A 57,428-nucleotide genomic window follows, 5' to 3' on the forward strand; every position below is an offset into this window, starting at 1 on the left:
ATTTGTCGGCTGATTGATTGGATTCTCAGTTTTGTTGAAATTTTGCGAGTTAAATGAAGCTTTAATGCACTGGATCGCTCGTTTTTTGTTTCCGCAGTGATCCCGATCACTATTCTGAACTCCCTCGCTATGCTAGATTCCGCCCCTTTAGTGAACCGCAAATTCAGAAACAGACAGCAAGGGGTCAGCGCAGACTGACCATGGATGTGATAACAACGAGAGAAATATGGACACCTTGATCGCAATGATTAACGACCTGATGTGGGGAGCCGTGCTCATCTACCTGCTCATCGGCGTCGGCATCTTCTTCACCTTCCGCCTGGGTTTTATCCAGATCCGCCACTTCGGCCACATGTTCTCCGTCTTGCGCAACAGCCGCAAATCAGACAACGCCGGTATCTCCTCCTTCCAGGCCCTCTGTACCAGCCTTGCCGCCCGCGTGGGTACCGGCAATCTGGCCGGGGTGGCGGTGGCCATCTATCTGGGTGGCCCGGGTGCCATCTTCTGGATGTGGCTGATCGCTTTCATCGGCATGGCGACCGCCTTCGTCGAGAGCACCCTGGCCCAGCTCTACAAGGTCAAGGATGAGGACGGCAACTACCGTGGCGGCCCCGCCTACTACATGGAGAAGGGGCTCGGCATGCGCTGGATGGGGGTGTTGTTCTCGCTCTGCCTGATCCTGGCGTTCGGTCTGGTGTTCAACGCGGTACAAGCCAACTCCATCAGCCTGGCGATGAACGTGGCCTTCGGCATTCCCGACTGGGTCAGCGGTCTGGCACTGGTGGTGCTCTCCGGTCTCATCATCTTCGGCGGAATTCGCGGCATCGCCCGTTTCGCCGAGCTGGTCGTGCCCTTCATGGCGCTGGCCTACATCCTGATGGCGCTGTTCGTGGTCGCCATGAACATCAGCGAGCTGCCGGGGGTATTCAGCCTCATCATCAAGTCCGCCTTCGGTCTTGAGCAGGCCGGTTCCGGTGCGCTGGGCTACGCCATCTCCCAGGCGATGATCAACGGCATCAAGCGCGGCCTCTTCTCCAACGAAGCCGGTATGGGCTCCGCTCCCAACGCCGCCGCGACCGCGACGCCCTATCCGCCGCATCCGGCCTCTCAGGGTTACGTGCAGATGCTGGGTGTGTTCCTCGATACCATCGTCATCTGTACCTGTACTGCCGCTATCATCCTGATGTCCGGCCAGTTCGAACCGGGCTCCGGCATCACCGGGGTGGAGCTGACCCAGCGGGCGCTCTCTTCCCAGATCGGTGGCGGTGGCAACATCTTCATCGCGGCGGCCATCTTCTTCTTCGCCTTCACCTCCATCGTGGCGAACTACTCCTACGCCGAGACCAACCTGGTGTTCCTCGAGCACAACCACAAGGGCGGTCTGATGCTGTTCCGGATGTTCGTGCTGGGCATGGTGATGTTCGGCTCGGTGGGCGAATTGCCGACCGTGTGGGCCATGGCGGACGTCTCCATGGGGCTGATGGCCATCGTCAACCTGGTGGCGATTCTGCTGCTCTCCGGGGTGGCCATCAAGCTGGCGCGGGACTACAACGACCAGCTCAAGCTGGGCAAGGTGCCCACCTTCGACGCCAACAAGTACCCCGAGATCCGCAGCCAGTTGGAAGAGGGGATCTGGGACAATCCGGCGCAAAACAGCAAGCAGGCATAAGCCTCGCAGTCGCCGTTGTCTGACAACAAGGGGAGCCACTGGCTCCCCTTTTGTTTGGGCGCCGTTTGCACCGTTGTCAGTGGCGGGCATCCCAGTGCCGACAGATTTGACGCAGCGGTCGTCGCATCTTGTGCAAGGTATGTTGACGCTGCACCGCCGTCAGTACCGGGCATCCCAGCGCTGGCAGATCTGGCGCAGTCGTCGCCGCACCTTGTGCAAGGTGTGTTGACGCTGCACTGCCGTCAGCTGTGGGCATCCCAGCGCCGGCAGATCTGGTGCAACCGTCGCCGCAGCTGGCGCAAGGTACGGTGACGCTGCGCCGCCGACAAGGGGGCATAACGCCAGCGCCGGTAGAGCCAGGCACCCTGTTGCAGCGGCCGCGCCAAGGTAGGTCTGAGGCCGGCGAGGCGCTCGCACCAGCTGGCCAGGCTCTCCCCCGCCAAGGGCTGCCAGCCATGGCGGGCGGCGCGCCGGCGCAGGGGCTGCCATAGCCGCAGGGGCAGCGGAGCCGGGCCGCACCAGATCAGCAGGCCGCCCACCAGGCTGGCCACCCCCAGCAGGGCGGCCAGGATCAGCCAGTGGGTATGGCCGGCCAGCACCGGCCAGCGTTGTCCCAGCTGCTGCCACAGGCTGGCGGCATCATAGTTGAGCACCCAGCGGGTCCATTGGTAGTCGAGATTGGCCCCCCACCAGCGCAACTGGTTGAGCAGGGCCCAGTTGCGATAGCGCTGCAAAGAGAGCGGGTCAGCGGCGGCGAACTCGCCACCCAGGGCCGCCGGCATGCCCCCCTCGATGCGCTGGGGGGCCACTGCGGCGGTGGGATCGAGCCGCTGCCAGCGGTTCTGCTCATCCAGATACTCCACCCAGGCGTGAGCATCGAACTGATGCACCTCCAGGTAGTTGCCCCTCGGATTCCACTCGCCGCCGAGGTAGCCGGTCACCAGCCGGGCCGGGATGCCGGCCGCCCGCAGCACGAAGGCGGTGGCCGTGGCGTAGTGACCACAAAAGCCGCGCCGGCTCTCGAACAGAAAATCATCCACCCCGTCTTGTCCGAGCCGCGGCGGCTGCAGGGTGTAGTAGAAGTCGCCCTGGCGAAACTCGCCCAGCAGGGCGGCGGCCAGCGCCTCTGGCGCCGGATGGCGGGTCTTGAGCGCCAGGGCGTGGGCCCGAGCCTTTGGGTTACCGCCGGCAGGCAACTGCAGGTTGAGGTGACGGGCAGCGTCATCGGCTGGTGGCGCCATGGTGGCCGTGCTGACCCGGTAGCTGACGCGGCCATCCCCCCGATCCTGGCGATAGAGGGTAGCGAGGGGGCTCAAGGTGACCGGGCCGCTCAACACCTCGGGGTTGGCCAGGGCCAGGGTCCAGCGCAGGCGCTGGGGCTCGGCGATCACCTGATAGCTGCCGGCCGGCAGCGGGGTCGCCGGATTGGCCGCCGGCAGCATCTGCACGGATTGGGATTGTTGCCAGCGGCGAACTTGGTCGCTGAGCAACCAGCGCCGGCCATCGAACAGCTCCTGGCGCATCAGCGGGAAGTAGCGCTCCTCTGGCGGCGGCGGCGCGGCGGCGAAGGTGATGCGAAAGGCCAGCTCGGAGGAGTTGACCAGCTCGCTGATGTCGCCAGGGGCCACCTCCTCCGAGAGGCCGGAGAGGGCGCGGCTGCTGCTCGGCATCTGCCACAGTGGCGCCAGCCTTGGCAGCAGCAGAAACAGGGTGAGCAGCAGGGGGATGGCCAGCAGCAGGATGAGCCCGGCACGGCGCCACAGCCGCTGGCCGAGGGGTTGCACCGCCGCCAGCAAGGTGGTGACCGCCAGCCAGAGCGCCCCCGTCATCGCCAGGGCCCACCCCATGCTTTGCCGTTGCACCAGCGCCAGCGCGACGAGAAAGAAGGCGAGCAGCAGCACCTGCTCCACATCCCGCTCTCGCCGGACCTCGATGAGCTTGAGGCCGTAGCCGAGCCAGAGCAGGTTGATGAGGGCCGGCAGGGTGCCGAGCTGGCGCCACTGCCAGCCAAGCAGTACCACGCCCAGCATGGCCAGCAGTGCCAGCGCGGCGGCAGGTGGCGGACGCCAGCCCCGCCACAGCATCATGGCCCGCACGCCCAGGGTGAGCAGTGAAACGGTCACCACCCAGAGTTGCAACTGGGGCCAGAGTGCCGGGATCAGCAGCAGTTGCAGCAGGGCGAGCAGCGGCAGTAAGCGCCGGTTATCGAGCAGCATCGAGGTCGACCTCCTGCGGCGGCTCCACGGCATCGACGCGGGCCAGCGCCAGCCGGCAGCGCTGCAAAAAGGCGGCCCCGCTGTCCGGCCCGAGCGTCTGGCCCGCCAGCGTCAGGCTGAAGGGAATGCCCCGCTTGGCATAGTCGTCACACCACCAGGCGAGCACCGCCAGCCGCTGCTCCAGATCCCGCCCGCCGACCCGCTGCAGGCTGAGGTGGGTATCATCCTGTCCCGGCTCGCAGAACTGCTTCACCAGCAGGCCGCGTCCCTGGGCGAGCTGCTTCCAGGCGACCCGGCTCAACGGCTCCCCGCTCTGGTGGGCCCGCAGCATGTCGAAGTCCCCCATCGAGGCCGGAGTGGGCTGCCCCCGGTTGCCCGCCGCATCGGCCGTCGCCTCCCCGCGCAGGGGGCCGTACTCGGGGGCCGGAGCGAGCCAGCCCTCCAGCTGCAGGTCCAGCAGCGTCCAGCAGCGAAACAGGCCGAGGGGGTAGCGGCTCTCCACCCGCAGCCTCTCCAGCGGCAGGCGCCCGCGCCGGGGGCCCAGCACCGGCAGGAGCAGGGGTTGCGGCACCGCGTCCACCTGCGCCAGCCAGAGCAGCCCTTCATTGAGGGAAAATTGCAGCGCCTGCAGCGGCCGTTCGCTGCGCACCGTGATGGGCATGGGCAAGGAGCTGCCCGCCTCTCCCAGCACGGCGGGCCCCCCCAGCAGAGACAGCCCCAGCAGGTTGCGGTGGGTGAGCCACATGGTGACCATGAACAGGCTGCCGAGGCCGTAGGCCACCAGCAACACCAGGTTGTTCTGGTAGTTGGTGCCGAGCAGATAGATGGCCAGCATCACCAGCAGATACCAGAGGCCGAGCCGGGTGGGCAGGATGAACAGGCAGCGCCCCTGCAGGGTGATCTGGCGGGCCGGCGGGATGCGCCGGGCCAGCCAGCCTTGTTGCCACCTGGTCCTGCGCTGGCGCCAGTTCATCAGGGGCGATCCGGATCGACCCGGGCCAGCAGGCGCTGGCTCAGCGGGCAGGCTTCGCCGCGCTGCACCCCGAAGCTGCCCCTGAGCCTGTGTTCGGCCACATAGGGGAAGACCGCCTGCACATCCTCCACGCTGACGAAGCGGCGGCCCGCCACCAGGGCCCAGGCCCGGCTCACCGCCAGCAGGGTCTGGGCGGCACGGGGCGAGAGTGGTTGCGGAAGTTCGGCGTCGAAGCGGCTCTGCTGCACCAGCGCCAACAGGTAGTCGAGGCTGGCATCGGAGAGGTGGATCTGCGCCGCCTCGGCCTGCAGGGCGGCCAGCTCGGCGGCGCTCAGCTGCCGCTCGAGGGGCGCGATCTGGCTGGCCCCGCGCAGCAGTCGCCGCTCCGCTTCCGGGGTGGGAAAACCGAGGGAGAGGCGTACCGCGAAGCGATCGAGCTGGGATTCCGGCAGGGGATAGGTGCCCGCCTGATCCGCCGGGTTCTGGGTGGCGATGACGAAGAAGGGAGAGGGCAGCGGGTGGCTCTCTCCCTCTATGCTCACCTTGCCCTCGGCCATGGCCTCCAGCAGGGCGCTCTGCACCTTGGGGCTGGCGCGGTTGATCTCGTCCGCCAACAGCATCTGGGCGAAGACGGGGCCCGGATGAAAGCGAAACTGCTGCTGGTGGGGATCAAAAATCTGCAGCCCCAGCAGGTCGGCCGGCAGCAGATCGGCGGTGAACTGCACCCGCCGGCAGTCGAGCCCCAGCACCTGCGCCAGGGCATGGGCCAGGGTGGTCTTGCCCATGCCGGGCAGATCCTCGATCAGCAGGTGGCCGCGGGCCAGCAGGGTCACCAGCGCTATCTTGAGCTGCAACGGCTTGCCGAGGATCACCTGCTCCAGTGCCGTCAGCAGCCGGGTTATCTGTGGTTGTGTCTGCACGTGCGCCTCCCTGTGTGATGCCGCCCCTACAGCTTATACGCCCGTTGCCGGGCAAGGGGGACAAGTCATGGATAACCCATTGAATCTGGATGATTTGGTGGGCGACTTCACACAGACTTCACCCCGGTTCATGCTTGGCACACGTTGGCCGGTTAGGCTGGCAGCTCCTGAACATACTGAGATTCTTGCCATGAAACAGACCAGAGCCCTGCCACTGCTGGCCCTCGGCACCCTGCTGCTTGCCCCGCTCGCCCTGGCGGCCCCCGTCGATCCGCTGAAGGCTGTGGTGGATGACGCCATCCGCCCCGTGCTCAAGCAGCACAGGATCCCTGGCATGGCGGTCGCCGTGCTGAAGGGGGGGCAGGCCCACTACTTCAACTACGGGCTGGCCGATGTGGCGACCGGGACCAAGGTCAATGAGCAGACTCTGTTCGAGATTGGCTCGGTCAGCAAGACCTATACCGCCACCCTTGGCGCCTACGCAGTGGTCAAGGGGGGCTTCAAGCTCGATGACCAGGTGAGCGGGCACGCGCCCTGGCTCAAGGGCTCCGCCTTCGATGGCATCACCATGGCGGAGCTCGCCACCTACAGTGCCGGGGGGTTGCCGCTGCAATTCCCCGACGAGGTTGATTCGAGCGATACCATGCGGGCCTATTACCGGCACTGGGTGCCACCGTATCAGGCGGGGACCCAGCGTCAGTACTCCAATCCCAGCATCGGCCTGTTCGGCCATCTGGCGGCGAACAGCCTGCAGCAGCCATTTGCCACGTTGATGGAGCAGACCCTGCTGCCAGCACTCGGGCTGAAGCACACCTATCTGCAGGTGCCCGAGGCCGCCATGGCTCGCTACGCCTTCGGTTACTCGAAAGAGGACAAGCCCATCAGGGTCAACCCTGGCATGCTGGCGGACGAGGCCTACGGCATTAAGACCGGCTCGGCGGATCTGCTCGCCTTCGTGAAGGCCAACATCAGTGGGGTTGATGACAAGGCGTTGCAACAGGCGATCGCCCTGACCCACACCGGTTTTTACCGGGTAGGGGAGATGACTCAGGGGCTGGGCTGGGAGAGCTACGCCTACCCGGTCAGCGAGCAGACGCTGTTGGCGGGCAACTCCCCGGCGGTGAGCCTCAAGGCCAATCCGATCACTCAGTTCGAGACGCCAGCCGCGCCCGGGGCGATGCGCCTCTACAACAAGACCGGCTCGACCGGTGGCTTTGGTGCCTACGTGGCCTTCGTGCCCGCCAAAGGGATCGGCATCGTCATGCTGGCCAATCGCAACTATCCCATTGAGGCCAGAGTCAGCGCGGCCCATGCCATTTTGAGCCAGCTGGCACCCTGAGCCGGGGCTGCGAAGGGCAACCGGCCCGATCGGAGCAAGAGATGGATACTGAACAACGCCGGGCGGGTCCCGGCGTTGTTGCCTCATGGCCGCGCCCTGTCGGGGCACCTTGAACCTGCTTTTCTGGTTTGCCCGCCCTCCTTGAAGCGCATTTCCATCACGAGATGAGCCCGATTTTATTGTTGCGCCATTCAGTGCGATATTTGTTGCGCAACAATATGGCGCGCCAACATATTCACGCAGTCTGATAAATGGCATACAAGAATATGTTCCAAATGAAGCAACGTGACGATTCACCTATTCAATGAATATAAAGATGCCACCTCGCAGCCAGTGATCTGGTGGTGGCTGGCGTAGCAGTATTTATCACACAAACGCGCAACATCATGTCTGAAATGGAATGTTTTGACTTCTCTTTTTGTTATAGACGCCGACAGGGCACAACGACATACTTGTCGCCATCATAAAAATATATTTTGCCGCGTGTGGATATATACCGGCATACAGGCTGAACCGCTATTCTCTTACATCTCTTTTTAAATAATGGTCACATGCCGGCAGCATGCTGATGGCCAGTGTCGTCTGTATCTGAAAAAAAGCTATTTGATAATTAACTTGATTGTATTGTGCGATGCTATCGCATCTCTTGGTGTACCTGTTACCGGGTATCTATCTGTAAGGCTTGGTATCTCCTCCTGACATCACATGAAAGGTTGTATGAATGTTTGTTGGCAAATATTCCGTTGTCCTGTTTCTGGCGATCCTGAGTGGTGGCTGTGCCAAACAGGTCATTGATGTGAATGCCTCGCAGCGGTTCGAGCTTGGCTCTGCCAGGCCGGTCAATTCCACCGAGATAACCAGCCACTTTTTCTTTTCCGATATCGATCTTGGCTTGAATGAAAAAGTGGATGCGGCAGCCATCTGTCATGGTGTCGAAAATATCATCAGCATTGAGACAAACGTTAGCTTTCTGGATTCCATGCTCAGTGGCATTACCTACGGTTTTTATACTCCACGATCGGCCAGGATCTATTGCGCCGCGTGATGACGATATAACAAAAAAGGAGAAAGGCTTGTGAAGAAGATCAATGGTCTGCTGCTGGCCGGTATCTGTACCGGTTCGCTTTATGGATGCGGCGGGAGTGACGATAAAGGGGCTGATCCAGCCAATTCGGTACCGCCGGGCAAATCATTCGAGGTGGAACATGTGACTGTGCCCAACGCCGTGCTCTATCAGGCGAATTACATGAGCGCCGATGGTAAGGCGGGTCCGAGCGGTTATGCCCTGCAGTATGAAAAACGAGATGGCGGGACTTACCCGCGCTGGAGTGCCTGGGCCAATAACGGCGTGGTAGCCAGTTGGTGGTGGTTGAACGACGGGGATGAGACAACGACCAGCAAGCCGGCCAGCGCTCGGCTTCATCGTACGAGTTACCTGGAGAGAGACAATGGCATTGCTGCAGCCCAGGCTATCCGGCAGGCCGATGTTGTTTACGAGCGTACCGTGCATGCGCAACCACAGATTGTCACTGAACATCCGGTGGTCGGGGTGGCCAGCAATATCGAGCTCAATCTCGCCGCAACCGGGACAGATAGCTATCCCACCTGGTCGGGCAAGGTCGCGCTGACCGAGCTCAAGACCCGGGGAGTCAATACGGGCAGCTGGCATGCAAACAACGGATATGGCACCGAGTTGCTGGGTAATGTGGAGAGCACGCGCAATGGCGACAAGGTGACCATCACGATGGAGCTGCTGGCCGCCGGATGCACGCTGACGGGGGAGGGGATCTCATCCGGCCATACCCGCTTCGATCGTCTGCAGTTTACCGGTTTTGAGCGGTGCCGATTTGATCCCGCCAAGGGGGCGGACTGGACGGCCGTGGATTATCACCATAACGCCGCGCTGGCCAAGGCTAAAGAGAGTGCCCTCGGCTATGTCGCCACTTTCAACAGTGACCATGGCTCCCGGCTGATGGTGGTGGGCTTTCCCGAGCTGGATGGCCTGGTATGGCTGGTCAATCCGCGCTGACTGGGCGTAAAACCGACGATTGTTGAGGGTTGGAGGTGGGCGCTATCGCATCGCGATGATCGGCCATGTACCCTGTGAAGGGAGCCTCCGGCATATTTGGTGCGCCGCAAGCTGCGGCGCGGCGCACGCAGCCCGGATGAGCGGTGCAGTGACAGGAGGCCTTGAGGAGGGGAAGCATGCGAACACTGAGTGAGCTCGACTTGAATCTGCTGGTGGTGTTCAAATACCTGATGGCGGAGCGCAGCGTGGCGGGCACGGCCAAACAGCTCAGTGTGACACCTTCCACGGTGAGCAAGGCGCTCGCCAAGCTGCGGGAGTGGTTTGCCGACCCGCTGTTCGTGCGCGGGCGCAAGGGGTTGCAGCCCACCAACCTGGCGTTGACCCTGGAAGAGGAGTTGACGGTCTGGTTCCAGCTCACGGAGCGGATCGCCGCCCTCAACAGCGAAGCGATCCCCGATGGCGCCCGCTTCAATCTGGTGATGCAGTCCCCCTTCTACAACAGCCTGCTGAGCGATCTGCCCATGACCATTCATGGGACCTATCCCAACTCCGTGGTCAAGATGCTGGGCTGGAATCGCAACTCGCTGGATGACATCGTCAACGGCGATGCGGATCTCGGCGTCTGCGTGCGGGAGAGCTACAGCCGCTCCCAGCTCAAACTTCGCAATCTGCCTTATTACATCGATCATGAGGTGCTGTTCTGCGACAGGCCAGTGGTCTTCCTGCGCAAGGATCACCCGCTGTTGCAGCAGGAGTGGTCACTGGAGCACTTTCTGGATTGCCCTCACAGCAGTGTGGTGCTGGAGGTACTGGAGACCTGGGGGCTGGATCTGCTGCTGGAAGACGAGGGGCTGGCACGCCGAGTGCCGGTGATGGTCTCCAGCTTCGAGCAATCCCTGCACATTGCCTCCCAGGCCGACAATGATTTGATCGCCGTGGCTCCCTCCTATTGCGCCGGTTATGCGGCCAAATATCACCCCAATCTGATGACCATGCCGCTCCCTCTGCCAGAGGCGCTCTATCAGCAGCTGGAGTTGACCTTCATCCTGCTCTGGCACAAGCGCCACAACCAGGATGCCAAGGTGATGTGGCTGCTCAACGAGATCCGGCGGCTTTACCACCGGGAATCGAGCCCCCTGGCGCCCTGAACCTGGCGGCGTATCGGACGCCGCACGGTTTTCCCCCAGGCACCATAGCCAGGCTCACACTCCCATACAGTGAGCCATCTGAAGACACCTCATACACACAACGGCAGCGAATGCACGTCTCGAGTGAACCTCTTTTCACGAGAAAAACTTATCCGCCAGAATTAGAAAATGTCACATAAAGCATAGTTACAAGTGTGATCTGTGGTTAATTTGCTTAAATTACGGTGGATTATCATAAATAGTGAAGATAGCTCGGCTTTTTAATTTTAGGCGAAAATGCCGAGCCATCTTGATGAAAGCGTGTCGCGACAGGACAGAAAGGCCCGTTCGATGCCCGGTTGTGTGTCTGCCCGCTGACGATCAGGCAAGCAGCCATGACGGCGCCGATGACCTGGCCGGAGAAATGAACTGTGTTGAAGCAGGTTGTCCACCCTGGCGCAACATGCACCTTGTTCACGTCGCTCGATCCACAGCAACAAGTTTATGACCCAGGCCGGGTAGGCTGCGGGCCCTTGATAAATAACAAAATACATACAGACAGGTAGGTTAGCATGCGTCCATCGGCCCCGACCGGGTTGTTGCAACAGCCCAAACCCTTTTTCATGATCTTCTTCGTCGAACTCTGGGAGCGCTTCGGTTATTACGGCGTCCAGGGGATCCTGGCGGTGTTCTTCGTCCAGCAACTGGGATTTTCACAGGAGCAGTCGTTCATCACCTTCGGTGCCTTCTCGGCGCTGGTATATGGCCTCATCTCGGTGGGCGGTTATGTGGGTGACCATGTGCTGGGCACCAAGCGCACCATGGTGCTGGGGGCCATCGTGCTGGTCATCGGTTATTTCATGACCGGTATGTCCATCTACAATCCCGACCTCATCTTCTATGCACTGGGCACCATCGCGGTCGGCAACTGCCTGTTCAAGGCCAACCCCGCCAGCCTGCTCGCCAAGTGCTATGAGCGTGGCGATCCCCGGCTGGATGGGGCCTTCACCCTGTTCTACATGTCGATCAACATCGGCTCGCTCATCTCGCTGTCGCTGGCGCCGGTCATCGCCGATCACTACGGCTATACGGTGACCTACAACCTGTGCGGGGTGGGTCTGGTCATCGCGCTGCTGACCTTCTTCGCCTGTCGTCACATGGTCAAGGACATCGGCTCCGAGCCCGACCATCTGCCGCTCGATTACGGCAAGCTGCTGCTGGTCTTGCTGGGGTCGGTGGCGCTGGTCTTTTTCTGCGCCTGGCTGATGCACCACGTGGTGATCGCCAACATGGTGCTGATGACGGTGACCCTGGCCGTGGTGATCTTCTTCTTTCGCGAGGCCTTCAAGCTCGATGCGGTGGCTCGCAACAAGATGTACGTGGCCTTCGTGCTGATGCTGGAAGCCGTGGTGTTCTACGTGCTCTACGCCCAGATGCCGACCTCGCTCAACTTCTTTGCCATCAACAACATGCATCACGAGATGCTGGGGATGAGCGTCAACCCCATCAGCTTCCAGGCGCTCAACCCCTTCTGGGTGGTGGTAGGCAGCCCGGTACTGGCGATGATCTATACCCGGCTGGGCAGCAAGGGGCGGGATCTCACCATGCCCCTCAAGTTCACTCTGGGCATGCTGTTCTGCTCCCTCGGCTTTCTCACCGCGGCGGCGTCCGGCATCTGGTTTGCCGATGCACAGGGGCTCACCTCACCCTGGTTCATGGTGCTCATTTATCTGTTCCAGAGTCTGGGAGAGCTGATGATCAGCGCCCTGGGGCTGGCCATGGTGGCGGCATTGGTGCCGCAGCGGCTGATGGGTTTCATCCTTGGGATGTGGTTCCTGACCCAGGCGATGGCCTCTTTGCTGGGGGGCTATGTGGCGACCTTTACCGCCGTGCCGCAAGGGGTGACCGATCCGCTGCAGACCCTGCCCATCTACACGGACGTGTTTGGCAAGATTGGGCTGGTGACGCTGCTGGTGGCGGTGGTAATGGCGCTGATGGTGCCCTGGCTCAACCGCATGATGCATGCCGGTCAGGGTGAAGAAGGGGAGGATTTGCTCTCGCAACAGGCCAAGGCCTGATGCAGGCATGGGGAGGGGCAGGATTGACCTGCCTCTCCCCCGGCTGTCAACCGTACTGCTCTTCCATCCAGGCTTCCAGGATCAGCTGGGCGGAGACCCCGTCCACGCTGCCTTTCTCCAGCGCCCGATAACCTCCCCGCTCGAACAGACGCGCCCGCGCATCCGTGGTGGTGAGCCGCTCGTCCTTGAACTCCACCTGCTTGCCGAAGCGGCCGTGCAGCCGGTTGCCGAATTTGCGGGCTCGTACCGTGATCTCCTGCTCGGTGCCGTCCATGTTGAGTGGCAGGCCGACAACCAGCAGATCCGGTTGCCACTCCTTGAGCAGCTTGTCGATGTCGTCCCAGTTGGGGATGCCGTCGTTGGCCTTGATGGCGCGCAGGGGCTGGGCCGTGCCGGTAAGCTCCTGACCGATAGCCACCCCTATGCTTTTGGTGCCGTAGTCAAAGCCCATGATACTGCGTGATGACATTGCATTGATTCCTCAAAATGCCTCGCGAAATGCGTGGCAAACGGCATCAGCTGTGGCCGATGTCGCTGGATAGATGGATGGGGTTGACCCCTATGCTGGCGGCGGCCTGCTGCCAGCGCTGATGGATTGGGGTCTTGAACACCAGATCCGGATTGGGCGGTATCACCAGCCAGGCACCGTCGACCAGCTCCTGCTCCAGCTGGCCGGCGCTCCAGCCAGCATACCCGAGCGCCACCAGCCAGTGGGCGGGGGCCTCCTCGGTGCCCAGGGTTTCCAATATATCCTTGGAAGTGGTGACCATGAGCTCGTCTCCCACCTGCAGGGTGGAGTTGAAGCCGGGTCGGAAGCTGTGCAGCACGAAACCGCGGTCGGCGTGCACCGGCCCTCCCTGCAACACCGGCTGCTTGAGCTCGGGGCTGGGGGGCGGTGCCAGTTTGAGCTGGGTCAGCATGGCATCCAGCGACATGTCCACCGGGATGTTGACCACCAGCCCCATGGCACCCTCTTCGCTGTGTTCGCACAGGTAGACCAGCGAACGCTCGAAATAGGGATCGGAGAGGCTCGGCATGGCGAGCAGGAAGTGATTTTGCAGTGTTTGCATATGGGCCAAATATTGCAAAGGTATTTGGGTCAATTATGGCAGTTCGCCGAGGCGGGCAAAACCGCTTTTTACCGCTTGCGGGCCGGTTCCCCGCCGCAGCCAGGATGGAGATAACACCATGGAAGGTATTTCGATCAGACAGAAGTTGATCCTGGGTTGTGTGGTACCCCTGCTGGCACTGGTGCTGCTGGTGATCGGGGCTGTCCAGGCAATGTCCCAGCTGATGGCAGGCATGAACAGCATGTATCAGGGGGAGGTGGTGCAGCTCAAGGAGCTCAAGCAGATCGCCGATCTCTACGCGGTCAAGGTGATCGATGCGGCCAACAAGGCCAATGTGGGGGGCTTTGACCCCGCCAGATCGCGCGCTGACATGAGCGCCGCCCAGCAGGAGATCAAGCGCATCTGGCGAGGCTACCGCAGCCAGCCGATGAGCCAGGCGGAGCAGCGGGAAGCCGACCAGATGCAGGGGCTGTTTGCGGCGGCAGACCGGGAGATTGAGGCGGTGATGCAGATCCTGGCGGACATGCAGGGGAGCAATCAGGGTCAGCTGGCCGCCCATATCATGCCGCTCTATCGGGTGATCGACCCGGTCAGCGACGGGATCAGCGCCCTGGTGGAGTACCAGCTGAAGGAGGCCGAGAAGAACATGACCGAGCTCAACGGACTCAGGGTGCAGCTCAACCGGCTGTTTGTCTTGTTGCTGGTGGTCGGCGGCGCTTGCATCCTGTTCTTCGGGGTGTGGGCCGGGCGCAGCGTCAGCCAGCCCCTGGCTGCCATGGGGGGGATCTTGCGCGGCATGCAGACGGATCTCGATCTGAGCAAGCTGGCACCGGTGCTGCGCAAGGACGAGATGGGCGGGCTGGCCCACTCCCTCAACGACGTGATCTGCCATTTTCGCGAGCTGATCACCCAGATCAACGGCATGGCGGAGCAGCTCGCCAGGGAGTCGGCCCAGCTGGCTCATATCGGCGTCGAGAGCCGCCAGCGCTTCGCCCAGCAGCAGGCCGAGACCGATCAGACTGCGACCGCTATGAACCAGATGAGCGCGACCGTGGCGGAAGTGGCCAACAGCTCCAACAACGCTGCCGATGCGGCGCGCCATGCCGACGGGAGTGCCCGGCACGGTCACCAGATAGTGGCGGACGCCATCCAGTGCATGTCCGGGCTGTCGTCCCAGATCCAGAACACCGCCGCCATGATCACCCAGCTGGCCGATGACAGCCGCAACATCAGCAGCGTGATGGACGCCATTCGCGGCATCGCCGAGCAGACCAACCTGCTGGCGCTCAACGCCGCCATCGAGGCGGCGCGGGCCGGCGATCAGGGGCGGGGGTTTGCGGTGGTGGCCGATGAAGTGCGCACCTTGGCCCAGCGTACTCAGCGCTCCACCGAGGAGATCGGCAAGACCATCGTCAAGTTGCAGCAGGGGGCCACCCAGGCGGCTTCCAGCATGGAGCTGGGACTGGATCAGGTGGAGCAGTCCAACCGCACCGTGCTGGCCTGCGGTCAGGCGCTCGGCGAGATAGTCAGCTCGGTCAACGTGATCAACGAGATGAATACCCACATCGCCACGGCGGCGGAGGAGCAGAGCAAGGTGGCCGAGGATATCAGCCGCAATGTGGTCAATATCGCCCACATCGCCAGCGAATCGACAGAGGCCGCCTCCCAGTTGAACCAGAGCTGCCACGAGCTGGAACAGCTATCCAGCGAACTCAAGGTGAAGGTGGGACAGTTCCGCTGCTGACGGGGCAGAGGCAGGATAGAAAAAACAGGATAGAAAAGAGGCGGCCCCGGGCCGCCTCTGTTGTTTATCGCCTGTAGTCGTGGCTGGGGCCGCTCAAGCCTTGGCCAGTCGGCGCTCGATGGCATCCATCAGCATGCCGGTGATGTGCACGTCGAAGGCTGCTTCAATCTCGCGGATGCAGGTCGGGCTGGTGACGTTAATCTCGGTCAGCCGATCGCCGATGATGTCGAGGCCGACGAAGATAAGACCCTTCTCTTTCAGCGTCGGACCCACCGCGCGGGCGATGGCCCAGTCCGCTTCGCTCAAGGGACGCGCCTCGCCACGGCCGCCGGCCGCCAGGTTGCCACGGGTCTCCCCCTGGGCCGGGATCCGGGCCAGGCAGTAGGGCACCGGCTCACCATCCACCACCAGCACCCGCTTGTCGCCATCCTTGATGGCGGGCAGATAGGTCTGCGCCATGCAGTACTGGCTGCCGTGCTCGGTGAGGGTCTCGATGATGACGCCGACGTTGGCGTCATCCTCCTTCATGCGGAAGATAGAGGCGCCGCCCATGCCGTCCAGCGGCTTGAGGATGACGTCCTTGTGCTTGGCGTGAAAGGCGCGCAGCTTGTCGGCACGGCGGGTCACCAGCGTGGTCGGGGTGTGTTCGGCAAACCAGGCGGTGTAGAGCTTCTCGTTGGCGTCGCGCAGGCTCTGCGGCTTGTTGACGATGAGGCAGCCCTCATCCTCGGCCCGCTCCAGCATGTAGGTGGCGTAGATGAACTCGGTGTCGAAGGGGGGATCCTTGCGCATCAGGATCACGTCCAGGCTGGAGAGCGGCTGATCCACCACCTCGCCGAGGCTGTACCAGTCGGCATAGTCATATTTGACGGTGAGCGGGCGCATGGTACCGAAGGCGCGACCGGCCTCCATGTAGAGGTCTTTCATCTCCAGATAGAACAGCTCGTAGCCGCGCTTTTGCGCCTCTTCGAGCATGGCGAAGCTGGAGTCCTTCTTGATGTTGATGGCCGAGATGGGGTCCATCACGATGCCGAGTTTAATGGTCATCCGCTGTTCCTTCTTAATGGCTCGAGGGGGTTGTAGGGTCGATTAGCGCAGCGTAATCGGCCGCTTGCGGCTGCATCGAGGTTGCCATGGGGTTGATCGATGCGGCCCATGGTATCAAGCGAGATCGCCGAATCGGCATTGCAGCGCAGTAATTGCCGTCAGGGCGGCTGTTTCGGTACGCAGCACCCGCGGCCCCAGCAGCATCTCTTTGAAATCTTCTTGCACGGTACGGGCGATCTCGTCGCTCGACAAGCCCCCTTCCGGACCGATCAGCAGGCGCACGCCGTGCTCAGGGATGGGCAGGGTGTTGATGCTGTAAGGGGCGCGCGGGTGCAGGTTGAGCTTGAGCTCCTGAGTCTCTTCCGCCAGCCAGGCGTCCAGCTCCATCGGCATGCGCACCTCGGGCACGGTATTGCGGCCGCACTGCTCGCAGGCGCTGATCACCACCTTCTGCCACTGTTCGCGTTTTTTCTCCAGCCGATCGGCCGGCAGCTTGACGCCGCAGCGCTCGGAGAAGAGCGGGGTGATGCAGGTGACGCCCAGCTCCACCGATTTCTGGATGGTGAAGTCCATCTTGTCGCCGCGGCTGATCACCTGACCGAGGTGGATGGCCAGCGGGGACTCTACCGAGTGGGTGTCGCAGCGGTCGATGGTCACTTCCACCGACTTCTTGCCCACATTGGCGATGGTGGCGGGGTACTGGTTGCCGTCGCCATTGAACAGCTCGAGCTGTTGACCCGGCTGCATGCGCAGCACCCGGCCGATGTGGTTGGCACCGTCTTCCGACAGGGCGAGGGTCTGGCCCACCTGCAGGGCGGCCGGTTCATAGATACGTGGAATGCGCATGGCTCAGTGTCAGTCTCTGGTTCAAGAAGAGGGATTTTAAATCCCTTGTGTCCATAGATGGGGTTATCGGCACTGCTTTTCAATAAAGGGGTTGGTATTGCCCTGCAGCTTGCCGATGCGGCGGTTGCGCTCGCACTCCCAGCCGTCGGCCGGGTATTGCCTGTCCCAGGCTTCGAACAGTTTACGCTGTTGCGCCGCCAGACGCAGCCCATACTGCTGGCTCATGTAGAGGTAGGCGCGGGCGATCTGGCCACGTACCGGCCCCTTGGGCGGCTGCACCTGGCGATTTTTGAAGTCCACCAGCATCCGGCACTGGCCGTACTGATCCGGGGTGCCATTCCAGTCGGAGAAGCGGAAGTTGGCCCGATCGCCGTTCACCTCGCCGATGGCGGGGAAGAGGTTGTGCATGTCCCCCTCCATCTGGTTGAACTCGTCGTTCTTGCCGCAATTCTTGCGGCCGCCCTGCTGCCAGCACTGCAGCTGGTGGCCGAACTCCCAGGCCGGCACCACGTGTTCCCACTCGATGCGGGCGGCGCGCTTGGGCTGCTTGCGCGGCTCATAGCCGCAGCTGGCCAGATCCGGGCTCATTTTCTTGCCCTGATAGTCAATCTTGCAGCCGCAGTAGAAGGTGACCGGGTGATCCTGATAGAGGCGGTTCAGATCCTGTTTGGCGGCGCGAAAGGTCTGGGCATGCAGGGGCAGACTGACCAGCAGGGTCAGGGCGAGAGAGAGCAGGGGACGAAACATGGTGATCCTTGGCAAATGAGATGGTTGGCGGAAAAAGCAGAGAGGCACCCTAGCACAGGGACGCGACACCGGCTGGCTTACTGCGACGAGCCAACCCGTTCCAGCGGCTGCTTGCAGCGGCGGCAGTGGTAGCGGGCCTCGCCGCGCACCACCTTGTTGTGGCGGCGCACCGACAGCTGATGCTGCTGGCAGAGGCAGCGATAGGGGATGGTCGGCTGCGCCAGGACCGCCAGATCGAAGCTGTGGGTGGTTCTGGGCTCAAGGCCGAACACCTCCCGCATCACCGATTGCCACTGGCGTCCGTGAGGCAGCACCCGCGATCTGCCACGCCCTTCGCCGCTATGTTCACCCCAAAGGGCATAAACCAGCAGGTGGGCCACCTCGTGGGGCACCACCTCGGCCAGAAACGCCTGCTGGTTGGTCTGATAGAGGGCCGGGTTGAAGCGCAGCTCCCAGGTCTGCAGCCGCGCCGACCCTGCCGCCCGACCGCGCATGTTGCAATGGACTTGCGGGCGGGGAAAGGGGCGGCCAAGGCGCGCTTCGGCCTGCACAAAACAGGCGTCGACACGGGCGAGCAACTGCTGGTGCAGGGCGGGATCGAGGCGGGTAGCGGTGGTGGACATCGGGTTCTCGGCAAATGGCGGACAAGCAAAAGGGGAGCCAGGCTCCCCTTTATACCACAAGCGTGACGCTTACAGACCGGCGGCGGAACGCAGCAGTTCGGCCTTGTCGGTCTGCTCCCACGGGAACTCGTTGCGACCGAAGTGACCGTAGGCGGCAGTGGCCTGGTAGATCGGGCGCTTCAGATCCAGCATCTGGATCAGGCCGTACGGGCGCAGTTCGAAGTGCTCGCGAACCAGCTTGACCAGCAGATCCTCGGCAACCTTGGCGGTACCGAAGGTTTCGACGCTGATGGAGGTCGGCTCGGCCACGCCGATGGCGTAGGAGATCTGAATTTCACAGCGATCGGCCAGACCGGCGGCGACGATGTTCTTGGCGACGTAGCGGGCGGCGTAGGCGGCGGAGCGGTCAACCTTGGACGGATCCTTGCCGGAGAAGGCGCCACCACCGTGACGAGCCATGCCGCCGTAGGTGTCGACGATGATCTTGCGACCGGTCAGACCGCAGTCACCCATCGGGCCGCCGATAACGAAACGGCCGGTCGGGTTGATGAAGTATTTGGTGTCCTTGTTGACCCACTCGGCCGGCAGCACCGGCTTGATGATCTCTTCGCGTACCGCTTCCACCAGATCCTTGTGGCTGATGGATTCGGCGTGCTGGGTAGAGAGCACCACGGCGTCCACACCGATGATCTTGCCGGCGTCGTCGTAGGCGAAGGTCAGCTGGCTCTTGGCATCCGGACGCAGCCACGGCAGGGTGCCGTTCTTGCGCACTTCAGCCTGACGCTTCACCAGCAGGTGAGAGTAGGTGATGGGGGCCGGCATCAGCACGTCGGTTTCGTTGGTGGCGTAGCCGAACATCAGGCCCTGGTCGCCCGCGCCCTGTTCCAGCGGATCACTGCGGTCAACGCCCTGGTTGATGTCCGGGGACTGCTTGCCGATGGCGTTCAGCACGGCGCAGGAGTCGGCGTCGAAGCCCATGTCGGAGTGGGTGTAGCCGATGTCGCGCACGGTGTCGCGCACGATCTGCTCGATGTCTACCCAGGCGGTGGTGGTTACTTCACCGGCCACCATGACCATGCCGGTCTTGACCAGGGTCTCGCAGGCGACACGGGCCTTGGTGTCTTGCTTGAGGATGGCGTCCAGGACCGCATCGGAGATCTGGTCCGCAATCTTGTCGGGATGGCCTTCGGAGACCGACTCGGAAGTAAACAGCTTTGCCATGATGGGATTCTCAGCTTGTCTGGGGTTATCGCCGCAGCAATAACCGGGTGATGATAGGATGATTGTAGAGGTATCTACATCTGGACGTCCATTTTAGTTAGCGCCCCCCTCGATTGCCAGCACTATTTTGGTTTTACCGCCCTCTGGCCGAACAAGATCCGCGCTTTACCCCATTTGGGGTGTAAAGCGGTTACGGCTCAATCGTTTGCCCTGTCAAGAAAAGCGATTGAGCTCCCAAAGCCACTTTATTCGCCCAGATAATATTTGCACGCCGCGCCCCCTGCTGGGACAATAACGCGCCTTAATCTTGGCCATCAAATGAAGCAATCGCAGGAGATACAGATGCCTTCTCGTAAAGAGCTTGCCAATGCCATTCGCGCATTGAGTATGGATGCCGTTCAAAAAGCCAACTCCGGTCACCCGGGCGCCCCCATGGGAATGGCGGATATCGCCGAAGTGTTGTGGCGCAGCCACCTCAAACATAACCCGAACAACCCCAAGTGGGCCGACCGCGACCGTTTCATTCTCTCCAACGGCCACGGCTCCATGCTGCTGTACTCCCTGCTGCACCTCTCCGGTTATGACCTCTCCATCGACGATCTGAAAAACTTCCGCCAGCTGCACTCTCGCACCCCGGGTCACCCGGAGTACGGTTACGCGCCGGGCGTTGAAACCACTACCGGTCCGCTGGGCCAGGGCATCACCAATGCCGTCGGCATGGCGATCGCCGAGAAGGCCATGGCCGAGCAGTTCAACCAGCCGGGTCACGACATCGTTGACCACTACACCTACGCCTTCATGGGCGACGGCTGCCTGATGGAAGGTATCTCCCACGAAGCCTGCTCCCTGGCCGGTACCCTGCAACTGGGCAAACTGATCGCGTTCTGGGATGACAACGGCATCTCCATCGACGGTCACGTGGAAGGCTGGTTCACCGACGACACCGTCAAGCGCTTCGAAGCCTACGGCTGGCACGTGATTGCCGCCGTTGACGGCCACAGCCCGGAAGCGATCAACGCTGCCATCGAAGCCGCCAAGGCCGAGACCGGCAAGCCGACCCTGATCTGCTGCCGCACCATCATCGGTTACGGTTCCCCGAACAAGTCCGGTTCCCACGACTGCCACGGCTCACCGCTGGGCAACGACGAGATCGCCGCCGCCCGTGCCTTCCTGAAGTGGGACCACGCGCCGTTCGTTATCCCGTCCGACATCGCTGCCGAGTGGAACGGTCAGGAGAAGGGCGCCAAACTGGAAGCCGACTGGGCTGCCAAGTTCGCCGCCTATGAAGCTGCTCACCCGACCCTGGCTGCCGAATTCAAGCGCCGTACCGCTGGCGAGCTGCCGGCCAACTGGGCCGCTGAATCCGCCAAGATCATCGAAACCCTGCAAGCCAACCCGGCCAAGATCGCGACCCGCAAAGCCTCCCAGAACTCGCTGGAAGCCTTCGGCAAGCTGCTGCCGGAGTTCATGGGTGGTTCTGCCGACCTGGCGCCGTCCAACCTGACCATGTGGTCCGGTTCCAAGTCCCTGACCAACGACGATGCCTCCGGCAACTACATCCACTACGGTGTACGCGAGTTCGGCATGTCCGCCATCATGAACGGTATCGCCCTGCACGGTGGTTTCATCCCCTACGGCGCCACCTTCCTGATGTTCATGGAATACGCCCGCAACGCCCTGCGCATGGCCGCCCTGATGAAGCAGCGTGCCATCTTCGTTTATACCCACGACTCCATCGGTCTGGGTGAAGATGGCCCGACTCACCAGCCGGTCGAGCAGATCGCCTCCCTGCGTCTGACCCCGAACATGAGCACCTGGCGTCCGTGTGACCAGGTTGAATCCGCCATCGCCTGGAAGCACGCCATCGAGCGTACCGACGGCCCGACTGCGCTGATCTTCTCTCGTCAGAACCTGGCCCAGATGGACCGCAGCGCCCAGCAACTGGCCGATACCGCCAAGGGTGGCTACGTGCTGAAGGATTGCGCTGGCAAGCCTGAGCTGATCCTGATCGCCACCGGTTCCGAAGTGGAACTGGCCGTTGCCGCCTATGAGCAGCTGACTGCCAAGGGCCGTGCCGTGCGCGTGGTCTCCATGCCGGCCACCGACGTGTTCGATGCCCAGTCTGCCGAGTACAAAGAGTCCGTCCTGCCGGCCTCCGTCACCAAGCGTGTGGCCATCGAAGCCGGCATCGCCGACTACTGGTACAAGTACGTCGGTTTCGGCGGCAAGATCATCGGTATGACCACCTTCGGTGAGTCCGCACCGGCCGAGCTGCTGTTCAAGGAATTCGGCTTTACCGTGGAAAACGTGGTTGCGACTGCTGAATCCCTGTAATCGCTGAATATTGGGTCAAGCTGACTCAATAGCCGGAACGGTAAAACGCCCTCCATCGCAAGATGGGGGGCGTTTTTTATGGCTGCTTGGGGATGGCGAAATAGCGTGTGAGCCGATACGGGAGGTATTCAGATCGATTACTTGATCAATCTCGCTTTTTCTTTTGAATTTGCTTTCAAGTTTGGCGTCATACGATACCATGTTGGGCGGCTTACCCCGTCATTACAAGGCATAAACCAATATTCGGTAGCGTCCATTGAACAAGCCTGGTTGGCAACGTTCGGGCTATTTGATGGTTGCTGGCTGCTTGGTGTCATGCAGCAGGGTTGTCGGGATGGTGGTCAGTTTCTCATGAAGAGTTCTTGATTATAAAAATGTCATGTGACGTATATCTGAAATGGAGTTTCCCATGTCTTGTTCCATTGTCATCAATCAGTCAGCACAGAAACTACAAGTAAATAAGGACAGCTACGATCTGGGAAGAATATCGAACGTACAGGTTCGGGTCCTTTCCTGGAAAGATAAAATACTCAATATGATTATGTTGGGAGCCATTGCTTCCAGTTTACTGTTCATATTTGTGCCAACGGATGCACAAGGTCAGGTTATTACGTGGATTCTTCCTGCTATCGCATTTTTGATTGGTGCATGTCTGGCACTGGTGATAAGTACCAAGTATGAGTTTCGGTTGGAGTTCAGGCATTCTGATGAGGTAGGAGTGCAATGGTTCACGGCTGCCAAGAGTCGAGCCGAGGGTGACTTTACATTGTTCAAACAGTGGGAAGCTGAACTGAAGCACCATATTCGATAGCGTGTTATTGGCCCGCAAGGTTCGATTAGCGAAGCCTCATCGAACGTTCGCGCATCTGCGTCGATGCCATAAAAATAATATCCCTTCCTGTTACCAAAAAAGAGACCGGCCATTAGCCGGTCTCTTTTTATTATTTAAAACAAATCTTACGCCTGCGGCGGGGTACTTTCCGCATTGGACATCACCGCATCAATCTGCACCAGGGCGCCGGCGGGCAGCTCGCTCACGCCAATCACGGTGCGGGCGGGCAGATAGGCCGGGAAGTATTTGGTGTAGATGGCATCCACGTCCGCCAGATCCGCGATGTTCTTCACCTGGATATTGACCTTGACGATATCGTCCATCACGTGGCCGATGCTCTCGACGATGGTCTTGATATGGCCGAGGCACTGGGCGGTCTGCTCCTTGACACAACCGGTCAGGATCCTGCCGGTGGCCAGATCAACCGGCAGCTGGCCGGTGATATGGTTGTAGTGGGAGAAGGCGACGGTCTGGGTGTGCAGGGGGCTGCGCGGCGCCTTGTCGGTATTGCGGGCGCTGATCACCAGATTGTGTCTGTCTTCCACCAGCTGTGGCGGGGTGCCGTCACCGTGGGAGATGACCGCATCCATCTGCACCCGGGCGCCGAGCGGCAGGGCGGAGGCCACGATCACGCTGCGCGCCGGCAGGTAGGCGACGGCACGGGCAATGGCGGAGTCCGGGAAGAAGGTGGTGTAGACCTCGTTGACGGCGTCCAGATCGGCCAGGCTGGTCAGATAGACGGTGACCTTGACGATATCGTCAAACGGCACATCGATGCTCTCCAGCACGTGCTTGATGTTGCGCAGGCACTGGCCAGCCTGCTGCTGGATACCACCGGCGACCAGCTGGCCCGACGCGGCATCGACCGGCAGCTGGGCACCGATATTGTTGTAGTGGGAGAAGGCGACGGTATGGGTCGAGAGCGGATCCTGCGGCGCCTTGTCGCTGTTGCGGGAGAGCTTCAGCAGCGGGCAGGGGGCCTGCGGGAAGGTGCCTTCGCCGTTGGAGATGAGCGCGTCCATCTGCACGGCGGCGCCGAGCGGCAGACCGGCCACCGCCAGCACGGTGCGGGTCGGCAGCAGGTGGGGGAAGAACTCGCCATAGACGGCGTTGACCGCGTCGAGATCGGCAATCTCTTTGAGAAATACCGTGATTTTGACCACGTCATCCATCACATGATCGATGCTCTCGACGATGGCCTTGATATTGGTGAGGCACTGTCTGGCCTGCGCCTTGATATCCCCTGCGATTAGTGCGCCCGTTTTCGGGTCGACCGGCAGCTGGGCGGAGATATTGTTGTAGTGGGAGAACGCCACGCTCTGGGTGCTGGGGCTCAGATCCTGCGGTGCATTGGCGGTATTTCTGGCTGACTTGATGATGGTACCACTCATGGCGATACTCCTTTTTCGTTTTTGATGTAGGGTCAGGCCGCGTTGATCTTCCCTGGCCGAATGCGTCACGCAGGGCGATACCCATGATGGCGGCAACAGTTGCCCGTTCCCGCCGCAGGGCGACGGGGCAAGGGACCATGGTCATCACTGTGTAAAGCCTTGTGCCGGTGCCGCCGGCGCGTGCAAACGGATAAGGGAGAAATAAATCGGCTTGATGATTCAGACGGGAGGATTCTAGGGGGCGTTCGCCAGCGGATGCAAACCGGGATCCGGTTTCTATGAGGTGGCTCAACAGAGTGAAATATATTCACTTTGCTATTCAATGCATGACCAGAATGACCAATAAAGGTGATGGCGCTCCCACTTTTTGCCATGCAGGCGGCTGATGGCGCCTTTATTAGCGCCGATTCAGGTTACCAGCTGTAAATCCCAGGTTAATAATTCTGACCAACTTGCAGGATATTATCCCGGTTTTGCATAGCTATTTATTTTTCAGCCTGGTGAAGGGCTTTTCATAAGGCCAAAAATATGCCTGAAGTGAGCCGAAAGAGAGCCATTGAAATAACATTCAGCCCATCTGCATGGCAGTAAGCTGGGGTGGCAGGAGCGGATGGAAATGAGGGGCGCCATTCACTGCCGGATGCGGCAACCAGGCGGGCAGGACGCCACCCTGCATATGCCATATATTTTCAGCGCTGCGAACAGGGCCTGGCTGCGTGGGCGCCGTGCGTCAGCGCCCTGTCAGAGGGAAGGGCGCTGCGCATTTACCCGGCCCCTGGCAGCCAATACTGTGTGAGCGAGTCAACCCATGATGGAGAGAGTCCCATGACCGAGAAGCTGATTGACGACAAGCAACCGACCCCGGATCCGGCGGAGCAGAATGCCTTTTTCCCTTCCCCCTATTCATTGAGCCAGTTCACTTCGCGCAAGTCGGATCTGGCGGGGGCCGATTATCCCGCCCCCTATCGCGGTGGCCGCTGGAAGATCCTGCTGATCGGGGCCGATGAGCGCTATCTGCCCACCGACAACGGCACCCTGTTCTCTACCGGCAACCACCCGGTGGAAACCCTGCTGCCCATGTATCACCTCGACAAGGCGGGCTTTGCCTTTGAAGTGGCTACTCTGTCGGGCAATCCGGTCAAGTTCGAGTGGTGGGCCATGCCGACGGAGGATGAGGCGGTGGTGGGGCTCTATGGCAAATATCAGGGGCAGTTTCGCCAGCCCGCCAAACTGGCGGATCTGCTGGCCCAGGTGCAGGCCCCCGATTCGGACTACCTCGGCGTGTTTATTCCCGGCGGGCACGGTGCCCTGATGGGGCTGCCCGAGAGCGCCGAGGTCAAGGCGCTGCTGGAGTGGGCGATGGCCCACGAGCGTTTCATCATCACCCTCTGCCACGGGCCGGCGGCCTTGCTGGCGGTAGCCAATCCGCACACCTTCGCCGGCTACCGGATCTGCGCCTTCCCCGATGCGCTGGATGAGCAGACGCCGGCGATCGGCTACATGCCGAGCCGGCTCACCTGGAAGTTTGGCGAGCGGCTCAAGGGGATGGGGTTTGAGATCGTCAACAGCGGCATCTCGGGGGAGGTGTGCCGGGATCGCAATCTGCTGACCGGTGACAGCCCGCTGGCTGGCAATTCGCTCGGCAAGCTGGCCGCCACTACCCTGCTGGGGGCGGTGAGCCGCCAATAGCGTCACGCCCTGGCAAGAGGGGCTGGCAGAACAGGCAGGAAATCAGGCAAGAAATAAAACTGCAGGGCCGTCTCGTGACGGCCCTGCTCTATTGGGTCAGACGGCGCCTTGGAGACCGGGTATGGCTCAGGCGGGATAAAGGGCACCCAGTATCGCCGGGCGGCTGGCACCGGTGACGGCCGGCAGGTTGCCGGGTTGGCGGTGAATAAAGCGCTGCGCCAGCCAGGCAAACGCCGCGCCTTCCATCCAGTCGGGAGCGATCCCCAGCTCGGCCGTGTTGGCGATGCGCCAGCCGGGCAGCAGGCTGGCCAGCTCCGCCAGCAGCGGGGCGTTATGGGCGCCGCCGCCGCAGACATACAGCTCGGGCCGGCTCTGCGCATCCGCCAGTGTGGGCAGCTGGCGGGCGATGCTGTGGCAGGTGAGCGCCTGCAGGGTACGCTGCACATCCGCCGGGGCATGGGCGTGGCCGGCGAGCTCGCCATCGAGCCAGTCGAGGGTAAACATCTCCCGCCCGGTGCTCTTGGGGTGGGGGGCAGTAAAGTAGGGGTGAGCCAGCAACTGCTCCAGCAGTGCAGGGATAAGCTGGCCGCTGACCGCCCACTGGCCGCCGGCATCGTAACCGGCCCCCTGGGGGTGATGGCGGCGATACCAGCCGTCGAGCAGGGTATTGGCCGGGCCGGTATCAAAGCCATAGACGCCGTCTGCCTGACCCGGCAGCACCGAAATATTGGCGATGCCACCGAGGTTGAGCACCACCCGCAGGGCGCCGGGGCGGGCAAAGAAAGCCTGATGGAAGGCGGGCACCAGCGGCGCCCCCTGGCCGCCGAGGGCCATGTCCATGGTGCGAAAGTCGGCCACCACATCGATGCCGGTCAGCGCCGCCAGCAGGGCCGCGTTGCCGATCTGCAGGGTAAAGCCGAGCTGGGGGCGGTGGCGGATGGTCTGGCCGTGGCTGCCGAGGGCGCGAATATCTTTGGGAGTCAGCCCCGCTTTGGCCAGCAGGGCGTGGGTGGCGGCGGCAAACTCGCGGGCGACCAGGTTGTCGGCGACCCCCATGCGGTCGATCTCGTTGTCGCCCGGGGTGCAGAGGGCGTGCAGCTCGTGCGCGGTGGGCCAGGGGTGGCTGAAGGCAGCCTCGACCCGCAGTTCATCCCCCTCGATCAGCACCAGCACGGCATCGATACCGTCCATGCTGGTACCGGACATCAAGCCTATATAACGCTCGCTCATGACTGCTCCTTGTGGGTCAATTGCCGCCGTTGGCCCGCTTGTTCTGGGCCAGCTGCAGCTCCGGGCTGTCCAGCTTGGCCAGCTGGGGCATGGCCTGCGCCTTGAAGTTGGCCAGCGCCCGTCCGCTCAGCGTCTCCGCCTGTGGCAGGTTGAGGGTGCGCGGGTTCTTGTGCACGCCGCCCACCACGAACTCATAGTGCAGGTGTGGCCCGGTGACCCGTCCGGTCCCCCCCAGATTGCCGATGGTCTGGCCCTGCTTCACGCGCTGCCCCTTGTTGACGGTGCGCTTGGAGAGGTGCAGGTACTTGGTCACGTAGTTGCCGGCGTGCTTGATGAAGACGTAGTTGCCGTTGAACTGGTTGTAGCCGGCGGCCACCACGCTGCCTGAGCCCGCCGCCATGATGGGGGTGCCCACCGGCGCCACGTAGTCGATGCCGTTGTGGGGGCGCACCTTGCCGGTGACCGGGTGCAGCCGGCGCGGATTGAAGTTGGAGCTGATGTATTTGAAGTTGACCGGCGCGCGCAGGAAGCTCTTGCGCATCGCCTTGCCATCCGGGGTGTAGTAGTTGCCGTCCTCGTTCAGCACGGCGCGATAGGTGGCACCCTGGTTGACGAACTCGGCGGCCAGGATGTCGCCGGAGGCAACCCGCTCGTCATCCTGGTACTTCTCTTCGTAGACCACCCGGAAGCTGTCGCCCGGCTGCAGGTCCTGGGCGAAGTCGATGTCCCAACCGAAGATGGCGGCCAAGTCCATGATCTGATCCTCGGTCATGCCGGCGTCGACGGCGGCGCCCCAGAAGCTGGAGCGGATCTCGCCCTTGGCCACCTGTTCGCGGGTGTCGAGTTCGAGTTTGACCGGTCTGGCCACGAAGCTGTCGGCCTTGCGGCTCACCTTGAGCGCCTGCTCCAGGCTGTGGGGGTAGTAGAGGCTGTGCAGCTCGCCGCCCTTGGTGAGCTTGAAGGTGAGCTCCTGGCCTGGCTTGAGCAGGCGCAGGGTATCCGTGCCCTCGAGCTGGTCGATGAGGTGCAGATCCGTGGTGCTGAGGCCGAGGCGCTGGAAGATGACCCCCATGTTGTCGCCGCTGCGTACCTTCACCTGCTTGGTGATGTAGCTCGGCTTGGGGGGGGTGACGGGCTTGGCTTCGGCCAGCAGCGCCTCCTCGTCGACCTGCTGCTCCATGGCCAGCTCGTTGCCGTTGTCATCGACCCGGGTGGCGACCGCCTGTTCGCTGGGCCAGGCCGCCAGCATCATCACCATGATGCTCAGGATCAGCACCATCTTGCGGTGCCAGTGAGGGAGAGAGTTGAAGGCGTGCCAAATGACCATGAGAAGCAGACGAAGTTGAGCCGGGAAGAATGTCGGAGTTTACCGCCTTTCCAATTGGCCCGCCATTCCAGTAATATGTCTGGCCCTGTGGAATCGTGATTGGAGAGTCAAAAAATGTCCCAGCTCGAGGTGGCGCTAGCCGAGATCAAGCGCGGAGCGGAAGAAATTCTGGTGGAAGAAGAACTGGTCGCCAAGTTGAAGGAAGGGCGCCCGCTGCGCATCAAGTTGGGGATGGACCCGACGGCTCCCGACATTCATCTGGGTCATACCGTGATCCTCAACAAGCTGAAGACCTTCCAGGATCTGGGCCATGAAGTGATCCTGCTGATCGGTGACTTCACCGCCATGGTGGGTGACCCCTCCGGCAAGAACGCCACCCGTCCGCCGCTCTCCGAAGAGGCCATCAAGCACAACGCCCTCACCTATGCCGAGCAGGCGTTCAAGATCCTCGATCCCGCCAAGACCCGCATCGAGTACAACTCGACCTGGCTGAGCGAGCTGGGCGCGACCGGCATGATCAAGCTGGCGGCCAAGCAGACCGTGGCCCGCATGATGGAGCGCGATGACTTCAAGAAGCGCTACAGCAACGGCCAGTCCATCGCCATTCACGAATTCCTCTATCCGCTGCTGCAAGGCTATGACTCGGTCGCGCTGAAGGCGGACGTCGAGCTGGGCGGTACCGATCAGAAGTTCAACCTGCTGATGGGCCGCGAGCTGCAAAAAGATGCCGGCATGGCGACCCAGTGCGTGCTGATGATGCCGCTCTTGGTGGGCCTGGACGGCGTCAAGAAGATGTCCAAGTCCGCTGCCAACTACATCGGCGTGCACGACGCCCCGGGCGAGATGTTCGGCAAGATCATGTCCATCACCGACGATCTGATGTGGAATTACTACGAGCTGCTCTCCTTCCGTCCGCTGGCTGAAATTGAAGAGTTCAAGGCGGGCATCGCCGCCGGTACCCTCAACCCGCGTGACGTGAAGATCTGGCTGGCCAAAGAGATCATCGCCCGTTATCACGACGAAGCGGCAGCCGAAGCGGCCCACGAAGACTTCACCCAGCGCTTCTCCAAGAACGCCATTCCGGACGAAATGCCGGAAGTCGAGCTGGCACTGGAAGGCGAAGGGCTGGCCATCGCCAACCTGCTCAAAGACGCCGATCTGGTGGCCACCACTTCCGAAGCGCTGCGGATGATCAAGCAGGGCGCGGTCAAGGTTGATGGCGAGAAGCTGGACGATGGCAAGGCACTCATCGGTGCCGGCACCGCCGTCTATCAGGTCGGCAAGCGCAAGTTTGCCCGGGTGACCGTCAAGTAAGTCGCCAGCCCCTGGTACCACTATAAGAAAGGCCTCCCTTGCGGAGGCCTTTTTGTTGGGTCATTGACCGGGTCGGTTGGGATCAACCCTCGGTTTTCAGGAAGTTGCGATAGAGCATGTAGAGGTGGGCCGAGCTCCAGCTGAAGTTGCTGGCCCCCTGCATGGCGCCGGTCTCCGGGTTGTAGTTCTCGCGGATTGGGCCGCTGCCCGCTAGCCCCTCGGCGTTGGCAAACAGCTTGTTGACGAGCTGTTGGGCATCGCTGCGATAGCCGTAGTTCTCCAGCCCCTTCACCCCGAAGTAGAACTGATCCAGCCAGACCCGGCCGCGCCAGTAGATGTCGGGGTCGTAGGCCGGGTTGGTCAGCGCCGCCGTGCCGAGCGGCACCTTGGTGTTGAACTCCTGGGCATTGAGCATCACCTCGCGCACCCGCGCCGCCTTCTCCTTGTCTGCCACCTCGGCCCAGAGCGGGCTCCATCCTTCCGGGCCGCGGCCGCGGGCGGTCAACAGCTTGCCGACGCAGCCGTTGGCGTCGGGCAGATCCCCCTGGGCTATCTGGCGGTCGTAATAGAAGCCGGAGGCCTCATCGAACAGGCAACTGTTGATATAGCCGGCCAGCTGGGTCGCCCCTTCGCGGTAGCGGCTCGCCTCGTCCGGCTTGCCGAGCAGCTCGGCCATGTCGGCCAGGATGCGTTTCTCCTTGGCGAGGAAGGCGTTGAGCTCCACCGACTCCTGATCGATGGAGAAGCCGATGAGGCTGCCGTCGTCCTGATGGTTTTCGAAGAAGAAGACGTTCCAGTCCTGGCGCGCCTTGGCCATGTCGCCGCCATAGGTCTTGTCGGCATAGCGCTTGAGCTGAGCCGGCTCGATAAAGCCGAAGCGGGCGGCGTTGTCCATGCCGGACTCCCAGCCGGCGCCGTGCTGGGCGCCGATATCCATGTCGGCGTAGCCGCCAACGCTCAATACCTGCTGATAGAGCGCCATGCCGGCGCAGCCATACCAGCCATCTCCTTCATTGGTACAGCTCGACAGATCCAGCCCGACCGGTGCCCCCGTCGGGTACTGCACCTTGAAGGTGATGTTGCCGAACTCGTCGTTGTGCTCGACGTGGCGGGTGGCGCCATATTCGATGATGCCGTTGCGGTTGTTGTCCCGCGCCCGATACCACCAGTCGTGATAGGCCTGGATCTTCGGATACATCTCGGCGATGAAGGCCTTGTCCTGGGTGGCGCTGTAGATCTCCCAGATGGCCCAGGCGGAGAGGGGCGGCTTGGTGTCGCGCTCGTTCCAGTTGCCGCCGTCGCCACCGCGATCGGCGAGCTTGTTGTAGAAGACGGCGTCGATCACCATGCCGGCATCCTGCGGCCGGACCGGGTCATCGGCCTGGATCTGGTAGTCATACATGGCGCGCACGTTGTTCTTGGCCACTTCCGGGTTGAAGTGGGCCATGGCGTAGGCGTGCTTCCAGCTGTCCCAGGCCCAGACCCCGTCGAACCAGCGGGCGGTGTTGGAGGGGGTCACTCCGTCGTGCAGGATGGCGCCGGCCGGTGAGCGCCAGTTGCCGTTGAGGGTCTCCATCGCCTTGACCGCGATGCGCCGCTCCGATTCCGGGATCCCCTGATTGGAGAGGCCGCGCGCCAGGTAATCCTCCCAGCGGCGGATGGAGTCGTCGAAATGGCTGGCGGGGTCGGCCAGCAGCGCCTGGCGGCTCTGCTCGAAACGACTCGCTTCAGCACTGCTGTGGACATAGCTCTGCAGGGTGTAGATATCCTGCTGGCCCTTGGCGGCCAGGGTGAGGCTGGCCTCGCTCACGTAGCCGAGCCCCTGCTCGTCGAGGGTGGTGCGACTCGGCAGGGTGCGATCGATGCGGTAGCTGGCGCTGCCGCTTTGCATGATGTTCCAGGTGCTGCGCAGTTTGCCGAACTGGAATGCCACGCCGCGCTCGGTCTGGCTGATGGTGCGGGTCCAGGCGGGGTACTGCTCGGCGACCGTCTTGTTGGCATCCCACTGGTTGAGCAGCTCCCCCTGCCAGTTGAGCTTGAGGGTGAGGGGGGCGTCAGTGTGGTTGATGAGGCGTGTGCGAACCAGCGCAGTACGGGCATCGCCGTAGCGCAGCTCCAGCTCCAGGGTGAAGGGTTCGAATTCGAAGCGCTGCACCAGCGCCCCCGGGATGGCGTACAGCGCCTGCTTGCTGGCGCTGGTGAGCGGGAAGGCGCGGCCGCTCTCGTCGCTCAGGGTCAGCTTGTCCAACTCGCTGGCGAAGAACAGGCTGTACTCCTCGGCGATGACCATGGGGCCGGTAAAGCCGCCCCACTCGCTGTCGCTGGCGGGCAGCAGGAAGCCGTGCCAGGCACCGAGATCGAGCAGCGGGTTGTATTTGAGGTTGGCGTAGCTGTCAAAGTCACGGAACTGGAGCGGGGTGCCGCTGCGGTCGATCACGTTCTGATACTGGTTCGCCAGGGTGGCGCTGGGGGCGGTCGGGCTGCTGGAGTCATTGCCGTTACAGGCAGTGAGGCCGAACAGGGCGACGCTCAGGGTGACGGACAGTAAACTTTTACGAAACATCTCTCGCTCCAATGACAGTTTTTGTAGGTTAATGAAGGTGTTTTTTAGTGATTGTTTTAGTGAAAGCGTTTGCGAGAGCCATTATAGGGCGATTTTGAGGGGATTATTGGCGCTGTGTCACAGTGCGGGAGGGGCTGGTGTGAGCCGGATCACCCGGTTACACGAGGTTACATAGCTTGGTATTTTAGTAACTATTTACTTGTCTGGCGGCAGCCAGCGAGAGAGAGGAGGGGCAGGTGCGCAGGTATTGATAGGGGGTCAGGCCGAACTCCTGCTTGAAGCGGGCGGCAAAGCGGCTGGGTGAGTCGTAGCCACAGGCCAGGGCCGTCTCCAGCGGTGCCAGACCCTGCTGCAGCAGGGTGAGGGCGTGGCTCATGCGCACCTGGGTCAGCAGCTGGCGAAAGCTGCGCCCCTCGGCGGCCAACTTGCGCGCCATGGAGGCGCGGCTCATGGCGAAGTGCGGTGCGACCCCCTCCAGGGTGTGATCGGCGTCCGGCTCCACCCCAAGGTAGCGGGCCAGCCGCTCGCCGAGGGTCATGGTATGGGCGGGAAACAGCAGGTCGAGCCCGCCGGCGGCCTGCAGCTCGGCATAGAAGCCCTGCAGCAGCTGGGCCTGGGTGGCCTCATGGAGTCGCCGATCCGCCATGGAGCAGACCAGCTCGAAACAGAAGGCCAGCGCCGGACTGACCGCCAGGCGCGGCTCCCTGAGCGGGCCGGCCTGGGCGGCGCTGAGCCATTCGACGGGGGGCGGGGTCAGCAGGGTCAGCGCGCGGGAGCGAAACTTGCCCTGCTCCGGCTGGTTGACGAAGGTGAGCTGGTGACCGGCCGGGATCAGCAGCCAGCTCGCCTGATCGAATGCCAAACGCTTCTCCTGCCACCACAACTGCTTGTGACCCTGCTCCACCCAGATGATGGTGGGGGCGTAGATGAGCACCCGGTGCAGCGGCTGCTGGCGGATCCCGAGATAGTGGTGCAGTTGCAGCAGCGGCGTGCTCATCCGGCTGGCTCCTAGGGGGTGACGAAGGTGGCGGTCAGGGTGGCCTTGCCAAGGGCCATGCTATTGAGCATGTAGCCTACCATGGCGGGCGGGGTGTCTGCCTTCACCTCCAGGGCCTGGGGCAGGGCCCAGGCGGTGAACTGGTAGCGGTGCATGCCGTGGCCGGCGGGCGGGCAGGGGCCGCCGTAACCCTGGCTGCCAAAGTCGGTCTTAAGCTCCAGCCCCTGCTTGAGCTTGCCGGAGGCGTTGCTCGGTAGCTCGCTCTGACTGGCCGGCAGGTTCACCACCAGCCAGTGCCACCAGCCGCTGCCGGTGGGCGCGTCCGGGTCATAGGCGGTGATGGCGACGCTCTTGGTGCCGGCCGGCAGGTCCTGCCAGCTCAGCTGGGGCGAGCGGTTGTCGCCGCTGCAGCCAAAGCCGTTGAAGCTGAAGGCCTTGTCCATCAGCTGGCCTTCGTGGATGTCGCTGCTCTTTAGGGTCATGGCACTGGCGGGCAGGGCCGCCACGCACAGCAGGGAGAGCAGGGTGGTACGCTTGGCAATCTTCATGGTGAGGCTCCTCGGTGGATGATGGGATCAGTCTAGCGAAGAGGGGGAAGAGGTGAGTGACCCAACCACTCAATATGGCCTGTTCGCTGCCATGATATGAGTCGTTGTGTTGATTGCTGGTGAAGGCTACGAAAGCGGGTGGCGCGCCCGGGCATAAAAAAACCGGCATCCTGGATGCCGGTTTTTTACTGTGCTGACAGCTGATCGCGCGACTTAGCGCAGGATCATCTCGTCACGGCCCGGGCCGACGGAGACCATCGGCACCGGTACGCCCAGCAGCTCTTCGATACGCAGTACGTACTGCTGGGCCGCTTTAGGCAGCTCTTCGAAGGTGCGGCAACCGGTGATGTCTTCGCTCCAGCTTTCCATCACTTCGTAAACCGGCTTCAGACCGGCAGTTTGCGGCCAGATCGGGTTCTCGGTGTGGGCACCTTCGTAGGCGACGCAGATCTTCAGATCCGGCAGACCGGTCAGGCAGTCCAGCTTGGTCAGCGCCACTTCGTTGGCAGCCTGCAGCTCGACACCGTTCTTGGTGGCAACGGCGTCGAAGTAGCCGACGTCACGGGGACGACCGGTGGTGGCGCCGAACTCGTTGGCGATCTTGCGGAACTCGTCCTGGTTCTCCATGGCGGTCAGCAGGGTGCCGGTACCGACGGAGGTGCTGAACGCCTTGGCGACGGCGATGACGCGCTCGGGACGCAGACCCGGCAGGCCGCCACCGATGCCGGCATAGGCGCCGGAAACGTGGGAGGAGGTCACCCAGGGGTATTCGCCGTAGATCAGGTCACGGCCGGCGCCCAGCTGGGCTTCGAACAGCAGGGTCTTGCCTTCAGCCTGCAGCGCTTTGAGCGGCATGCTGACGTTGCAGACGGAGTCGATCCAGGGTGCGGACACTTCCAGCAGCCAGTCGGCCATCTCCTGGGCGGTCTGGTTGAATTCGAAGGTCGGGTAGAGCGCTTTGAGCTGCGGCAGTTTCCAGTCGAGGAAGAATTGAATGCGCTCGACCAGTACTTCCGGCTGCTTCAGCCAGCCCACCAGGATCGCTTTCTTCATGACGCGATCGCCATAGGCGGGAGCGATGCCCTGACGGGTGGAACCGTAGGCGCCGTCACCCAGGCGCTGCTCTTCCAGGGTATCTTCCATGGCGTGCAGCGGCAGGCAGAGGGTGGCGCGATCAGAGATGGCCAGCTTGGGAGTGACGCCGGAGGCTTTCACTTCGTCCAGCTCGACGGTCAGTTTCTCGGGGCTGATCACCATGCCAGGGCCGAGTACGACCAGGCAATCCGGGTTGAACACACCGCTCGGAACCTGGTGCAGCTTGAAGGTGCCAAGGTCGTTGACGACGGTATGGCCGGCGTTGTTGCCGCCCTGGAAGCGAATGCTGGCGCCTGCTTGGCCTGCCAGATAATCCACGATGCGGCCTTTGCCTTCATCACCCCAGTTGGCACCTACGACTACGATAGACGACATGACTCTTTCTCCTAAGACGTTAGGCGATCATCCTAGGAGGCTCAGTAGGATTAGAAAAATTAATTATCTTTATAATTCCGATAAGAGAGTCATATAATTGCGGTGAATTTATCGACAAACCGCCCCGCTGCCATGCCGGCATCCCCCTCAGGGACCCAATTTGGCCGTGGCGGCACAAGAGGATCCCCATGCTGGATATTCACTGGCTGCACACCTTCGTCACCCTGGCCCGGCTGCAGCACTTCGGCCAGACCGCCACCGAACTGCACATGACCCAGCCCAATGTGAGCCTGCACCTCAAGAATCTGGAGCAGGCCACCCGGGTCAAACTCATCGAGCGCAGTCCGTTTCGGCTGACCCAGGCCGGCGAGCGGCTGCTGCAAAGCGCCGAGCGCGCCATCGCCGAGCTGCAGCTCTGCCAGTCCGATCTCAACGCCCTCAACCAGCTGAGTCAGGGGACGCTGGCCATCGCCGCCAGCGACATCATCTCGCGCCTGCTGCTCATTCAACCCTTTCAGCGCTTCAAGCAGGAGTTCCCCGGCATCGACCTCACCCTGTTCAACACCACTTCGGATCAGGCTGCTGAGCTGGTCAAGGCGGGCAAGGCGGATCTGGGCTTCGTGATGGCGCAAAAGCGCAGCGAGCCGCTGTTCTACACCGAGTTGCAGCAGGTGACCTGGTGCGCGCTGGGCCACGGTCTCGCTCGTTGGCAGGCACGGGCGAAGGCGGGGGAGAGCGATCCCCTCGACGAGCCGACCCTGATCCTGCTGGGCCACGACACCCGCACCCGGGCGCTTATCGACCCCTCTTTGCCGCTGCTCGGTCTGCCTAGCTGTCGCATCATGGAAGTAGGCAGCGTGGACGCCCAGCTCGACTGGGCCGAGGCGGGTTTCGGGGTGGCCATAGTGCCGGACTTCTCGATTCACCCGCGGCTCAAGCTGACTGCCCCGGTGACCCGGCTCACCGATTTCCCCGGTACCAGCCTTGGCTATGTGGTGCGCCAGAACCAAGTGCTGTCGCGCGCCATCAAGCAACTGCTGCACTGGGTGGAGCAGGAGATCCAGCGCCCGCAGCCGTTGCCGGACGCCAGGGCGTGAGCCCACCCAATATCGAAACAAAAAGAGGCCACCCTTGGGTGGCCTCTGTCGTTGTGGCTGTTTGGCGGTCTTACTTGGCTGGCACGCCGTCCCCGGTCGGTGAGGCGGTGCTCGGTGCGGCCGGTGCCGGTACTGTCGATGCCGGTTCGGCGGGCGCCGGCGAGGCGGGTTGTTCCCCGCTCATCACGGCAGAGGGGCTTGGCGCGGCCGTGCCCGTCAGCTTGCCGCCCTGCTCCACGGCGGCCCCTTCGAGCACGTTACTCGCGCCCGGCTCGGTAGTTGTGGCTGCCGAGGGGGTCGGCAGCAGGGCGCCAGGGGTCTGTCCGGACGAGGTGGCGGGCGTACCTTCCGGGGAGGGGGCGCCCGTTTCACCGGCAGGTTGTGCCGTGTTTTCACCAGCGGGGTGTTCCACTTCGGTGGGCTGCGCCGCTGAGGTTGCCAGGGCTTCCGAGGTGGCCGGAGCCGGGCTCAGGGCTTCGGGCAGCAGGGCGGGGGCGGGCGGGGCATCCGCCATGCCGGCGTGGCGCGGTACTTCCGCCTCGCCCTGCATCCCCTCCAGGGTGAGGGCGGTGAGGGCCGGATGGAGGCGGGTGAATTGCTTGAGTCGCCCGCTCAGCACGTCGCGCACGGTGCGCACCTCGCCCTCGGGCAGGCTGGCCAGCGCCACCAGCTCGGCGGTGACGGCGAAGGTGTTGACGCCGCTAGGCTGGCCCGGGTAGAGGTTGGCGCCGATGCGGCTGCGCTGATAGTAGGGATGCTGTTTGAGCAGCGCGTCGACCTGCTCCCCTTCGATGGGGATGAGGCGCGCCTTGCAGCGGCCGGTAAGATCGCCGATGGCCTGATTGGGGTGGCCCGCCACCACGAAGGCAGCGTCCAGGGTGCCGTCACAGAGCCCCTCCAGCCGGTTGTTGGCCGCGGCGGGGATGACGGGGGCAAAGCTCTTGGCCTGCCAGCCCATGGCATCGAGCAGGGCCTGGCTGGTGATGTGCTCGCCGGAGCCCGGGTTGCCCAGATCGACCCGCTTGCCCTCGATGTCGGCCAGGGTGTTGATGCTGCTGTTGGCGCTGGCGAGCAGGGTCAGCGACTCCTGATGAAGCCGATAGAGGCTGCGCAGCTGGTCGTCCGGCGCCTGACCCATGAAGGGGCCGGTGCTGTGGGCGGCGTGGTGCACCACATCGGACTGCACCAGCGCCAGCTGCACTTTCCCTTGATGCAGCGCCTTCAGGTTGGCAAGGGAGCCGGAGGTGCTCTGCACCGAGCAGTGCAGGCCATGGCTGGCCGTCTCTTCATTGAGCAGCCGGCAAATGGCGCCACCGGTCGGGTAGTAGACGCCGTTGAGGGGCCCAGTACCGATGGTGAGATAGGCAGGCGTGGCTGCCTGCAGGGGCAGCGCCAGGGCCGCTGCCAGCCAGGGCAGGGTGCGGCGAAGCAGAGTCGGCAGAGGGTGCAAGGCTGGTTGGGGCATAGTGAACCGGATCAATGGCTGATAAAAGGGATGGGGCTGGCCCATCCCGGTTGGCATTCGGCCGCGCCAGCTGCTGGCGGCGGCACTGTACCGTACTTGGCGCCATCGACATCCCGGGTTGCGGGGCCGTGGCGGCATGTTGCCAAAATATACCCTATTGCGATCGGATACGGATCTGGCTGACTTCAATATATTGCGGGGCCGGCTGCTGCCGGCCCCGCCACTGCCCATATGGTGAGGCCATGAGGGAGAAAGCGCGTGATCAGCGCGCCAGAATGGCCTTCTCCATGCGGGCCAGCGCCTCGACGAGGCGGGCCCGGGTGCAGCCGAAGTTGAGCCGCACGAACTGGCCGTCACCAAACTGGGCACCGGGGGAGAGCCCCACCCCGGCCTGCTCGAAGAAGGCGATGGGGTCGTCCAGCCCAAGCGCGCTCATGTCAATCCAGGCGAGGTAGGTGGCTTGGTGGCGCGCCAGCTCGATGCCGGGCCAGCGGGCGACCGCCTGCTCGATCAGGGCCAGGTTGGCGGCCAGGTAGTCGAGCTGTTCGCTGAGCCACTGCTCGCCCCCTTCGTAGGCCGCCTCTGCCGCCACGAAGCCCAGCAGGTTGACGTCGGCGCTGATGCCGCGCATCGCCTGCTGCAGCTTGAGGCGCAGACGGGCATTGGGCACCACCGCGAAGGAGCAGCAGAGCCCGGCGATGTTGAAGGTCTTGCTCGGGGCCATCATCACCGCCGAGCGCTCGGCCGCCGCCGGGCTGATGGCGCCATAGGGGATATGGCGGGCGTCCTTGTCCAGCAGCAGGTCGCAGTGAATTTCATCGGAGCAGATCACCAGGTTGTGGCGCTCGGCGATGGCGTCGATGGCCAGCAGCTCCTCGTGGGTGAACACGGTGCCGCCCGGGTTGTGCGGGTTGCACAGCAGCAGCAGATCCGCCGCCGGTGCCTGGCGCTCCAGCTCCTCGATATCCAGCACCCAGCGACCGGCCTCTTCCACCATGGGCACGGTGAGCAGCGGTCGGTCGTTGAAGCCCGGCGCCTGCAGGAAGGGGTAGTAGACCGGCTTGGGAGTGATGATGCCACGGCCGTGCTGGCTCCAGGCCTTGCAGGCGAGGTTGAGACCGGGCACCACCCCGGGCAGGAAGACGATCCATTCGGGCTGGATGGTCCAGCCATAGCGGCTGGCCAGCCGCGCGATGATGAGTTCGATTAGCCGGGGAGAGGGGCGCGAGTAGCCGAAGATGCCGTGGGCGACACGCTGGGTGAGGGCCTCGATGACGGCAGGGGGGGAGACGAAGTCGGTGTCGGCAACCCACATGGGCAGCACGTCCTGTCCCTTGTACTTGTCCCATTTCAGGCTCATGGTGCCGCTGCGATCTATTTCCCGGTCAAAATCAAACATGTGAAATCCTTATGCTGGCCAGTGGGCTTTCACTGTACGGGGTCGGGGACGGGGTCGCAAGCCTTGAGGTGGCTCTTGATAATGACATAAAATAAGCAGCGCCATTTCATGCACTTGCCGAATTTTGGCCAGTTTTCTTCCCTCCAATCAGTGGTAATTCTATGCGCTTGCTGACCGCCGCTCGCAACAGGACGGACCCCGTCTCTCTCTCTTTTCTGGCCGTGACCTTTATGACCGGGGTGGCGGTGGCACTGCAGGTGCCCACCTTGAGCCTGTTCCTGGCCGAGGAGGTGCAGGTGCGCCCCTTCCTGGTAGGGCTCTTCTATACCGTCAACGCGCTGATTGGCATCCTCATCAGCCAGTGGCTCGGCCATCGCTCCGACAACAAGGGGGATCGCAAGCGGCTGATCCTGCGCTGCTGCTTCGCCGGCGTGGTGCTCTCCCTGCTGTTTGCCTGGAACCGGCAGTACTGGTTGCTGGTGAGCCTGGGGGTGCTGCTGGCGAGCCTGGCCGCCACCGCCAGTCCCCAGCTGTTCGCGCTGGCGCGTGAATATGCCGACAGCCGCAACAAGCGGGCCGACATGTTCAGCTCGGTGCTGCGGGCCCAGTTCTCGCTGGCCTGGGTGATTGGGCCGCCCATCGCCTTCGCGCTGGCCATCGGCTACGGCTTCGAGGTGATGTACCTCGCCTCCGCAGTGGCCTATCTGCTCTGCGCCTTCGTGGTGTGGCGCTGGCTGCCCTCGCTGCCGCTGCCGGTGATGGACAGCGAGGTGGAGCGGATCAGCAGCTGGCGGGATCCGTCGGTGCGGGCGCTCTTCATCGCCTCCACCCTGATGTGGACCTGCAACAGCATGTACCTCATCAACATGCCGCTCTACATCACCCGCGAGCTGGGGCTGGAGGAGAAGCTGGCCGGGGTGCTGATGGGCACGGCGGCGGCCCTCGAGATCCCCTTCATGCTGCTGGCGGGCCACTACACCCAGCGCTTTGGCAAGCGCCCCATGATGCTGCTGGCGGTGCTGGCCGGGGTCGGTTTCTACGTGGGGCTGGTGACCCTGTCGAGCCAGCATGCGCTCATTGCGCTGCAACTGCTCAACGCCATCTTCATCGGCATCGTCGCCGGCATCGGCATGTCCTACTTCCAGGATCTGATGCCGGGTCGCGCCGGGGTGGCGACCACCCTGTTCGCCAACAGCATCCGCACCGGCTCCATCATGGCGGGGGCGATCGCCGGGACTGTGGCGGAGATCTGGAGTTTCCACGGGGTCTTCATGGTGGCCATGGGGCTGGCGCTGCTGGCGCTGGCCGCCTGCTGGCGAGTGCCGAACGTCTGAAGCTGAAAAGGTGAGGGGGCGAGCGGGTCGGCCCGCCTCAATGTCTGATGGCGGCGGGGAGGCGCTCTAGCGGTCGTTGTCGTTCTGGTATTCGTTGCGCAGGCAGCGCAGCAGCAGCTCGGTGGCCGGGCCCAGGGCATCGGCCGATGGGGTCAGCAGATAGGTATAGAGGTGGCGCTCGTTGCCGCTCGCCAGATCCAGCGGTACCAGAGCGCCGCTTGTCAGCTCCTCCTGCACCAGGTGGCGCGGCAGCCAGGCATAGCCGAGGCCGAGTTTGAGCATGGCGATCACCTCGTGGTAGTGGGTCGCCTTCCAGCCGGTGTCGTCCGCGTCGTTCCAGTCCACCGAGCGGTGAATGGGGGGATGCAGGCTGATCTGGTTGTGGCTGGCCAGCTCCTCGGCGGCGATGGCGCTGCCCTGAGTGGCGAGCGGGTGCTCGGCCGAGCAGAGCGGCAGCAGGCACACCTCGTCCAGCGGCAGGCCGGTGCGATCGTGGGGCAGGTGTTCGGAGAGCATCAGATCCCCCACCTGCAGGGCATTGAAGTGGCAGTGAATGCGCTCGTGCAGATTGACCCGGCAGCCCCGGCTGCGGGGATAGAAGTGGGCCAGCGCCCGATAGAGCCGCTCACGCGGCTGCAACACCGACACATAGAGGTTGATCTGCGGCTCCCACTGCCGCTCCAGGTTGTTGGCCAGGTTCTCCAGCTCTTCCACCTGCTGGCTGAGCTGACGGGCCCGCTTGAGGAAGATCTCCCCCGCCGGTGTCAATACCGCCTTGCGCCCTCTCACCTCCAGCAGAGCCACACCCAGACTCTGCTGCAGCTTGGCTACCGCATGATTGAGAGAGGATTGGCTCTTGTTCAGCGCCTCGGCGGCCTGGGCGTAGCCGCCACAGTCCACCACGGCCTGAAAGATCCGCCATTGCTCAAACGTGCTCTTGGGACGAAACATATCTCAACCTGATAAGGGAGCGGATGTTGCAACAGGGTGCCGACGGCACCCTATTGAATGTAACCCCATGCGGCGCAGGGTTGCGGTTATTTTGTTGATTTATTTGGGCTGGGCCACAAAGGTCTGGCCGGTTTTGCCCCTGCTGTCCGCGCCCATCAGATAGAGATAGAGCGGCATCAGGTCGGCCGGGGTCTTGAGGTTCATCGGATCTTCGGCCGGGAAGGCACTGGCTCGCATCTTGGTGCGGGTGCCGCCCGGGTTGAGGGTATTGACCCGCACACCGGTATTTTCCAGCTCGTCCGCCAGCACTTCCATCATGCCTTCGATGGCGAACTTGGAGATGGCATAGGTGCCCCAGTAGGCGCGGCCCTTGCGGCCCACGCTGGAGGAGGTGTAGACGATGGAGGCATCGCCCTGCTCCTTGGCGGTCTGACGGATGAGCGGCAGCAGCGCCTGGGTCAGCAGGAATTCGGATTTGACGTTGACCTGCATCACCTCGTCCCACTCCTGCTCCTGGATGTGCTCGAACGGTGACAGGGTGCCGAGCAGGCCGGCGTTGAACAGCACGCCGTCGAGGCGGCCAAACTGCTGGGCGAAGGTCTCGGCCATGCCAAGGTAGTGGCTCTTGGTCGCCCCCTTCAGATCCACCGGCACGATGGCGGGCAGCGGGTGGCCGGCGGCCTCAATCTGGTCGTAGACTGCCTCCAGCTTGGCGCTGGTGCGGCCGAGCAGGATCACGGTGGCGCCGTGGGCCGCATAGGTGAGCGCCGCTTCGCGGCCGATGCCGTCACCGGCACCCGTGACCAGAATGACCTTGTCCTTGAGCAGATCCCGGGGGGCCTGATAGTTGAACATGACAACTCCTGTTAACAATTCGTGGCAGATGCGCGCGGCAAATAGAGGGGCAAGTGTACTGATCCCGCACGGCGTTTGACCAGTATGAGATGGCAAAAATGTGAATAAATCAGAGGGGTTGTGATTGTCGATTGGCATTTTTGACGGGTTGACGCAGAGTTTTTGCGCACACCGGGCAAACTCCCTAGAATGTGAAAAAATCGTCCCTCCGGGGCACACCAGTGGAGCATCAAGTGGCATTTTTGACCGAATACGGCCTGTTCCTGGCCAAGACCCTCACCCTACTGCTCGCCATCGGCGCCGTCATCCTGATGGTGGTGAGCAGCCGTCAGCCCAAATCCCGCAAGGGGGAGCTGGTGGTGACCGATCTCTCCAGCGAGCTGGAGCAGGGACGTCACCAGTTGCAGGCCGCGCTGGCCGGCAAGGCGGAGCGCAAGCAGCTGGAGAAGGTGCGCAAGGCCGAGCACAAGGCGCGGGCCAAGAGCGAAGATGCCCGCAGCCGGCTGTTCGTCATCGATTTTCACGGCAGCATGGATGCCAAGGAGGTGGCCTCCCTGCGCGAAGAGGTGAGCGCCGTGATAGGGGTGGCCCAGCCGGGGGACGAGGTGCTGCTGCGGCTCGAATCCGGTGGCGGCGTGGTGCACGGCTACGGCCTGGCTGCCTCCCAGCTGCAGCGGTTGCGGGATCGTGACATCAAGCTGACCGTGGCCATCGACAAGGTGGCGGCGAGCGGCGGCTACATGATGGCGTGCGTGGCGGATCAGATCCTGGCGGCGCCGTTCGCTATCGTCGGCTCCATCGGGGTGATCGCCCAGCTGCCGAACTTCAACAAGCTGCTCAAAAAGCACGACATCGAGTTCGAGATGCACACCGCCGGCCAGTACAAGCGCACCATCACCATGTTCGGCGAGAACGACGAGCAGGGGCGGGAGAAGTTTCGCGAGGAGCTGGGCGCCATCCACGAGCGCTTCAAGGCATTCGTGGCCGAGCACAGACCCAACCTCGACATCGACAGCGTCACCACCGGCGAGCACTGGCTGGCGAGCCAGGCCAAGCAGCTCGGGCTGGTGGACAGCCTCTGCACCAGCGATGACTATCTGCTGGCCCAGGCCAGCCAGCACAAGGTGGTCGGCATTCGCTACAGCAAGCCAAAGAGTCTGACCCAGAAGCTCGGTCAGCAGGCCGCCGTGGCGCTGGAGTCCGGTTTTGGTCGGCTGTGGCAGCAGGGTCCCTGGCGCTGAGTCAGGACAACGTAAAACCCAATAAAAAAAGCCGGGCACTTGCCCGGCTTTTTCATGGGGTCGGCGCTGCTGGCCGATGGCGCGTCTCAGCGCTGGAACGGGTAGACGGAGCCGAGTTTGAGGATCTGGGTCAGCTCGTCCAGCGCGGTGCGGGATTCCATGACCAGCGCCGGATCGCGCAGGTCATCCAGTGCCAGGCTGTCGCGGTAGTGGCGATCGACCCAGCCATCGAGGCGGGCAAACTGGCTGTCGGTGATGAGGCAGGCCGGGTTGACGGCGGCCAGTTCGGTGTCGTTCATCGCCACCCGCAGCCGCAGGCAGGCGGGGCCGCCGCCGTTGCGCATGCTCTGCTTCACGTCCATGTAGTGCACCCCCTTGATCGGGGTCCCCAGGGTCACCAGCTTGGCCAGATAGGCCGATACCGCCGGGTTGTCGCGACATTCGGTGGGGGCGATGATCGCCATCTCGCCGGAGGGCAGGGTGAGGATCTGGGTGTTGAACAGATAGGACTTCACCGCATCTTGCACCGACACCTCGGCAGTTGGCACCTCGATGAAGTGCAGTTCCCCTTCGCCAAACTTGGTGCGCACCTCGGCCAGCGCCGAGGCGGTGTTGAGAAACGCCTGCTGGTGGAAGAACAGCACGTTCTGGTTGCCTACCGCGATCACGTCGTTGTGGAACACTCCCTGATCGATGACGTCCGGGTTTTGCTGGATGAACACGGCGCTCTCATCCCCCAGGCCGTGCAGGCGGGCGATGGCCTGGCTCGCTTCCAGGGGCTGGCGGGCCGGGTAGCGTTTGGGGGCGGGCTGGGAGACGTCGAAGGCGCTGCGGCCATAGACGAACAGTTCGACCCCGGACTCGCCATAGGCGCGACACAGCCGGGTGTGGTTGGCGGCCCCCTCGTCACCGAAGTGGTCGTTCTCCGGCAGGTGCTGATGGTGATAGAAGTGGCGGTCGTTGTTGAACACGGCCCGCAGGATGCGGCCGGTCACCTCGGGTTCGAGGGAGCGGTGAAACTTGTTGGTCAGGTTGGCGGGGGTGAAGTGGATGCGGCCATCCTGGGTATCGGCACTCGGGGAGACGGTGGCGGCGTTGGCGGTCCACATGCTGGAGGCCGAATAGCAGGCGGCCAGCACGGCGGGTGCCTGCTTGGCGGCCTGGGCCAGCACGCTGGCATCGTTGCCGGTGAAGCCGAGGCGGCGCAGGGTAGCGAGATCCGGTCGCTCCTGCGGGGCCAGCACTCCCTGGGTCATGCCGAGCTCGGTCAGTGCCTTCATCTTGCGCAGACCCTGCTTGGCCGCCTCCTTCGGATTGGACGCCTCCTTGGCATTGTTCTGGGAGGCGACGTTGCCATAGGACAAGCCGGCATAGTTGTGAGTCGGGCCGACCAGGCCGTCGAAGTTGACCTCGAAGTGCTTCATTGAGTACATCCTTTCGATTTTTATATGGGTAGCGGTTCCTTCCGCGCACAATGCTGCGGGATGCAGCCATTATAAGGAGATTTTGTCTTTTGTAACAAGCTGATAACGAAACTGGTTTGTTATGTTACAAGAGCGGTTGGTTATGTCGTTTCAAATATAAAAAGAGGGTGGATATAGCATAAAAATAAAAAAGCGGTTGCTTCCCGCGGCTCGGCTTCGCATTAATAAATAAAGAAACAAAGTGGTTCGGGCTGCCGGGCAAATTTGCTCACAAGATTGCTTTTTCCCGTCAAATCTCTTATACAGCCCCACAAAACCGCACACCAACCCCGTCGGGTGCAATGAGGATAATAGTTACAGCATGGGCAAATCACTGGTCATAGTGGAGTCTCCGGCCAAGGCCAAGACCATCAACAAATATTTGGGCAAGGACTACGTGGTGAAATCCAGCGTCGGTCACGTGCGCGATCTGCCCACCAGCGGCAGCGCCAGCAACGAGCCCAAAAAACCTGTCATTCGCGGCATCAAGCTGAGCGAAGCAGAGAAGGCTGCCAAGGATCGCAATGCCCTGTTCTCACGGATGGGGATCAATCCGACCGCAGGCTGGCAGGCCAACTACCAGATTTTGCCCGGCAAGGAAAAAGTGGTCAGCGAGTTGCAGAGTCTGGCCGAGAAGGCCGACACCATCTATCTCGCAACCGACTTGGATAGAGAGGGAGAGGCGATCGCCTGGCACCTGCGCGAGATCATCGGCGGCGACGACAGCCGCTACAAGCGCGTGGTGTTCAACGAGATCACCAAGACCGCCATCCAGGAGGCGTTTGCCCAGCCATCCGAGCTGAACATTCACCGCGTCAATGCCCAGCAGGCCCGTCGTTTCCTCGACCGGGTGGTGGGTTACATGGTCTCCCCGCTGCTCTGGAAGAAGCTGGCCCGCGGCCTCTCCGCCGGCCGGGTACAGTCCGTCGCGGTGCGTCTCATCGTCGATAAAGAGCGCGAGATCAAGGCGTTCGTGCCGGTCGAGTTCTGGGATCTCAACGCCGATCTGCTGACCGCCGACAAGAGCGATCTGCGGATGGAAGTGGTCAGCCGCAACGGCGCCGACTTCAAGCCGGTGACCCAGGCCGAGACCTTCGCCGCCGTGGCCGCCCTGGAAGGGGTCGACTACAAGGTGGTGAACCGGGAAGACAAGCCGACCGGCTCCAAGCCGTCCGCCCCCTTCATCACTTCTACCCTGCAGCAGGCAGCCTCCACCCGGCTGAGCTTCGGGGTCAAGAAGACCATGATGATGGCCCAGCGCCTCTATGAAGCGGGTTACATCACCTACATGCGTACCGACTCCACCAACCTCAGCAAAGAGGCGGTCGAGGCGGTGCGGGAATACATCGGCGAGCAGTATGGTGCCGCCTACCTGCCGGCCGAGCCGAACCTGTACGGCGCCAAGGCCAATGCCCAGGAGGCCCACGAGGCGATCCGCCCCTCCAGCGTGCTGGTGACCGCCGAGATGCTGGAAGGGATGGAGCCCGACGCCATGCGGCTCTATGACCTTATCTGGCGTCAGTTTGTCGCCTGTCAGATGACGCCGGCCCAGTACGACTCCTCCACCCTGACCGTCAAGGCGGGCGAGTTCGAGCTCAAGGCGCGCGGTCGTACCCTGCGCTTCGCCGGTTGGACCAAGGCGCTGCCGCCGATGGGCCGCAAGGGCGAAGACAGCCAGTTGCCGGCGGTGACCGTCGGCGAGATCCTCAAACTCGTCAAGCTGGATCCGCGCCAGCACTTCACCAAGCCGCCCGCTCGCTTCACTGAAGCGGCGCTGGTACGGGAGCTGGAGAAGCGCGGCATCGGCCGTCCGTCTACCTATGCCTCCATCATCTCCACCATCGTCGATCGTGGTTATGTGCGGGTCGAGAGCCGCCGTTTCTTCGCCGAGAAGATGGGTGAGATCGTCACCGACCGGCTGGTGGAAAACTTCGTCGAGCTGATGAACTACGAGTTCACCGCCAAGATGGAAGACAAGCTCGATGGCATCGCCGAAGGGAGCCTGGAGTGGAAGAAGGTACTGGATGCCTTCTACGCCGAGTTCACCCAGGAGCTGGAGAAAGCGGACAAGGCGCCGGAAGAGGGGGGCATGCGTGCCAACCAGATGGTGCTGACCGACATCGACTGCCCGGATTGCGGCCGCAAGATGGGTATCCGTACCGCCACCACCGGGGTGTTCCTCGGCTGTTCCGGTTACGCCTTGCCGCCCAAAGAGCGCTGCAAGAAGACCATCAACCTGGTCTCCGCCGACGAGTTCGTTTCTGCCACCGACGGTGAAGAGGCCGAGACCGAGGCGCTGCGTGCCAAGCATCGCTGCGGCGTCTGTGGCACTGCGATGGATGCCTACATCATCGACGACAGCCGCAAGCTGCACGTCTGTGGTCGCAACCCGGATTGCGATGGCTACGAAATCGAAAAAGGTCAGTTCAAGCTCAAGGGTTACGAAGGGCCGAGCATCGAGTGCGACCGCTGCGGCTCCGAGATGCAGCTCAAGAACGGCCGCTTCGGCAAGTACATGGGTTGCACCAACGACACCTGCAAGAACACCCGCAAGATCCTGAAAAACGGTGATATCGCGCCGCCGAAGGAAGACCCGGTACCGCTGCCGGAGCTCAAGTGCACCCAGTCCGACGCCCACTTCGTGCTGCGTGACGGGGCGGCCGGCCTGTTTCTGGCCGCCAGCAACTTCCCGAAATCCCGCGAGACCCGTGCGCCGCTGGTGGAAGAGCTCAAGCGCTTCAAGGAGCGTCTGTCGCCCAAGCACCAGTATCTGGCCGATGCCCCGGCGTCAGATCCTGACGGTAACGCCGCCATCGTGCGCTTCAGTCGCAAGACCAAGGAGCAGTACGTGATGACCGAGGTCAACGGCAAGGCGACCGGCTGGACGGCGCACTACGACAACGGCAAGTGGCAGGAGAGCCTGGCCAAGTCGAAGAAGGCGTGATTGCGCGCAGTTCACACTCTGATGAAAGAGGCCCCTTGCAGGGGCCTTTTTGTTTTCGGATGGCGGTATACTGAAACCGCTGCAAGGATGGCAGCGCTGGACACGGAGGTTGTGATGGAGATTAACGAGATCCGGCCGGGAATGACCTGTCTGACCCGGGAAGGAACCGCCTATGTGCTGGAAGTAGACAAGCAGAGTCTGCTGGTGCTGCTGCAGCGGGAGTACGAAACCATCCCGGTGCAGGTGCGCAGCGACGAGATCCTGGCCCCCATCACCCGGTGAGGCGGGCCGCCATCGTCAAAAGGGCAGGAGAAACAGCAGCTCGGCGAGGTCGGGCTGCCACTGCCACTCCCGCATCCTGACCCGCCCGCCAATCACGGGCACCCCCTCTTTCTGCAGCAATCCCGCCTGTTTAGCGAAGCCTGCCGACCCCTTGGGCAGTGAAATGGTGCCCGCCGCGCCCAGCACCCGGTGCCAGGGCAGCACCTTGTCGGTCTCCCGCAGCACCTTGCCCACCAGCCTGGCCCGACCGGGCAGCCCCGCCAGATCCGCCACCTGGCCGTAACTCACCACGCGACCGGCCGGGATCAGGGCGAGGATTGCCTCGATGCGGGCAACCTTGTTCAGCGGGGCAGGGGTCGATTCCATTCTCATCCGGATCACTCGTCAATAACGACAGAAGCGCCATTGTGGCGCTTCTGTCGGGTGGCTGGCAAATGGGTCAGCCGAAGGTCTGGCTGAGCCCCTTGAGCTGCTTGGCCCGCTCCAGCAGCTCCTGACTGGAGTCGTCGACCTCCTGCATCTTCTGGCTGTTGGCGTGGGAGTACTCGGAGATCTGGTTGATGCTGCGGCTGATGTCCTCCACCACCGTCTGCTGCTGCTCGGCGGCGGCGGCGATCTGGGTGGAGAACTCGGTGACCAGCTCGATCTCCTGCAGCACGGTATGCAGGCTGCTGGAGCCCTGGCGGGTCATCTCGGCGCATTCGCGGGTCTGCTGCAGGTTCTCCTGCATCATCCCCTTCCAGCGGCCCAGGGTGTGCTGGATCTGCTGGATGCTGCCCTGGATCTGCTCGGTTGCCTTGTGGGTGCGGGTCGACAGGGTACGCACCTCGTCGGCCACCACCGCAAAGCCGCGCCCCTGCTCGCCGGCCCGGGCCGCCTCGATGGCGGCGTTGAGCGCCAGCAGGTTGGTCTGGTCGGCGATGCCCTGGATCTCCCCCATCACGCTACCGATCCGCTCCGACTCGCTGGCCAGCTCCACCGCCGAGTTGAAGGCGAGCTCTGCCTGTCTGGCGAGCTGCTCGATGCGCTGCTCGGTCTGGGCCAGCTGTTTGTCCGTGTGCTGGCAGCGGCTGCGGGCCTCGCTGACCTGACCGTTGGAGTCCTGGATGTTGCGGGCAATCTCGTGGGCCGTGCTGGCCATCTGGGTCATGGCGGCGGCCATCTGCTGGGTCTGGGCATCCTGCTCGTTGATGTCGAGGCAGGCCTGATGGGAGGCCTGTTTCAGGTTGGTAGCCAGGGTCTGCAACGGATTGGTCGCATCGTTGACCCGACCCAGCACGGTGCGGATGCGGGCCTGCAGCATCTTGATATGAAAATCGGCGATGGCGCCGGGGCCGTCCCCTGAGTAGACCAGCCGGGTCAGGCTGTCGTATTCGCGACCGAGCTGCTGCAGATAGAGCGGCAGGGCGAAGAGCTCGCGCCAGTAGGCGCCGCCGATGAGCAGCAGGGGCAGCAACATCAGCAGGGCGGCCATCGGGCCCTGACTGCTGGCGGCCCAGCCCAGCAGGCTGAGCAGCAACAGCGCGAGCAGCGGCAGGCGGGCACGGGCGAGGGAGGGGAGGCGGCTGCTGGTGCCACGCTCCGCCTTGAGCAGGGCTTGGTAGGTCTGGCTGGCGATGCGCTTGAGCTGGGGATCCGGCTTGCAGCGCACCGACTGGTAGCCGCTGATCCGGTTGCCCTCGTAGATGGGGGTCACATAGGCATCGACCCAGTAGTAGCGGCCATCCTTGCAGCGGTTCTTCACCATGCCGCGCCAGGGTTTGCCCTCCTTGAGGCGGGCCCAGAGATCGGCGAAGGCGGCCTTGGGCATGTCGGGGTGGCGTACCAGGTTGTGATTGTGGCCGACCAGCTCCTCGACGGGGTAGCCGGCGATGCGGCAGAAGGCGGGGTTGGCGTAGGTGATCACCCCGCGCAGATCCGTGGTGGAAACCAGTTGTTCGTCGGCAGGAAACTCCACTTCGCTGTCCAGGGTATGGACGTCTCTGCGGGCCATAGGAATACGCTCCGATGTTCTTGTTGATAACTTTGTCGTTGTTATTGTGGCAGATCTGGAGGTGGCTGCAGGCTCGCGCCAGCAGGCGGCAGACCGGCTTCATAGGGGGCTGAATTTTGCCAACAATGGCGGATGAATGGTAGGGGCAAGTTGATGTTTTGTTGGCGAATCGTAAAAAAAAGGCGGCCATAGGGCCGCCAAGGAAAAAAGATAACACTACCTCTGTGGTACCCGGTAACGCACCTGAAGCTGGTCGAGGATCTGCAGCTGGCCCGGCAGACGGGCGGCGAAGTGCTCCCACGCCTTGCGGGCGGGGTCGCTCCAGGCCACCTCGGCGGTCGCCAGCATGCGCGGGAACAACATATAGTCGAGGCGATCGCGAGAGGTGATCAGCTCCGACCATAAGGGGCTCAGCACCCCCAGGATGTTATCGTTGGCATGGAAATCGGCTGGGGCCGGGTCACATGCGTAGACCTGCGCCAGATTGAGGGTGCCCGCCCAGTAGAGGCCGGGTTCATGGATGTCCTGGCTCCAGGCCAGATCCAGATAGAGGTGCTGGGCCGGTGCCATCACCACCGGATAACCCGCCGTCGCCGCATCGAGCCCGGCCTGGAAGCTGGTCCAGGCGAAGATGGTGGCGTCCCGGCTCACCTTGTCGCCGTGCAATATCTCCTCCCAGCCCAGCATCCGCTTGCCCTTGCCTGCCAGGTACTGCTGGCAGTGGCGCAGCAGGTGGCCCTGCAGCTCGCGGCAATCCTGATACCCCTGCTGCTTCATCAACTGCTGGCAGGCGGGGCTGTCGGTCCAGACCCCGACGGGCACCTCGTCCCCCCCCATGTGCACCAGCGGCCCCGGGAACAGTTCGCACACCTCGTCCATCACGGCTTCCAGGAAGCGGTAGGTGCCGGGCAGCGCCGGGTTGAGCACGTTGTCGTCAAAATATTGCACCGACAGGTAGCGGGAGCGGTCGGCTTCCTCCACCAGCAGCTCGGGCAGCGCCTTGATGGCGGCGTGGCAGTGACCCGGGATGTCTATTTCCGGAATGATGGTGATGCCGAGCCCGGCGCCGTAGGCCACCAGCTCGCGCACCTCGCTCTGGGTGTAGTAGCCGCCGTAGGGCTCGGGGCCACCGCTCAGCTGGGGCCCCACCGGCAGGGCGTGACCGCGCCAGGCGGCCAGCTCGGTCAGCTGGGGGAAGGCCTTGATCTCGAGTCGCCACCCCTCGTCATCGGTCAGGTGCCAGTGGAAGCGGTTGAACTTGTAGAGGCTCATCAGCTTGAGCAGGCGCTTGAGGGTGGCGAGGGAGTGAAAGTGGCGGGCACAGTCGAGAAAGATGCCGCGAAAACCGAAGCGCGGTGCATCGCTGAGCTCGATGCAGGGCAGGCTCTCGCCGTGCTGCAGATACCACTGGGCCAGGCTGACGAGGCCGTGGCGCCAGCCCGCCTCGCCGCTGGCGGCAATCACTATCTCCTCCGGGGTGATGGTCAACCGGTAGGCTTCGGGGCCCAGACCGCTTTCAACCAGCCGGATCTCGGCGTCGTGATCCTGCGCCAGCGCGAGCCCGGTCAGTTCGTTGAAGTGGGCCAGCAGCGGGCCGAGCAGGGGGCTCGGGCCGCTGACGTGGGCGCGCTCCGCCAGCCGGAAGTTGCCCTCCAGCAGCAACAGCCGATCCGGCTGGGGCACGATGCCGGCGAGGGGCTCCACTTCGGGCAGATCCGGTGCCGCAGCGGCGGATTGCGGCAGGCCCAGCTCCTCACCGGTCAGCTCCACCGGCATCAGCTGGGGACCGCCGCTGGCCTGGGGCAGGCTCAGAAAGAAGCCGCGCGGCATGTCGGAGAGGCGCTTTATGGGGGTGTTGCGACAGCAGAAGCTGAGCTCACTGGCCCCCGTTTGCGGGATCAAGACCTTGTAGCTGCCGCTCTGGCGCTCCAGCTCCCCCCCCTCTACCGAGCCGGGGTCGATGTGGCGGGCCAGGCAGAAGTGGAGTTTCCAGGGGGCATCCGGCAGTTGGCTCAGGCTGAAACGAAACCAGACGTCATCGCCATCGCGTCGGTCGACCTGGGTGTGGATCAGGGGTGCAGACATGAAAATTCCTCTGATGGAGTGAAGGGGACGAACAGCCAGACAGCGTCCTTGTGGTATTGGTCAACCCCGGCCGGGAGCCGCAGGGCTGACATGGGCACCCCCCGCAGCGGGCAGACCGGGGTCAGGCCCGCACTTTGGGGTGGGGTGGATGGGGGCAGGTTCAGGGATGCAGACACGGGTAGGCCTCCGAGCGGGCAAACAGGATGGCCCCCTCCAGCGCGTCGGCGCCGGGGCTGACCAGCGGCAGGTGTGCCAGACGGGGGGCGAGGCGCATGCCGATGCCGCCGAGCAGGGCTATCTGGTCGGCACCCAGCTGGCGCATCCCCTCCAGCAGGGTGGCCAGCTGCTGGCAGGTTTCATCCAGCAGCTGGCAGGCAAGCTCGTCGCCGTCGCTGGCGGCATCGAACACCCAGGGGGCGAAGCGGCCGTAGTCAGCCGGAATGGCGCGGGCGGCCCAGCGCACCACCTCGGCCTGATCCCGCTTGAAGTGATCGAGCAAGCGGATGGCCAGCGTGCTGGGGGGCAGGATGCCGTCGTGGCAGAGCAGGGATTGCTGGATGGCGCGCAGCCCCAGCCAGGCGCCGCTGCCCAGATCCGAGATGGGAAAACCGCGGCCGGAGCAGGTGTGCAGCTGGCCGTGGCGATAGATGAGTCCGGCCGAGCCGGTGCCGGCTATGAGGATGGCCCCCTCCTCGCCGCCAAAGGCGCCCAGGCAGGCACCGAAGGCGTCGGAGGTGAGCCGCACGCTCGCAAAGGGGAAGGGCATGGTCAGCATGGCGTGATAGCAGTCGGCCAGCTCGGCGGAGGCGAGTGCCAGCCCGACCCCCATCCGTTGCTGGGCATCCTCAGCCAGCCCGGCCTCGATACGGGCCTGCTCGATGGCGGCCAGCACGTTGCCGTGGGCGAGCGCGATGCCGAGCTCCAGATTGGAGCCGGCAGCGCGCCCCTCGCCGAGCAGCTTGCCGGCCCGATCCCGAATGCGGGCGCGGGTGTGGGTGCCGCCGCCATCGACACCGACCCAGTACTCAATCATGGGAACCTCCGAGGGCGCTCTGCCAGCTGATGGCCAGGGCGAACCAGGCGGCGTGGGGTATCCACTGCTCGCCCCAGCGCCAGTTCTGATCCAGCCGATCCTTGTACGCATCTGGAATGAATGCGATCTCCGCCTCGTCATCGAAGCCGGCGGTGATGCCGTTGCAGATCCCCCCCAGCGCATTGGGATAACCGGCGGTGTAGGTGGGGTTGTTGCTGCCATGACCCGCCAGCATGCAGGCGTTGAAGGGATTCCGCCCCAGGATCCAGTCGAGCTGGTGCTGACCGAAGGTGAGCAGCGGCTTGCATTGGCGCGGCAGCTGGGCAGCGGCGGCAAACGCCATGGCGGCGAGCGACGCCAGCCGTGCATTTTCCCCCTGCCACCAGTAACCCGACTCGTTGTGATGGGGCATAAAGAAGCTCACCCGAGGGGCCTCATCGACCCCCTTCACATACTGGCGGGCGAGGGTGAACGGGTTGCCGGGCCGGGCGCAAAGCGCCAGCTCGGCGGCCAGCGCCTGCTCGATGACGCGCTGGGCCGTCCCCTGGCGCGCCGGATCCGGCTCGATGGCGAGATACTCCAGCAGCGCCAGCACCGGCAGGCCCGCCTCGGCGGCGTGGTAGTAGGGGCGCGAGCCATCCTCGTTGGCCGACCAGTAGTGGCCGAGCTCAGGGTGAGGGCGCTGGCGGGCGCACAGCCTGTCGGCCCGCACTCTGGCCTCTGCCAGCCATTCGGGGCCCAAGGTGCGGGTCAGTTCGATGGCGGCCAGCAGGGCGCAGTAGTCGTCGATGATGTTCTCGACCCCGTCGTCCAGATAGGCGAGGTTGTGCTCACGCAGGTGCAGGTAGCCGCGGCGGGCCGCCTCGGCGTAACGGCTGGCATCAACGTCGCCGCTGACGCTCTCGCGGGCGGCGCGGGCGAGCGCCGCGATGGCCATGCCGCCCCCTTGTCGAAAACCTGCCTGCCAGCTGGTGGACTTGAGCCCCTGCTGGGTGGCATAGGCGCACAGCTCGCGCTGGGCGGGATCCTTGCTCCACTTGTCGAACAGAGTCATGTAGAAGAAGCCCGACTCATCCTGCATCCGGCAGAGGAAATCCGCGCCGTGCAGCGCCTCGTCGTTGAGCCGCTTGCAGAGGTTCACCCCGTCGATGTCCTGGCGCGGGGCCAAGAGCTCCCGGCACTTGAGCAGGGACCAGACCACCATGGGGGTCTGCTGGGGGTTGAGGTAGTTGGCGTAGGAGAGGTGGCTCAGGTACTTGCTCACATCCCCGCTGGCGTCATACCAGCCGCCGTGCACGTCTTTGTGCTGGTCGCTGCCAAACAGGCGGGCACTGCGGTCGGCCCGATCGAAGGCGCCGCTGGCGCGCTGCCCCTTGAAGTAGTGAATGAGGTCGGAGAGGCAGCGGCTGGCCAGCAGATCCTGGCCGATGGTGAAGGGAGCGGTGCGCACGATGCGCTCCTTGGTGCCCGTCTGGATGAGGGCCTCCAGCCGGTAGTGGCCCGGCTCTTTGACGGCGGAGAAGTCGGCGCGCCAGTAGTGGCGCCCCTGCCAGCCCTCGACCTGGCCGGCCGGCTGCAGCGGGACTTCCAGCAGGATGCGCTCGTCATCCTGGCGCAGCAGCCTGAGGTGGCCGCGGATATCGAGGTCGGTGTCGCTCTGCAACAGGGCGATCTTCTCCCCGTCGCACTGGTAACCCACCTGATTGATCAAGAGTTCCATCAACGTCTTACTCCTGTGGCTCGCCTGGCGTGGCAAGGCACATTGCGGGGCCCTGACGGCCCCGTTGCGAGGCGTGGCCGGACGCTGTGTCCGGCCGGTCTGTCATTGGTAGAGGTAGCAGCGCACGAAGTGGTTGTCGGCGAGCTTGCTGACGGGGGGCAGGGTCTCCTTGCAGCGGGGCATCGCCTGATTACAGCGCCCGGCAAACGGGCAGCCGCAGGATTCCGGCGTCCAGAGCGGGATCTCCCCCTTGCGGCCCCCCTCCAGCTCGGCGTGGATGCTCTTCTCGGGGTCCGGCACCGCCGAGATGAGCAGCTGAGTGTAGGGGTGCTGGGGGTGGTGCAGGATTTCGTCCACCTCGCCCCACTCCACCATGTGCCCCACGTACATCACCGCCAGATCTTCCGCCACGTAGCGGGCGGTGGCGATATCATGGGTGATGTAGAGCATGGAGACCCCGAGCTCATCCTTCATCTGCTCCATCAGGTTGAGGATGCCGATACGAATGGAGACGTCGAGCATGGAGGTGGGCTCGTCCGCCAGCACTACTTCGGCCTCCACCGCCAGGTTGCGGGCGATGTTGACCCGCTGGCGCTGGCCGCCGGAGAGCTGGTGCGGGTACTTGGCCGCGGTGGCCTTGGCGGGGGTGAGCCCCACCTTCTCCAGCAGGCCGTAGACCATGTCGGGCAGATCTTTCTTGTCGATCACCTTGCTGTGCAGCAGCAGGGGGCGGGCGATGTGGTGGTAAATGGTGTGGGTCGGGTTCAGTGAACCGAACGGGTCTTGCCACACCATCTGCACGCTCTGGCGGTAGTCGAGCAGGGCGGTGCCCTTGTTGAACTCCTCGAGGTCGCGGCCGCGATAGAGGATGCGGCCGCCGGAGAGCTTGTACATCTTGGCGATGATCTTGGCGATGGTGCTCTTGCCGGAGCCGGACTCCCCCACCACCGCCAGGGCACGGCCCCGGTGCAGGTTGAAGGTGATGTCCGAGAGGGCCCGCATCTTGCCGCTCTTGATGGCGTTGGAGTTGACGGGGAAGTCCTTGTAGAGGTGCTGGACTTCGATGATGGGGGCGTCGGTTTGGGCGATTTGCATGACAGACATCCTTAACAGCCAGCGGCCTTGTCCAGATAGATCAGGGGATCTTGTTGCTCATCCTGCGCCTCATAGAGGTGGCAGGCGGTTTGTTGGCCGGGGCGGATCTCGGCCAGTTTGGTGTACTGCTGGCGGCAGCGCTCGTGCACCCTGGCGCAGCGGGCCTGAAAGCGGCAGCCCACCGGCACCTCCAGCAGGTTGAGCGGGGTGCCCGGGATCCCTTCCAGCACGGTTTTTGGGCCGTGCAGAGGCGGGAAGGAGTTGCCGAGCCCCTTGGTATAGGGGTGCAGCGGCGCGGTCAGGATCGCCTTGGCCGGCGCCACCTCTACCAGTTCACCGGCATACATGATGCCGATGCGATCGCAGAACTCGACCATCAAGGAGAGGTCGTGGGTGATGAACAGGATGGAGAAGTTGAACTTCTCTTTCAGCGCATAGACCTTCTGCAGGATCTCCCGCTGCACCACCACGTCGAGCGCCGTGGTCGGCTCGTCCATGATGAGCAGCTCAGGGTTGAGCGCCATGGCGATGGCGATCACCAGCCGCTGGCGCATGCCGCCGGAGAACTGGTGCGGGTAGTCCTTGAGCCGGCTCGGGTGGATGTCGACGATGGCGAGCAGCTCCTGGGCGCGCTTGATCGCCTCGTAGCGGGTCAGCCCCGGGTTGTGGGCCAGCAGCACGTCGCAGAACTGCTCCTCCATCCGCAGCACGGGGTTCAGCGCATTCATGGCGGACTGGAACACCACCGACACCTGCTGCCAGCGGTAGGATCGCAGCCGCTCGTCACCGTAGTGGAGGATGTTCTCCCCCTTGAACAGGATCTCGCCGTCGCTGATGTAGGCGGGCGGCTTGTGCAGCCGCGCCACCGAGAAGGCGACGGTGGACTTGCCGCAGCCCGACTCGCCGGCCAGGCCGAACACTTCACCGGGGGCGATGTCGAAGCTGACCGAGTTGACGGCGCGCACGTCGCCGTTCTCGGTGATGTAGTCGACGCAGAGGTTGCGTACCGACAGCAGGGGTTGTTGCGATCTCATGCTGTCTTCTCCTGTACGGCCGGCACCGGCGTGGTGACGGGGGCGGCGAGTTTCTTCCAGCGATTGAGCCCCTTGTGGGAGCGCAGCTGCGGG

47 protein-coding genes (1 of these 47 running past the window's edge) are annotated in these 57,428 nt (G+C 63.2%); 16 read left to right on the forward strand and 31 right to left on the reverse strand.

Annotation, left to right across the window (positions count from 1 at the left end; translation table 11 throughout):
• Positions 1-226: 226 nt before the first annotated feature.
• The gene (locus OKC29_RS16550; protein ID WP_011706925.1) at positions 227-1,669 is read left to right on the forward strand and encodes an alanine/glycine:cation symporter family protein; all 1,443 of its coding nucleotides are present in this window, start codon (positions 227-229) and stop codon (positions 1,667-1,669) included.
• Positions 1,670-1,911: 242 nt separating this feature from the next.
• Here the strand turns inward: OKC29_RS16550 and OKC29_RS16555 are convergent, their stop codons facing one another.
• From OKC29_RS16555 to OKC29_RS16565, 3 genes are read right to left on the reverse strand one after another with little or no spacing between them, the layout of a single operon-like run.
• A complete protein-coding gene (locus tag OKC29_RS16555; RefSeq protein WP_073351213.1) occupies positions 1,912-3,885 on the reverse strand; it encodes a transglutaminase TgpA family protein in 1,974 nt (657 codons plus the stop codon).
• Entirely contained in the window at positions 3,872-4,858 is a 987-nt protein-coding gene (locus OKC29_RS16560; RefSeq protein ID WP_073351211.1) for a DUF58 domain-containing protein, read from the reverse strand. Before OKC29_RS16560 ends, OKC29_RS16555 begins: the two co-directional genes overlap by 14 nt.
• Positions 4,858-5,778, reverse strand: coding sequence for an AAA family ATPase (locus OKC29_RS16565; RefSeq protein ID WP_073351209.1), 921 nt, complete (start codon positions 5,776-5,778; stop codon positions 4,858-4,860). The genes OKC29_RS16560 and OKC29_RS16565 overlap by 1 nt, the downstream gene beginning before the upstream one ends.
• 190 nt (positions 5,779-5,968) lie before the next feature.
• On the opposite strand from OKC29_RS16565, the gene ampC reads away from it, so the two are divergent.
• The 4 genes from ampC (at position 5,969) to yidZ (ending at position 10,294) form a co-directional block, all read left to right on the forward strand.
• On the forward strand, positions 5,969-7,117 hold the full coding sequence (gene ampC, locus OKC29_RS16570) for an FOX/MOX family class C beta-lactamase (RefSeq protein ID WP_073351207.1): 1,149 nt from the start codon (positions 5,969-5,971) through the stop codon (positions 7,115-7,117).
• A 721-nt stretch (positions 7,118-7,838) separates the two neighbouring features.
• Entirely contained in the window at positions 7,839-8,162 is a 324-nt protein-coding gene (locus OKC29_RS16575; protein ID WP_043121263.1) for a Bor/Iss family lipoprotein, read from the forward strand.
• A 30-nt stretch (positions 8,163-8,192) separates the two neighbouring features.
• Positions 8,193-9,146 (forward strand): hypothetical protein, encoded by a 954-nt coding sequence (locus OKC29_RS16580; RefSeq protein WP_073351205.1) that lies wholly within the window; start codon positions 8,193-8,195, stop codon positions 9,144-9,146.
• A 176-nt stretch (positions 9,147-9,322) separates the two neighbouring features.
• Positions 9,323-10,294: an HTH-type transcriptional regulator YidZ gene (gene yidZ / locus OKC29_RS16585; RefSeq protein ID WP_044800523.1), complete on the forward strand. Its 972-nt coding sequence runs from the start codon at positions 9,323-9,325 to the stop codon at positions 10,292-10,294.
• A 232-nt stretch (positions 10,295-10,526) separates the two neighbouring features.
• Here the strand turns inward: yidZ and OKC29_RS16590 are convergent, their stop codons facing one another.
• A complete protein-coding gene (locus OKC29_RS16590) occupies positions 10,527-10,751 on the reverse strand; it encodes a hypothetical protein (protein WP_123785037.1) in 225 nt (74 codons plus the stop codon).
• A gap of 94 nt (positions 10,752-10,845) precedes the next feature.
• On the opposite strand from OKC29_RS16590, the gene dtpB reads away from it, so the two are divergent.
• The gene (dtpB, locus tag OKC29_RS16595) at positions 10,846-12,351 is read left to right on the forward strand and encodes a dipeptide/tripeptide permease DtpB (RefSeq protein WP_044800522.1); all 1,506 of its coding nucleotides are present in this window, start codon (positions 10,846-10,848) and stop codon (positions 12,349-12,351) included.
• Between the two features lie 46 nt (positions 12,352-12,397).
• Here the strand turns inward: dtpB and ruvX are convergent, their stop codons facing one another.
• Entirely contained in the window at positions 12,398-12,820 is a 423-nt protein-coding gene (gene ruvX, locus OKC29_RS16600; protein ID WP_011706917.1) for a Holliday junction resolvase RuvX, read from the reverse strand.
• A gap of 46 nt (positions 12,821-12,866) precedes the next feature.
• Positions 12,867-13,421, reverse strand: a complete 555-nt coding sequence (locus OKC29_RS16605) for a YqgE/AlgH family protein (RefSeq protein ID WP_016351591.1) — start codon at positions 13,419-13,421, stop codon at positions 12,867-12,869.
• Positions 13,422-13,539: 118 nt separating this feature from the next.
• On the opposite strand from OKC29_RS16605, the gene OKC29_RS16610 reads away from it, so the two are divergent.
• Complete coding sequence (locus tag OKC29_RS16610; RefSeq protein WP_073351204.1) at positions 13,540-15,165, forward strand: methyl-accepting chemotaxis protein; 1,626 nt, start codon at positions 13,540-13,542, stop codon at positions 15,163-15,165.
• Positions 15,166-15,258: 93 nt separating this feature from the next.
• Here the strand turns inward: OKC29_RS16610 and gshB are convergent, their stop codons facing one another.
• From gshB to metK, 5 genes are all read right to left on the reverse strand, one after another.
• Positions 15,259-16,212 carry a glutathione synthase gene (gene gshB, locus OKC29_RS16615; RefSeq protein ID WP_016351589.1) on the reverse strand — a complete coding sequence of 318 codons (954 nt, stop codon included), beginning with the start codon at positions 16,210-16,212 and terminating at the stop codon, positions 15,259-15,261.
• 114 nt (positions 16,213-16,326) lie between these two features.
• Positions 16,327-17,058 carry a 16S rRNA (uracil(1498)-N(3))-methyltransferase gene (gene rsmE / locus OKC29_RS16620; RefSeq protein ID WP_073351202.1) on the reverse strand — a complete coding sequence of 244 codons (732 nt, stop codon included), beginning with the start codon at positions 17,056-17,058 and terminating at the stop codon, positions 16,327-16,329.
• A gap of 63 nt (positions 17,059-17,121) precedes the next feature.
• Positions 17,122-17,805: an endonuclease gene (locus OKC29_RS16625; RefSeq protein WP_162275753.1), complete on the reverse strand. Its 684-nt coding sequence runs from the start codon at positions 17,803-17,805 to the stop codon at positions 17,122-17,124.
• 77 nt (positions 17,806-17,882) lie between these two features.
• Positions 17,883-18,428 (reverse strand): SprT family zinc-dependent metalloprotease, encoded by a 546-nt coding sequence (locus tag OKC29_RS16630; protein ID WP_073351198.1) that lies wholly within the window; start codon positions 18,426-18,428, stop codon positions 17,883-17,885.
• A gap of 69 nt (positions 18,429-18,497) precedes the next feature.
• Positions 18,498-19,649 carry a methionine adenosyltransferase gene (metK, locus tag OKC29_RS16635; RefSeq protein WP_011706910.1) on the reverse strand — a complete coding sequence of 384 codons (1,152 nt, stop codon included), beginning with the start codon at positions 19,647-19,649 and terminating at the stop codon, positions 18,498-18,500.
• 342 nt (positions 19,650-19,991) lie between these two features.
• Here metK and tkt point away from each other — a divergent pair, with 342 nt between their 5' ends.
• Both tkt and OKC29_RS16645 read left to right on the forward strand, forming a co-directional pair.
• Entirely contained in the window at positions 19,992-21,983 is a 1,992-nt protein-coding gene (gene tkt, locus OKC29_RS16640; RefSeq protein ID WP_016351585.1) for a transketolase, read from the forward strand.
• A gap of 409 nt (positions 21,984-22,392) precedes the next feature.
• A complete protein-coding gene (locus OKC29_RS16645; RefSeq protein WP_024945982.1) occupies positions 22,393-22,794 on the forward strand; it encodes a hypothetical protein in 402 nt (133 codons plus the stop codon).
• A 146-nt stretch (positions 22,795-22,940) separates the two neighbouring features.
• On the opposite strand, the gene OKC29_RS16650 is transcribed toward OKC29_RS16645, so the two are convergent.
• The gene (locus OKC29_RS16650) at positions 22,941-24,206 is read right to left on the reverse strand and encodes a RidA family protein (protein WP_073351196.1); all 1,266 of its coding nucleotides are present in this window, start codon (positions 24,204-24,206) and stop codon (positions 22,941-22,943) included.
• 825 nt (positions 24,207-25,031) lie between these two features.
• Here OKC29_RS16650 and hchA point away from each other — a divergent pair.
• Complete coding sequence (hchA, locus tag OKC29_RS16655) at positions 25,032-25,895, forward strand: glyoxalase III HchA (RefSeq protein WP_073351195.1); 864 nt, start codon at positions 25,032-25,034, stop codon at positions 25,893-25,895.
• Between the two features lie 126 nt (positions 25,896-26,021).
• Here hchA and OKC29_RS16660 read toward each other — a convergent pair whose 3' ends face one another.
• Both OKC29_RS16660 and OKC29_RS16665 read right to left on the reverse strand, forming a co-directional pair.
• Positions 26,022-27,125: an anhydro-N-acetylmuramic acid kinase gene (locus OKC29_RS16660; RefSeq protein WP_073351193.1), complete on the reverse strand. Its 1,104-nt coding sequence runs from the start codon at positions 27,123-27,125 to the stop codon at positions 26,022-26,024.
• Positions 27,126-27,141: 16 nt separating this feature from the next.
• Complete coding sequence (locus OKC29_RS16665; protein WP_073351191.1) at positions 27,142-28,452, reverse strand: peptidoglycan DD-metalloendopeptidase family protein; 1,311 nt, start codon at positions 28,450-28,452, stop codon at positions 27,142-27,144.
• Positions 28,453-28,566: 114 nt separating this feature from the next.
• On the opposite strand from OKC29_RS16665, the gene tyrS reads away from it, so the two are divergent.
• Positions 28,567-29,766, forward strand: a complete 1,200-nt coding sequence (gene tyrS / locus OKC29_RS16670; protein WP_005303305.1) for a tyrosine--tRNA ligase — start codon at positions 28,567-28,569, stop codon at positions 29,764-29,766.
• A gap of 82 nt (positions 29,767-29,848) precedes the next feature.
• On the opposite strand, the gene ygjK is transcribed toward tyrS, so the two are convergent.
• The 4 genes from ygjK to OKC29_RS16690 all read right to left on the reverse strand — a co-directional run bounded on the left by ygjK (position 29,849) and on the right by OKC29_RS16690 (position 35,344).
• A complete protein-coding gene (gene ygjK, locus OKC29_RS16675; protein ID WP_073351189.1) occupies positions 29,849-32,329 on the reverse strand; it encodes an alpha-glucosidase in 2,481 nt (826 codons plus the stop codon).
• Between the two features lie 184 nt (positions 32,330-32,513).
• Entirely contained in the window at positions 32,514-33,326 is an 813-nt protein-coding gene (locus OKC29_RS16680) for a helix-turn-helix transcriptional regulator (RefSeq protein ID WP_073351187.1), read from the reverse strand.
• Between the two features lie 11 nt (positions 33,327-33,337).
• Positions 33,338-33,874 (reverse strand): YbhB/YbcL family Raf kinase inhibitor-like protein, encoded by a 537-nt coding sequence (locus OKC29_RS16685; RefSeq protein WP_041216398.1) that lies wholly within the window; start codon positions 33,872-33,874, stop codon positions 33,338-33,340.
• Between the two features lie 213 nt (positions 33,875-34,087).
• Positions 34,088-35,344, reverse strand: a complete 1,257-nt coding sequence (locus OKC29_RS16690) for an adenylosuccinate synthetase (protein ID WP_073351185.1) — start codon at positions 35,342-35,344, stop codon at positions 34,088-34,090.
• A gap of 188 nt (positions 35,345-35,532) precedes the next feature.
• Between OKC29_RS16690 and OKC29_RS16695 the strand changes: the two genes are divergently transcribed.
• Positions 35,533-36,441: a LysR family transcriptional regulator gene (locus OKC29_RS16695; protein ID WP_011706900.1), complete on the forward strand. Its 909-nt coding sequence runs from the start codon at positions 35,533-35,535 to the stop codon at positions 36,439-36,441.
• A gap of 70 nt (positions 36,442-36,511) precedes the next feature.
• Here the strand turns inward: OKC29_RS16695 and OKC29_RS16700 are convergent, their stop codons facing one another.
• Both OKC29_RS16700 and OKC29_RS16705 read right to left on the reverse strand, forming a co-directional pair.
• On the reverse strand, positions 36,512-37,906 hold the full coding sequence (locus OKC29_RS16700) for a TAXI family TRAP transporter solute-binding subunit (protein ID WP_162275752.1): 1,395 nt from the start codon (positions 37,904-37,906) through the stop codon (positions 36,512-36,514).
• 262 nt (positions 37,907-38,168) lie between these two features.
• Complete coding sequence (locus OKC29_RS16705) at positions 38,169-39,305, reverse strand: MalY/PatB family protein (protein ID WP_073351181.1); 1,137 nt, start codon at positions 39,303-39,305, stop codon at positions 38,169-38,171.
• A gap of 161 nt (positions 39,306-39,466) precedes the next feature.
• Between OKC29_RS16705 and OKC29_RS16710 the strand changes: the two genes are divergently transcribed.
• Entirely contained in the window at positions 39,467-40,639 is a 1,173-nt protein-coding gene (locus OKC29_RS16710; protein ID WP_073351179.1) for an MFS transporter, read from the forward strand.
• 66 nt (positions 40,640-40,705) lie between these two features.
• On the opposite strand, the gene OKC29_RS16715 is transcribed toward OKC29_RS16710, so the two are convergent.
• Both OKC29_RS16715 and OKC29_RS16720 read right to left on the reverse strand, forming a co-directional pair.
• Positions 40,706-41,590 carry a LysR family transcriptional regulator gene (locus tag OKC29_RS16715; protein ID WP_073351177.1) on the reverse strand — a complete coding sequence of 295 codons (885 nt, stop codon included), beginning with the start codon at positions 41,588-41,590 and terminating at the stop codon, positions 40,706-40,708.
• A 99-nt stretch (positions 41,591-41,689) separates the two neighbouring features.
• Entirely contained in the window at positions 41,690-42,445 is a 756-nt protein-coding gene (locus OKC29_RS16720; protein ID WP_016351568.1) for a YciK family oxidoreductase, read from the reverse strand.
• A gap of 233 nt (positions 42,446-42,678) precedes the next feature.
• Here OKC29_RS16720 and sohB point away from each other — a divergent pair, with 233 nt between their 5' ends.
• Positions 42,679-43,686, forward strand: coding sequence for a protease SohB (gene sohB, locus OKC29_RS16725; protein ID WP_073351176.1), 1,008 nt, complete (start codon positions 42,679-42,681; stop codon positions 43,684-43,686).
• Between the two features lie 86 nt (positions 43,687-43,772).
• Here the strand turns inward: sohB and astB are convergent, their stop codons facing one another.
• On the reverse strand, positions 43,773-45,110 hold the full coding sequence (astB, locus tag OKC29_RS16730) for an N-succinylarginine dihydrolase (protein WP_270669419.1): 1,338 nt from the start codon (positions 45,108-45,110) through the stop codon (positions 43,773-43,775).
• 361 nt (positions 45,111-45,471) lie between these two features.
• On the opposite strand from astB, the gene topA reads away from it, so the two are divergent.
• Positions 45,472-48,093: a type I DNA topoisomerase gene (topA, locus tag OKC29_RS16735; RefSeq protein WP_017409144.1), complete on the forward strand. Its 2,622-nt coding sequence runs from the start codon at positions 45,472-45,474 to the stop codon at positions 48,091-48,093.
• Positions 48,094-48,207: 114 nt separating this feature from the next.
• Entirely contained in the window at positions 48,208-48,375 is a 168-nt protein-coding gene (locus OKC29_RS16740; protein WP_005303277.1) for a hypothetical protein, read from the forward strand.
• Between the two features lie 15 nt (positions 48,376-48,390).
• Here OKC29_RS16740 and OKC29_RS16745 read toward each other — a convergent pair whose 3' ends face one another.
• From OKC29_RS16745 to OKC29_RS16780, 8 genes are all read right to left on the reverse strand, one after another.
• Positions 48,391-48,747: an MGMT family protein gene (locus OKC29_RS16745; protein ID WP_073351174.1), complete on the reverse strand. Its 357-nt coding sequence runs from the start codon at positions 48,745-48,747 to the stop codon at positions 48,391-48,393.
• Between the two features lie 67 nt (positions 48,748-48,814).
• Positions 48,815-50,368, reverse strand: coding sequence for a methyl-accepting chemotaxis protein (locus OKC29_RS16750; protein ID WP_073351172.1), 1,554 nt, complete (start codon positions 50,366-50,368; stop codon positions 48,815-48,817).
• Positions 50,369-50,584: 216 nt separating this feature from the next.
• Complete coding sequence (locus OKC29_RS16755; RefSeq protein ID WP_073351171.1) at positions 50,585-52,453, reverse strand: beta-N-acetylhexosaminidase; 1,869 nt, start codon at positions 52,451-52,453, stop codon at positions 50,585-50,587.
• 160 nt (positions 52,454-52,613) lie between these two features.
• Positions 52,614-53,486 carry a BadF/BadG/BcrA/BcrD ATPase family protein gene (locus tag OKC29_RS16760; protein ID WP_073351170.1) on the reverse strand — a complete coding sequence of 291 codons (873 nt, stop codon included), beginning with the start codon at positions 53,484-53,486 and terminating at the stop codon, positions 52,614-52,616.
• Positions 53,479-55,206: a glycoside hydrolase family 9 protein gene (locus tag OKC29_RS16765; RefSeq protein ID WP_073351168.1), complete on the reverse strand. Its 1,728-nt coding sequence runs from the start codon at positions 55,204-55,206 to the stop codon at positions 53,479-53,481. The genes OKC29_RS16760 and OKC29_RS16765 overlap by 8 nt, the downstream gene beginning before the upstream one ends.
• A 102-nt stretch (positions 55,207-55,308) precedes the next feature.
• Positions 55,309-56,301 carry an ABC transporter ATP-binding protein gene (locus tag OKC29_RS16770; protein WP_016351558.1) on the reverse strand — a complete coding sequence of 331 codons (993 nt, stop codon included), beginning with the start codon at positions 56,299-56,301 and terminating at the stop codon, positions 55,309-55,311.
• Between the two features lie 11 nt (positions 56,302-56,312).
• Entirely contained in the window at positions 56,313-57,335 is a 1,023-nt protein-coding gene (locus OKC29_RS16775) for an ABC transporter ATP-binding protein (protein ID WP_073351166.1), read from the reverse strand.
• A protein-coding gene (locus tag OKC29_RS16780) for an ABC transporter permease (protein ID WP_011706884.1) crosses the window boundary here: on the reverse strand, positions 57,332-57,428 show its final stretch. Its footprint extends 824 nt past the window's final position; 97 of the gene's 921 nt are visible here — the last part of the coding sequence; the start codon falls outside the window, past its right edge; its stop codon occupies positions 57,332-57,334. Before OKC29_RS16780 ends, OKC29_RS16775 begins: the two co-directional genes overlap by 4 nt.

Origin of the sequence: Aeromonas sp. QDB34 (assembly GCF_027705405.1) — a bacterium.
Taxonomy (GTDB): Bacteria; Pseudomonadota; Gammaproteobacteria; order Enterobacterales; family Aeromonadaceae; genus Aeromonas; species Aeromonas hydrophila.

What these genes read in the sequence shown, in the direction of transcription:
- tyrS (WP_005303305.1), top strand. Translation starts at nt 28,567, where the DNA reads ATGTCCCAGCTCGAGGTGGCGCTAGCCGAGATCAAGCGCGGAGCGGAA.
- OKC29_RS16625 (WP_162275753.1), bottom strand. Translation starts at nt 17,805, where the DNA reads ATGTTTCGTCCCCTGCTCTCTCTCGCCCTGACCCTGCTGGTCAGTCTG.
- OKC29_RS16765 (WP_073351168.1), bottom strand. Translation starts at nt 55,206, where the DNA reads ATGGAACTCTTGATCAATCAGGTGGGTTACCAGTGCGACGGGGAGAAG.
- topA (WP_017409144.1), top strand. Translation starts at nt 45,472, where the DNA reads ATGGGCAAATCACTGGTCATAGTGGAGTCTCCGGCCAAGGCCAAGACC.
- OKC29_RS16750 (WP_073351172.1), bottom strand. Translation starts at nt 50,368, where the DNA reads ATGGCCCGCAGAGACGTCCATACCCTGGACAGCGAAGTGGAGTTTCCT.
- OKC29_RS16715 (WP_073351177.1), bottom strand. Translation starts at nt 41,590, where the DNA reads ATGTTTCGTCCCAAGAGCACGTTTGAGCAATGGCGGATCTTTCAGGCC.
- OKC29_RS16740 (WP_005303277.1), top strand. Translation starts at nt 48,208, where the DNA reads ATGGAGATTAACGAGATCCGGCCGGGAATGACCTGTCTGACCCGGGAA.
- OKC29_RS16550 (WP_011706925.1), top strand. Translation starts at nt 227, where the DNA reads ATGGACACCTTGATCGCAATGATTAACGACCTGATGTGGGGAGCCGTG.
- OKC29_RS16605 (WP_016351591.1), bottom strand. Translation starts at nt 13,421, where the DNA reads ATGCAAACACTGCAAAATCACTTCCTGCTCGCCATGCCGAGCCTCTCC.
- OKC29_RS16700 (WP_162275752.1), bottom strand. Translation starts at nt 37,906, where the DNA reads ATGCCCCAACCAGCCTTGCACCCTCTGCCGACTCTGCTTCGCCGCACC.
- gshB (WP_016351589.1), bottom strand. Translation starts at nt 16,212, where the DNA reads ATGACCATTAAACTCGGCATCGTGATGGACCCCATCTCGGCCATCAAC.
- OKC29_RS16680 (WP_073351187.1), bottom strand. Translation starts at nt 33,326, where the DNA reads ATGAGCACGCCGCTGCTGCAACTGCACCACTATCTCGGGATCCGCCAG.
- dtpB (WP_044800522.1), top strand. Translation starts at nt 10,846, where the DNA reads ATGCGTCCATCGGCCCCGACCGGGTTGTTGCAACAGCCCAAACCCTTT.
- OKC29_RS16610 (WP_073351204.1), top strand. Translation starts at nt 13,540, where the DNA reads ATGGAAGGTATTTCGATCAGACAGAAGTTGATCCTGGGTTGTGTGGTA.
- OKC29_RS16645 (WP_024945982.1), top strand. Translation starts at nt 22,393, where the DNA reads ATGTCTTGTTCCATTGTCATCAATCAGTCAGCACAGAAACTACAAGTA.
- OKC29_RS16650 (WP_073351196.1), bottom strand. Translation starts at nt 24,206, where the DNA reads ATGAGTGGTACCATCATCAAGTCAGCCAGAAATACCGCCAATGCACCG.
- OKC29_RS16555 (WP_073351213.1), bottom strand. Translation starts at nt 3,885, where the DNA reads ATGCTGCTCGATAACCGGCGCTTACTGCCGCTGCTCGCCCTGCTGCAA.
- OKC29_RS16575 (WP_043121263.1), top strand. Translation starts at nt 7,839, where the DNA reads ATGTTTGTTGGCAAATATTCCGTTGTCCTGTTTCTGGCGATCCTGAGT.
- OKC29_RS16690 (WP_073351185.1), bottom strand. Translation starts at nt 35,344, where the DNA reads ATGTCGTCTATCGTAGTCGTAGGTGCCAACTGGGGTGATGAAGGCAAA.
- OKC29_RS16695 (WP_011706900.1), top strand. Translation starts at nt 35,533, where the DNA reads ATGCTGGATATTCACTGGCTGCACACCTTCGTCACCCTGGCCCGGCTG.
- ampC (WP_073351207.1), top strand. Translation starts at nt 5,969, where the DNA reads ATGAAACAGACCAGAGCCCTGCCACTGCTGGCCCTCGGCACCCTGCTG.
- OKC29_RS16705 (WP_073351181.1), bottom strand. Translation starts at nt 39,305, where the DNA reads ATGTTTGATTTTGACCGGGAAATAGATCGCAGCGGCACCATGAGCCTG.
- OKC29_RS16660 (WP_073351193.1), bottom strand. Translation starts at nt 27,125, where the DNA reads ATGAGCGAGCGTTATATAGGCTTGATGTCCGGTACCAGCATGGACGGT.
- tkt (WP_016351585.1), top strand. Translation starts at nt 19,992, where the DNA reads ATGCCTTCTCGTAAAGAGCTTGCCAATGCCATTCGCGCATTGAGTATG.
- rsmE (WP_073351202.1), bottom strand. Translation starts at nt 17,058, where the DNA reads ATGCGCATTCCACGTATCTATGAACCGGCCGCCCTGCAGGTGGGCCAG.
- OKC29_RS16745 (WP_073351174.1), bottom strand. Translation starts at nt 48,747, where the DNA reads ATGAGAATGGAATCGACCCCTGCCCCGCTGAACAAGGTTGCCCGCATC.
- OKC29_RS16755 (WP_073351171.1), bottom strand. Translation starts at nt 52,453, where the DNA reads ATGTCTGCACCCCTGATCCACACCCAGGTCGACCGACGCGATGGCGAT.
- OKC29_RS16665 (WP_073351191.1), bottom strand. Translation starts at nt 28,452, where the DNA reads ATGGTCATTTGGCACGCCTTCAACTCTCTCCCTCACTGGCACCGCAAG.
- OKC29_RS16560 (WP_073351211.1), bottom strand. Translation starts at nt 4,858, where the DNA reads ATGAACTGGCGCCAGCGCAGGACCAGGTGGCAACAAGGCTGGCTGGCC.
- hchA (WP_073351195.1), top strand. Translation starts at nt 25,032, where the DNA reads ATGACCGAGAAGCTGATTGACGACAAGCAACCGACCCCGGATCCGGCG.
- OKC29_RS16710 (WP_073351179.1), top strand. Translation starts at nt 39,467, where the DNA reads ATGCGCTTGCTGACCGCCGCTCGCAACAGGACGGACCCCGTCTCTCTC.
- OKC29_RS16775 (WP_073351166.1), bottom strand. Translation starts at nt 57,335, where the DNA reads ATGAGATCGCAACAACCCCTGCTGTCGGTACGCAACCTCTGCGTCGAC.
- OKC29_RS16770 (WP_016351558.1), bottom strand. Translation starts at nt 56,301, where the DNA reads ATGCAAATCGCCCAAACCGACGCCCCCATCATCGAAGTCCAGCACCTC.
- OKC29_RS16760 (WP_073351170.1), bottom strand. Translation starts at nt 53,486, where the DNA reads ATGATTGAGTACTGGGTCGGTGTCGATGGCGGCGGCACCCACACCCGC.
- OKC29_RS16630 (WP_073351198.1), bottom strand. Translation starts at nt 18,428, where the DNA reads ATGTCCACCACCGCTACCCGCCTCGATCCCGCCCTGCACCAGCAGTTG.
- astB (WP_270669419.1), bottom strand. Translation starts at nt 45,110, where the DNA reads ATGAAGCACTTCGAGGTCAACTTCGACGGCCTGGTCGGCCCGACTCAC.
- yidZ (WP_044800523.1), top strand. Translation starts at nt 9,323, where the DNA reads ATGCGAACACTGAGTGAGCTCGACTTGAATCTGCTGGTGGTGTTCAAA.
- metK (WP_011706910.1), bottom strand. Translation starts at nt 19,649, where the DNA reads ATGGCAAAGCTGTTTACTTCCGAGTCGGTCTCCGAAGGCCATCCCGAC.
- OKC29_RS16720 (WP_016351568.1), bottom strand. Translation starts at nt 42,445, where the DNA reads ATGTTCAACTATCAGGCCCCCCGGGATCTGCTCAAGGACAAGGTCATT.
- ygjK (WP_073351189.1), bottom strand. Translation starts at nt 32,329, where the DNA reads ATGTTTCGTAAAAGTTTACTGTCCGTCACCCTGAGCGTCGCCCTGTTC.
- OKC29_RS16685 (WP_041216398.1), bottom strand. Translation starts at nt 33,874, where the DNA reads ATGAAGATTGCCAAGCGTACCACCCTGCTCTCCCTGCTGTGCGTGGCG.
- ruvX (WP_011706917.1), bottom strand. Translation starts at nt 12,820, where the DNA reads ATGTCATCACGCAGTATCATGGGCTTTGACTACGGCACCAAAAGCATA.